This is a genomic window from Streptomyces sp. NPDC127068 (assembly GCF_042724695.1).
GTDB lineage: Bacteria > Actinomycetota > Actinomycetes > Streptomycetales > Streptomycetaceae > Streptomyces.
Map to the genome: position 1 here is coordinate 1 of NZ_JBHXEN010000029.1, position 57,671 is coordinate 57,671.

Annotated in this window: 47 protein-coding genes (1 of these 47 running past the window's edge); 28 read left to right on the forward strand and 19 right to left on the reverse strand. The window is 72.4% G+C overall.

From position 1 onward, the window contains the following. Positions 1-432 precede the first annotated feature (432 nt). Together recA and recX are read left to right on the forward strand one after the other, a co-directional pair. A complete protein-coding gene (recA, locus tag ACFWIA_RS19360; RefSeq protein ID WP_385488630.1) occupies positions 433-1,554 on the forward strand; it encodes a recombinase RecA in 1,122 nt (373 codons plus the stop codon). Positions 1,555-1,557: 3 nt separating this feature from the next. Continuing rightward, positions 1,558-2,298 (forward strand): recombination regulator RecX, encoded by a 741-nt coding sequence (gene recX, locus ACFWIA_RS19365; protein ID WP_387006523.1) that lies wholly within the window; start codon positions 1,558-1,560, stop codon positions 2,296-2,298. Positions 2,299-2,338: 40 nt separating this feature from the next. On the opposite strand, the gene ACFWIA_RS19370 is transcribed toward recX, so the two are convergent. Beyond that, positions 2,339-3,076, reverse strand: a complete 738-nt coding sequence (locus ACFWIA_RS19370; protein ID WP_387006526.1) for a TetR/AcrR family transcriptional regulator — start codon at positions 3,074-3,076, stop codon at positions 2,339-2,341. A 201-nt stretch (positions 3,077-3,277) separates the two neighbouring features. Here ACFWIA_RS19370 and ACFWIA_RS19375 point away from each other — a divergent pair, with 201 nt between their 5' ends. After that, positions 3,278-4,912, forward strand: coding sequence for a CocE/NonD family hydrolase (locus ACFWIA_RS19375; protein WP_387006713.1), 1,635 nt, complete (start codon positions 3,278-3,280; stop codon positions 4,910-4,912). A 75-nt stretch (positions 4,913-4,987) separates the two neighbouring features. On the opposite strand, the gene ACFWIA_RS19380 is transcribed toward ACFWIA_RS19375, so the two are convergent. The 8 genes from ACFWIA_RS19380 to ACFWIA_RS19415 form a co-directional block, all read right to left on the reverse strand. Continuing rightward, complete coding sequence (locus ACFWIA_RS19380) at positions 4,988-5,431, reverse strand: rhodanese-like domain-containing protein (RefSeq protein ID WP_387006529.1); 444 nt, start codon at positions 5,429-5,431, stop codon at positions 4,988-4,990. Beyond that, the gene (locus tag ACFWIA_RS19385; protein WP_387006531.1) at positions 5,428-5,973 is read right to left on the reverse strand and encodes a cysteine dioxygenase; all 546 of its coding nucleotides are present in this window, start codon (positions 5,971-5,973) and stop codon (positions 5,428-5,430) included. Before ACFWIA_RS19385 ends, ACFWIA_RS19380 begins: the two co-directional genes overlap by 4 nt. A gap of 122 nt (positions 5,974-6,095) precedes the next feature. Then, positions 6,096-6,179 (reverse strand): putative leader peptide, encoded by an 84-nt coding sequence (locus ACFWIA_RS19390; RefSeq protein WP_387006716.1) that lies wholly within the window; start codon positions 6,177-6,179, stop codon positions 6,096-6,098. 168 nt (positions 6,180-6,347) lie between these two features. After that, the gene (locus ACFWIA_RS19395; RefSeq protein WP_387006534.1) at positions 6,348-7,940 is read right to left on the reverse strand and encodes an FAD-dependent monooxygenase; all 1,593 of its coding nucleotides are present in this window, start codon (positions 7,938-7,940) and stop codon (positions 6,348-6,350) included. Between the two features lie 286 nt (positions 7,941-8,226). After that, positions 8,227-9,171, reverse strand: a complete 945-nt coding sequence (locus ACFWIA_RS19400) for an amino acid ABC transporter permease (RefSeq protein ID WP_387006537.1) — start codon at positions 9,169-9,171, stop codon at positions 8,227-8,229. After that, positions 9,168-9,815 (reverse strand): amino acid ABC transporter permease, encoded by a 648-nt coding sequence (locus tag ACFWIA_RS19405; RefSeq protein ID WP_385488615.1) that lies wholly within the window; start codon positions 9,813-9,815, stop codon positions 9,168-9,170. The genes ACFWIA_RS19400 and ACFWIA_RS19405 overlap by 4 nt, the downstream gene beginning before the upstream one ends. 154 nt (positions 9,816-9,969) lie before the next feature. Next, positions 9,970-10,887 carry a glutamate ABC transporter substrate-binding protein gene (locus ACFWIA_RS19410; protein ID WP_387006541.1) on the reverse strand — a complete coding sequence of 306 codons (918 nt, stop codon included), beginning with the start codon at positions 10,885-10,887 and terminating at the stop codon, positions 9,970-9,972. Positions 10,888-11,039: 152 nt separating this feature from the next. Continuing rightward, positions 11,040-11,816, reverse strand: coding sequence for an amino acid ABC transporter ATP-binding protein (locus ACFWIA_RS19415; RefSeq protein ID WP_387006544.1), 777 nt, complete (start codon positions 11,814-11,816; stop codon positions 11,040-11,042). Between the two features lie 279 nt (positions 11,817-12,095). Here ACFWIA_RS19415 and ACFWIA_RS19420 point away from each other — a divergent pair, with 279 nt between their 5' ends. Together ACFWIA_RS19420 and ACFWIA_RS19425 are read left to right on the forward strand one after the other, a co-directional pair. Next, entirely contained in the window at positions 12,096-12,791 is a 696-nt protein-coding gene (locus ACFWIA_RS19420; RefSeq protein WP_387006547.1) for a response regulator transcription factor, read from the forward strand. A 9-nt stretch (positions 12,792-12,800) separates the two neighbouring features. Then, positions 12,801-14,204 carry an ATP-binding protein gene (locus ACFWIA_RS19425; protein WP_387006550.1) on the forward strand — a complete coding sequence of 468 codons (1,404 nt, stop codon included), beginning with the start codon at positions 12,801-12,803 and terminating at the stop codon, positions 14,202-14,204. A gap of 66 nt (positions 14,205-14,270) precedes the next feature. On the opposite strand, the gene ACFWIA_RS19430 is transcribed toward ACFWIA_RS19425, so the two are convergent. Continuing rightward, complete coding sequence (locus tag ACFWIA_RS19430; RefSeq protein WP_387006553.1) at positions 14,271-15,266, reverse strand: TAXI family TRAP transporter solute-binding subunit; 996 nt, start codon at positions 15,264-15,266, stop codon at positions 14,271-14,273. Between the two features lie 38 nt (positions 15,267-15,304). Then, positions 15,305-16,372, reverse strand: a complete 1,068-nt coding sequence (locus tag ACFWIA_RS19435) for an SCO7460 family lipoprotein (RefSeq protein WP_387006556.1) — start codon at positions 16,370-16,372, stop codon at positions 15,305-15,307. A 207-nt stretch (positions 16,373-16,579) separates the two neighbouring features. Here ACFWIA_RS19435 and ACFWIA_RS19440 point away from each other — a divergent pair, with 207 nt between their 5' ends. From ACFWIA_RS19440 to ACFWIA_RS19450, 3 genes are all read left to right on the forward strand, one after another. Further along, positions 16,580-17,284: a polysaccharide deacetylase family protein gene (locus ACFWIA_RS19440; RefSeq protein ID WP_387006559.1), complete on the forward strand. Its 705-nt coding sequence runs from the start codon at positions 16,580-16,582 to the stop codon at positions 17,282-17,284. A gap of 241 nt (positions 17,285-17,525) precedes the next feature. Continuing rightward, positions 17,526-18,986: a tRNA (N6-isopentenyl adenosine(37)-C2)-methylthiotransferase MiaB gene (miaB, locus tag ACFWIA_RS19445; RefSeq protein ID WP_387006719.1), complete on the forward strand. Its 1,461-nt coding sequence runs from the start codon at positions 17,526-17,528 to the stop codon at positions 18,984-18,986. Positions 18,987-19,044: 58 nt separating this feature from the next. After that, positions 19,045-19,764: a class III extradiol dioxygenase subunit B-like domain-containing protein gene (locus tag ACFWIA_RS19450; RefSeq protein ID WP_387006562.1), complete on the forward strand. Its 720-nt coding sequence runs from the start codon at positions 19,045-19,047 to the stop codon at positions 19,762-19,764. Positions 19,765-19,846: 82 nt separating this feature from the next. Here the strand turns inward: ACFWIA_RS19450 and ACFWIA_RS19455 are convergent, their stop codons facing one another. After that, positions 19,847-20,104, reverse strand: coding sequence for a hypothetical protein (locus tag ACFWIA_RS19455; RefSeq protein WP_387006564.1), 258 nt, complete (start codon positions 20,102-20,104; stop codon positions 19,847-19,849). A 184-nt stretch (positions 20,105-20,288) separates the two neighbouring features. Here ACFWIA_RS19455 and miaA point away from each other — a divergent pair, with 184 nt between their 5' ends. The 5 genes from miaA (at position 20,289) to hflX (ending at position 27,716) form a co-directional block, all read left to right on the forward strand. Beyond that, a complete protein-coding gene (gene miaA, locus ACFWIA_RS19460; RefSeq protein WP_387006567.1) occupies positions 20,289-21,227 on the forward strand; it encodes a tRNA (adenosine(37)-N6)-dimethylallyltransferase MiaA in 939 nt (312 codons plus the stop codon). Positions 21,228-21,334: 107 nt separating this feature from the next. Then, positions 21,335-21,853, forward strand: a complete 519-nt coding sequence (locus ACFWIA_RS19465; RefSeq protein WP_387006721.1) for a hypothetical protein — start codon at positions 21,335-21,337, stop codon at positions 21,851-21,853. A gap of 336 nt (positions 21,854-22,189) precedes the next feature. Next, positions 22,190-24,334 (forward strand): RelA/SpoT family protein, encoded by a 2,145-nt coding sequence (locus tag ACFWIA_RS19470; protein WP_387006570.1) that lies wholly within the window; start codon positions 22,190-22,192, stop codon positions 24,332-24,334. A 99-nt stretch (positions 24,335-24,433) separates the two neighbouring features. Then, the gene (locus tag ACFWIA_RS19475) at positions 24,434-25,957 is read left to right on the forward strand and encodes a M1 family metallopeptidase (RefSeq protein WP_387006573.1); all 1,524 of its coding nucleotides are present in this window, start codon (positions 24,434-24,436) and stop codon (positions 25,955-25,957) included. Between the two features lie 250 nt (positions 25,958-26,207). Further along, positions 26,208-27,716 carry a GTPase HflX gene (gene hflX, locus ACFWIA_RS19480; protein WP_387006576.1) on the forward strand — a complete coding sequence of 503 codons (1,509 nt, stop codon included), beginning with the start codon at positions 26,208-26,210 and terminating at the stop codon, positions 27,714-27,716. Between the two features lie 81 nt (positions 27,717-27,797). Here the strand turns inward: hflX and ACFWIA_RS19485 are convergent, their stop codons facing one another. Next, positions 27,798-29,015, reverse strand: coding sequence for a trypsin-like serine peptidase (locus ACFWIA_RS19485; RefSeq protein ID WP_387006579.1), 1,218 nt, complete (start codon positions 29,013-29,015; stop codon positions 27,798-27,800). A 326-nt stretch (positions 29,016-29,341) separates the two neighbouring features. Between ACFWIA_RS19485 and ACFWIA_RS19490 the strand changes: the two genes are divergently transcribed. From ACFWIA_RS19490 to ACFWIA_RS19510, 5 genes are all read left to right on the forward strand, one after another. Next, complete coding sequence (locus tag ACFWIA_RS19490) at positions 29,342-30,697, forward strand: diaminobutyrate--2-oxoglutarate transaminase family protein (protein ID WP_387006582.1); 1,356 nt, start codon at positions 29,342-29,344, stop codon at positions 30,695-30,697. 140 nt (positions 30,698-30,837) lie between these two features. Then, positions 30,838-32,760 carry an IucA/IucC family protein gene (locus ACFWIA_RS19495; protein ID WP_387006584.1) on the forward strand — a complete coding sequence of 641 codons (1,923 nt, stop codon included), beginning with the start codon at positions 30,838-30,840 and terminating at the stop codon, positions 32,758-32,760. Further along, complete coding sequence (locus ACFWIA_RS19500) at positions 32,757-33,479, forward strand: GNAT family N-acetyltransferase (protein WP_387006587.1); 723 nt, start codon at positions 32,757-32,759, stop codon at positions 33,477-33,479. The genes ACFWIA_RS19495 and ACFWIA_RS19500 overlap by 4 nt, the downstream gene beginning before the upstream one ends. A 57-nt stretch (positions 33,480-33,536) precedes the next feature. Beyond that, positions 33,537-35,441 carry an IucA/IucC family protein gene (locus tag ACFWIA_RS19505; protein WP_387006590.1) on the forward strand — a complete coding sequence of 635 codons (1,905 nt, stop codon included), beginning with the start codon at positions 33,537-33,539 and terminating at the stop codon, positions 35,439-35,441. Positions 35,442-35,547: 106 nt separating this feature from the next. Then, the gene (locus ACFWIA_RS19510) at positions 35,548-37,524 is read left to right on the forward strand and encodes an ATP-dependent DNA helicase (RefSeq protein WP_387006593.1); all 1,977 of its coding nucleotides are present in this window, start codon (positions 35,548-35,550) and stop codon (positions 37,522-37,524) included. A gap of 95 nt (positions 37,525-37,619) precedes the next feature. On the opposite strand, the gene lexA is transcribed toward ACFWIA_RS19510, so the two are convergent. Next, complete coding sequence (gene lexA / locus ACFWIA_RS19515) at positions 37,620-38,405, reverse strand: transcriptional repressor LexA (protein WP_387006596.1); 786 nt, start codon at positions 38,403-38,405, stop codon at positions 37,620-37,622. Positions 38,406-39,106: 701 nt separating this feature from the next. On the opposite strand from lexA, the gene nrdR reads away from it, so the two are divergent. Then, positions 39,107-39,655 (forward strand): transcriptional regulator NrdR, encoded by a 549-nt coding sequence (gene nrdR, locus ACFWIA_RS19520; protein ID WP_387006724.1) that lies wholly within the window; start codon positions 39,107-39,109, stop codon positions 39,653-39,655. Between the two features lie 164 nt (positions 39,656-39,819). Next, on the forward strand, positions 39,820-42,723 hold the full coding sequence (locus tag ACFWIA_RS19525; RefSeq protein WP_387006599.1) for a vitamin B12-dependent ribonucleotide reductase: 2,904 nt from the start codon (positions 39,820-39,822) through the stop codon (positions 42,721-42,723). A 131-nt stretch (positions 42,724-42,854) separates the two neighbouring features. On the opposite strand, the gene ACFWIA_RS19530 is transcribed toward ACFWIA_RS19525, so the two are convergent. After that, entirely contained in the window at positions 42,855-43,781 is a 927-nt protein-coding gene (locus ACFWIA_RS19530; protein WP_387006601.1) for an oxidoreductase, read from the reverse strand. Between the two features lie 80 nt (positions 43,782-43,861). Here ACFWIA_RS19530 and ACFWIA_RS19535 point away from each other — a divergent pair, with 80 nt between their 5' ends. Further along, the gene (locus ACFWIA_RS19535; RefSeq protein WP_387006603.1) at positions 43,862-44,476 is read left to right on the forward strand and encodes a TetR family transcriptional regulator; all 615 of its coding nucleotides are present in this window, start codon (positions 43,862-43,864) and stop codon (positions 44,474-44,476) included. A gap of 22 nt (positions 44,477-44,498) precedes the next feature. Here ACFWIA_RS19535 and murJ read toward each other — a convergent pair whose 3' ends face one another. Continuing rightward, the gene (gene murJ, locus ACFWIA_RS19540) at positions 44,499-46,187 is read right to left on the reverse strand and encodes a murein biosynthesis integral membrane protein MurJ (protein ID WP_387006606.1); all 1,689 of its coding nucleotides are present in this window, start codon (positions 46,185-46,187) and stop codon (positions 44,499-44,501) included. Between the two features lie 29 nt (positions 46,188-46,216). Continuing rightward, complete coding sequence (locus tag ACFWIA_RS19545; RefSeq protein WP_387006608.1) at positions 46,217-46,756, reverse strand: TerD family protein; 540 nt, start codon at positions 46,754-46,756, stop codon at positions 46,217-46,219. Positions 46,757-47,002: 246 nt separating this feature from the next. Between ACFWIA_RS19545 and ACFWIA_RS19550 the strand changes: the two genes are divergently transcribed. The 6 genes from ACFWIA_RS19550 to ACFWIA_RS19575 all read left to right on the forward strand — a co-directional run bounded on the left by ACFWIA_RS19550 (position 47,003) and on the right by ACFWIA_RS19575 (position 52,718). Further along, positions 47,003-47,608, forward strand: a complete 606-nt coding sequence (locus tag ACFWIA_RS19550; protein WP_387006611.1) for a YdbC family protein — start codon at positions 47,003-47,005, stop codon at positions 47,606-47,608. A 93-nt stretch (positions 47,609-47,701) separates the two neighbouring features. Further along, positions 47,702-48,361 carry a histidine phosphatase family protein gene (locus tag ACFWIA_RS19555; protein WP_387006613.1) on the forward strand — a complete coding sequence of 220 codons (660 nt, stop codon included), beginning with the start codon at positions 47,702-47,704 and terminating at the stop codon, positions 48,359-48,361. Positions 48,362-48,373: 12 nt separating this feature from the next. Next, positions 48,374-49,300, forward strand: a complete 927-nt coding sequence (locus ACFWIA_RS19560; protein ID WP_387006616.1) for an ADP-ribosylglycohydrolase family protein — start codon at positions 48,374-48,376, stop codon at positions 49,298-49,300. A gap of 116 nt (positions 49,301-49,416) precedes the next feature. Next, a complete protein-coding gene (locus ACFWIA_RS19565) occupies positions 49,417-51,189 on the forward strand; it encodes a DUF4153 domain-containing protein (protein ID WP_387006619.1) in 1,773 nt (590 codons plus the stop codon). A gap of 105 nt (positions 51,190-51,294) precedes the next feature. After that, the gene (locus ACFWIA_RS19570) at positions 51,295-51,996 is read left to right on the forward strand and encodes a ribonuclease HII (RefSeq protein WP_387006622.1); all 702 of its coding nucleotides are present in this window, start codon (positions 51,295-51,297) and stop codon (positions 51,994-51,996) included. 68 nt (positions 51,997-52,064) lie between these two features. Beyond that, complete coding sequence (locus tag ACFWIA_RS19575) at positions 52,065-52,718, forward strand: hypothetical protein (RefSeq protein WP_387006625.1); 654 nt, start codon at positions 52,065-52,067, stop codon at positions 52,716-52,718. A gap of 251 nt (positions 52,719-52,969) precedes the next feature. Here the strand turns inward: ACFWIA_RS19575 and ACFWIA_RS19580 are convergent, their stop codons facing one another. Next, complete coding sequence (locus ACFWIA_RS19580) at positions 52,970-53,614, reverse strand: hypothetical protein (RefSeq protein ID WP_387006627.1); 645 nt, start codon at positions 53,612-53,614, stop codon at positions 52,970-52,972. A 316-nt stretch (positions 53,615-53,930) separates the two neighbouring features. After that, entirely contained in the window at positions 53,931-56,114 is a 2,184-nt protein-coding gene (locus tag ACFWIA_RS19585; protein WP_387006630.1) for a DEAD/DEAH box helicase, read from the reverse strand. A gap of 133 nt (positions 56,115-56,247) precedes the next feature. Between ACFWIA_RS19585 and ACFWIA_RS19590 the strand changes: the two genes are divergently transcribed. Beyond that, positions 56,248-57,671, forward strand: the 5' portion of a protein-coding gene (locus ACFWIA_RS19590) for a DUF4192 domain-containing protein (RefSeq protein WP_387006633.1). 238 nt of this gene lie beyond the right edge of the window; 1,424 of the gene's 1,662 nt are visible here — the first part of the coding sequence; the start codon lies at positions 56,248-56,250; its stop codon lies off the right edge, out of view.

The following is a 57,671-nucleotide window of genomic DNA, read 5'->3' on the forward strand; positions in this document are numbered from 1 at the left end:
GTGGTCGGGAGGGCTCCGACCACCGCCCCCGCGCGTGTCGGGGCGCGCCTGGGCTTGTCGGGGCGTGTCCGGGCGCGCCAGGGGTGTTCCGGGGGTGTTCCGGGGGTGTTCCGGGGGTGTTCCGGGGGTGCGACGTAGGCTCGGTGGTGCCGCGTGGTGCGCTTGACACCAAAATCGAACATCCATTCTGATGGGGGTGGTCCGAAGCGCGTGGCCGACCGGCTCCCCGCCCCGATCGCCGGGGTTCCCGGGCGGTTTCGGGGCGGCTGCGGGGCGGTTTCCAGGGCCGCCGGGTGGTCCTCGGCGATGTCCTCGGAGGCCGTGGTCGCCGGAGTTATCCACAGGTCGGACCGGCGTCGGGGCGCGTTGTCAGTGGCAGGCGTTAGCGTCTTTGACGTGAAGCGATCGACTCAAGCAAATCGGGTGGAACCCATGGCAGGAACCGACCGCGAGAAGGCGTTGGACGCCGCGCTCGCACAGATCGAACGACAATTCGGCAAGGGCGCGGTGATGCGCCTGGGCGAGCGGCCGAACGAGCCCATCGAGGTCATCCCCACCGGGTCGACCGCCCTCGACGTCGCCCTTGGGGTCGGCGGACTGCCGCGCGGACGCGTGGTGGAGGTCTACGGTCCGGAGTCCTCCGGCAAGACGACCCTCACCCTCCACGCCGTGGCCAACGCGCAGAAGGCCGGCGGTCAGGTCGCCTTCATCGACGCGGAGCACGCCCTCGACCCCGAGTACGCCAAGAAGCTCGGCGTCGACATCGACAACCTCATCCTGTCCCAGCCGGACAACGGTGAGCAGGCCCTGGAAATCACGGACATGCTCATCCGTTCCGGTGCCCTCGACCTCATCGTCATCGACTCCGTCGCGGCGCTCGTGCCGCGCGCGGAGATCGAGGGCGAGATGGGCGACTCGCACGTGGGCCTCCAGGCCCGACTGATGAGCCAGGCCCTCCGGAAGATCACCAGCGCGCTCAACCAGTCCAAGACCACGGCGATCTTCATCAACCAGCTCCGCGAGAAGATCGGCGTGATGTTCGGCTCCCCGGAGACGACGACCGGTGGCCGCGCCCTGAAGTTCTACGCCTCGGTCCGCATCGACATCCGTCGCATCGAGACCCTCAAGGACGGCACCGACGCGGTGGGCAACCGCACCCGCTGCAAGGTCGTCAAGAACAAGGTCGCGCCGCCGTTCAAGCAGGCCGAGTTCGACATCCTCTACGGCCAGGGCATCAGCCGTGAGGGCGGGCTGATCGACATGGGCGTGGAGCACGGCTTCGTCCGCAAGGCCGGCGCTTGGTACACCTACGAGGGCGACCAGCTCGGCCAGGGCAAGGAGAACGCGCGCAACTTCCTCAAGGACAACCCCGATCTGGCCAATGAGATCGAGCGGAAGATCAAGGAGAAGCTCGGCGTCGGAGTGAAGCTGGAGGTCCCGGCCGGTGAGCCGGGGGCGGACGCGGCCGTCACCGCGCCCGCCGAGGAGACCAAGACGGTCCCCGCGCCGACGGCCAAGACCACCAAGGCCAAGGCCACGGCGGCCAAGAGCTAGCCCGTGACACGGCGAACCGAGTGGCCGGACCCCGAGGACTCCCCCCTCCGCCCCGCGGAGCGGGAAGGCCGGTGGGGCGAGGCCGGCGACGGGAGGTCCGGGGCGGGCCGCCCCGGACGCGCCGCCCCGGGGGACCCGGCCGAGGGGGAACACGGCCGTGCCTCCCGGCGGCGAGGCCGTCGCGGCCACCACGACAGCGGCTCCCCCTCCTCGTCGAGGGCCGAGCAGGGGGAGCCGCCCCGGGACCCGGCCGAGCAGGCGCGCGCGATCTGTCTGCGTCTGCTCACCGGGACCCCCCGCACCCGCAAGCAACTCGCGGACGCCCTGCGCAAGCGGGAGATCCCCGACGAGGTCGCCGAGGAGGTGCTGACCCGCTTCGAAGAAGTGGGCCTGATCAACGACGGTGCCTATGCGGACGCCTGGGTGGAGTCCCGGCACCACGGCCGGGGCCTCGCCCGCCGTGCGCTCGCCCGTGAGCTGCGGACCAAGGGCGTCGACTCCACCGTGATCGACGAGGCCGTGGCACAACTCGATCCCGAGCAGGAGGAAGCCACCGCCCGCGAGCTGGTGGCCCGCAAACTCCGCGCCACCCGCGGGCTGGACCGCGACAAACGGCTGCGCCGCCTCGCGGGCATGCTCGCACGCAAGGGCTACTCCGAGGGCCTGGCGCTACGGGTGGTCCGGGCGGCCCTGGCGGAAGAGGGCGAGGACCCGGAGGAGTGGGACCCGGGTTACGGGGAGTGACCCCGGGCGCGCTCCGGCCGGCGAGCCGCGCGCATCCGGGTCAGGGGGTGCCGGCGTCGTGATCAGGGGCGCCGAGGCCGTCGATCAGCCGGTTGAGGAACCGGTCGAAGGTGGCTTCGGGGGTGACGGGCCGCTGGGGAGCGGCGAGCGCTTCGGCGAGTTCCGGGTGGTGACCGTCCGCGGCGACGACGGCGAGGTAGCGGGCTTCGGCCGCGGTCCGGTCGAGGGACCGCGAGGCCGCGGCCTGCGCGATCTCGTACGTCACGTGCCCGGTCACGAACGCGGTGAGCTGGGCGAAGACCTCCACCCTCGTCGCACCGTCCAGGCCGGACGGCCGCAGGGCGGCGAGTGCGTACTCCAGGAAGGCCAAGGTGTTCGGCCCCGGGGTCCGACGGCTGGACAGGGCGACCGGCAGCCAGGGGTGCCGCAGCATCAGGGCGCGCTGCACGTGCGCGATGGCCTTCGCCTCGGCGCGCCAGTGCCCGGAGGGCGTGCCCCCGGTCGGTAGTTCCCCGCTGACCTGGTCGACCATCAGCTCCAGCAGCGTCTCCTTGTCGGGGGCGTAGCTGTAGAGCGACATCACGCCCGCTCCGACCTCTGCCGCCACCCGTCGCATGGTGACCGCCTCCAGCCCCTCGGCGTCCGCGAGGGCGACGGCGGCGGCGGTGATCGCCGCACGACTGTAGGCGGGAGGGCGACCCTTGCGGGGACGGTCGGATGCGAGCCAGAGGCGCTGGGGGTCGAAGCCCGTGGCGCCGGGCCCTTCCTCACGGGTCACGATCTCGATACCCCTCTTCTCCGCTGTGCGCTCGGTGCCCCGTACGGGCCCGCCCTGTGTGCGCCATCCAAGCATCCTCTATTCTCGTACAACGTACTAAAAGTAGCGAGGGGAACCACGATGGCGTCACGCACGCGCAACCCCCGGTCCGAACCGACCTGGTCACCGCCCTCGGGCAAGCCGCCGCTGTCCGCCCGGGCGATGCGGTCGACCTGGCGCCGACTCCCGGTCAAGCGGTACTCCGTCGGATGGCAGCCCGGCCTCGCGGTGCCGGCCGCCGACGGCAGCCCGTTGCTCACCGACCACTACTTCCCGCGGGCCCCGGGCGACTTCCCCACCCTCCTGGTGCGCTCGCCCTACGGCCGGGGCGTTCCCTGGTCCCCCCAGTACGGCCTGCTCTTCGCCGAACAGGGATTCCACGTGGTCATCCAGAGCTGCCGCGGCACCGGAGGCTCGGGCGGTGAGTTCGACCTGTGGCGCAACGAGGCGGCCGACGCACAGGCCGCGGTGGCCTGGCTACGCGAACAGCCCTGGTTCACCGGCCGGTTGGGCACGGTCGGCCCCAGCTACCTCGGCTACGTCCAATGGGCCCTCGCCCTGGACCCGCCGCCGGAGCTGAAGGCGATGGCGATCCAGGTGGGACTGCACGATCCCCACGCCCTGTTCCACACCCGGGACGGCGCGCTCCGTCTGGAGAACGCCCTCGCCGTCGGGGTCGGGATGACCTACCAGCACCAGGGGGCGGGCGCGCTCCTCAAGGCCACCCTGCGTCTGGCGCGCCGACTGCGCCAGGTCACCGGCACCCGGCCGCTGCGCGGATCGTACGCACCCGCCCTCGGGGGTGAAACGCCCTGGCTGGACGGGGCGTTGACGCATCCGGACGCCGCGGACCCGTACTGGGACGGCGCGTCGCTGGCATCGGCGGCGGAGCGGCAGACCGTGCCGACCAGCCTGATCACCGGATGGCACGACGTACTGGTCGACCAGACCTTCGAGCAGTACGCGCGACTGCGTCGGGCCGGCTGCGAGACGGCCCTGCTCGTCGGCCCCTGGACCCACACCTCCGCCCTGCAACAGGGCTGGTCCGAGGTGTTCACCGAAACCCTGGCCTGGCTGCGCGCCCACCTGTACGCAGACCGCTCCGGTCTGCGTCCCACCGGGGTGCGCGTGCACCTCGGCGGTGCGGACGACTGGCGCGACCTCGACGCATGGCCCGCCGACCCGTCCACCACCGCGTGGTTCCCCACCCGGGACGGGCACCTCACCCGCCAGGCCCCCACCGAACCCCTCCCGCTGACCTCGTTCCGCTACGACCCCGCCGAGCCCACCCCGTCCCTGGGCGGCCCGCTGCTCTCCCGTACCGCGGGCGCCCGGGACAACGGCCGGTTGGAGGACCGCGAGGACGTACTGACCTTCACCGGGCCGCCGCTGACCGAACCCGTGGAGATCTACGGACCGGTCTCCGCCCGGCTGAGCGTCGCCACCGACACCGGCCACGCCGACGTCTTCACGCGCCTGTGCGACGTGGACCCGCAGGGCCGTTCCGTCAACGTCTGCGACGGGCTCGGGCGACTGCGCACGACGGGTGAGGAGCCCGCACGGATCACCGTCCCGATGAGCGCCACGGCTCACCGCTTCGCCGTCGGGCACCGCCTGCGCTGGCAGATCAGCGGGGGTGCCCACCCCCGGTACGCCCGCGGTTCCGGCACCGGGGACCCGCCCTTGGACGCCGCCCACCTCGTCCCGGTGCACCTCACGCTCCACGCGGATGCGGCGCTGCTGCTCCCGCACGGCACGGGACCCGCGCTGCCCCAGGGGCCCGAGGAGAACGACTGACCGGCCGAGGTTCCCGGGCACGCCATCGGCCCGGGGCGGGAGGTCGCCGCCCCGGGCCGATGGCCGTCGGGTGTGTCAGCCGCCGTCCGGTGCGGCCGTCCGCTGCTCCGCCGGGCCGGTGACGGGCAGCCCCGCGGCGCGCCACGCCTGGAAGCCGCCCACCAGGTCGGTCGCCCGCCGCAGCCCGAGCCGGTGCAGCGACTCGGCGGCCAGGCTCGATGCGTACCCCTCGTTGCAGACCACCACCACCCGCAGGTCGTGGCCGGTCGCCTCGGCCGCACGATGGCTGCCGAGCGGATCGAGGCGCCACTCCAACTCGTTGCGTTCCACCACCAGGGCCCCCGGGATCAGACCGTCCCGGTCCCGGAGGGCGGCGTACCGGATGTCGACCAGGAGGGCGTCACCCGCCTCGGCGGCGGTGTGCGCGTCCTCGGGGGCGAGCCGGTCGAGACCGGAGCGGACCCGTTCCAGGTGCACGTCCACCGACACCGCGCCGGTCGTGCTGTTCGCGTCGCTCACTGCCAGTCCTCCGGGAGTTCGACGTGCTCCAGCCGCATCACCCGTCCCGAGCGGCTGTACCGCCTGATCCGGGGCAACGGCGGGTAGTAGGCGTGCACGGAGACGGCGTGTTCGGTCGGTGACTCGTTCAGCACCTCGTGCACGTGGTGCCGTCCGAACGAGCGCCCCTTCCCCGCGGTCAGCCGCCGCGTGCGGTCGAGGCCCTCGCTGAGTTCGAGGGTGAGCCAGCCCTCGGTGGGCAGTCGGGCACTGACGGAGTGTTCCCGCAGTTCACCGCGGGCGGTGAGGAAGGCGCCGACGGATTCGGCGTGGTCGTGCCAGCCGGTGCCGGTGCCGGGCGGCCAGCCGATGAGCCAGGCTTCGCTGCCGCCGGGGCCTTCGAGCCGCACCCAGGTGCGGCCCTCGGGGTCGAGGGGGAGGGAAGCGACGAGGTCCTCGTCCGCGGCGGCGCGGCGGACGAAGTCGAGGAGTTCCGCCTGCATCGGCGTCCGCGGGGACGGGGCGGAGAACGGGGAGGGGGCTACGGGCGCGGAAGGGGACACGGTGCCGTCCTGAAGGTTCGCGGGAACCACCCGCCCGCCGTCGACGGGACGCAGCGCACGAGGACGTGCCTGCGTACGGAACCGGACCGAACGGCGGAGGGGCGGTGAGGAGGGGGCGAAAGTCAGGACCAGCGACACACGCAGCCCGCATAGCGGACCAGGTCCATGTGGACCCTCCGCCACAGGCGCACATCGGTGTCGGTCACGTTCCGGAGTAGACCACGGTGCCGGGAGGTGGTCAACCGAGTGTCACGGGGCGGACGTTCCCCCTGGGAGCAGCCCCCGCGGGCGCCCGGTGGCCGTCCTGAGCACTCCTGCTCCGGCGTGCGCCCCCGCCCCGACGACCGCTGCTCACGCCCCGCGGCGGCCAGTGCTCACGCCGGGTCGGCGGCCTCCGCCGGCTGCTCGGCCCCGCCCAGCACCGCGTCCGCCGCCGCGTACAACTCGACCGGCTGCACCCCGTTGAAGGTGGCCGCCAGATGCCCGTCCGGACGGACGAGGAGCACGGTGTGGGCCGCCGCGTCGAGATAGGACTCCGTGACGAGGAGTTCGGCCCGGCAAGGGAGCGCGGACACGGCGGCCGTGAGCCGGGGCATGAGGCCCGCGCTCGCCCAGTGCCGTCGTTCCCAGACGCCGGTGCCCGGTGCGACCAGCAGCACCACCAGGTGACCGAGCCCCAGCCGGTCCCGGAGCTGCACGAAGGTGCCGTCCTCGGCGGTCACCACCACGTCGGCCACCGGTTCGCCCGCAGCCGTGCCCACCGGGGCCGCCGACGGGGACGGCGCGGGAGTGAGGGGCGAGCCCGCGTACGTGCCGGGCGCACCCAGCGCACCGCGCCCCAGGTGGCCGTCCGTGAGCAGGGCGTCGTGCCCCCGGGCGGCCCCGGGCACGTAGGACCGCAGCCCGCCCCCGCCGCGCAGCAGGGGCAGCGCCTGGTCGGCGGCGCGCAGCCGGGCGGCGACCACGGCGCGGCGTTCGGTCTGGTAGCTGGCGAGCAGGCCGTCGGCGGGTCCGTGGTGCCAGGCGTGGGCGAGCTTCCAGGCGAGGTTGTTCGCGTCCCGCAGGCCCTCGTCCAGTCCCTGGGTGCCGAGGGCACCGAGCAGATGCGCGGCGTCCCCCGCGAGGAACGCCCGGCCGACCCGCCATCTGCGGGCGAGCCGGTGGTGGACGGTGTGGACCCCGGTGTCGACGAGTTCGTAGGCGGGTGCGCTGCCGCCGTTCCAGCCGGTCAGGGTCTCGTGCACCCGGGCGACCAGGGCGTCCGGGGTGACCAGCTCGTTCTTCGGGGGCAACAGCCAGTCCAGGCGCCACGATCCGTCGGGCAGGGGGCGGCCGGTCACTTCGGTGCCCGACAGCCGCCACGGTGGCATTCGGTGCACCAACGCCTCGCCGGGGTGGGGGAGTTCGGTGCGCAGGGTGGCCACCGCATGGCGTTCGACGGCGGTGCGGCCGGGGAAGCGGACGTCGAGGAGCTTGCGGACCGTGGACCGGGGGCCGTCGCAGCCCACCAGATAACTTCCGCGCCACCAGGTGCCCTTGGGGCCACGGGTGTGCACGGTCAGCCCTGATCCGTCCTGTTCGACGCCGTCCACCCGGCTGTCCACGGCGACCTTGACGAGGGGCTGCCCGTCGATCGCCTCGCGCAGCGCACCCGTCAGGGCGTGCTGTGCGAGGTGGAGCGGCGAGGGGGCGGTGTGATCGAAGGCGAGTTGCTGGACGGACTGCTTGCGGCGCAGGGCCCGCCAGCCGGTCCAGCGGGTTCCGGTGCCCGCTTCGGTGAAGGACGCGCCGATCAGTTGCTCGACCCACCGCACCGTGTCGTCGTGCAGCACCGCGGTGCGCGCCGGGCGCGGTTCCTCCTTGCCGGGGCCTTCGTCGAGGAGGACGCTCGGGACGCCGGACCGGGCGAGGGCGAGGGCGAGCGTGAGCCCCACGGGGCCCGCTCCGACAACGATCACCGGGTCCACGGAGTGGCGCCCCCTGCCCGGAGTGGAGTCCGCGACGTCAGGTCAGGTGTACGGGACGTACTGAGGCGGAACGAAGGAACGGGGTGCACGATCACAGAACGTATGCAACCCATTGCCGGTGCTTGCGTCAAGTGACGGAGGCAGTGGCGATGACCCCACTGCCTCCATGGCCCAACGCGCGGGTCGCACGACGTCAGGGGCCCACGGTACGCGACCGACCGGCACGCGCCCAGACCGCCCGGGGACGCACGGTGTCACCGTGGCGGCCGGGGCGCCCGCAGTGCGCTCAGGGCAGATCGACCTTGTTCGCCGCGGCGGTCCCCGTGCCGCTGCCGGTCGTCGGCCCGGGGACGGCCCCGTCGGCCAGCTGTCCGCCGGCGGGCGTGATCTGCGGGCCGGTCTTGGCCCGGCTGCCCCGCTTCTCGATCCAACTCGCCAGCGAGGACAGGGCCAGGCAGAGCGCGACGTAGATGGTGCCCACGACGATCACGATCGGGGTGATCGGGTTCTCGTCGTTCACGATGATGGTGCTGGCCATCTGCCGGGCCTCGTAGAGGAGTTCCGGGAAGAGGATCACGTAACCGAGGGAGGTGTCCTTCAGGGTCACCACCAGCTGGCTGATGATCGACGGCAGCATCGAACGGATCGCCTGCGGCAGTTGGAGCATCACCATCACCTGCGACTTGCGCAGGCCCAGCGCGTACGCGGCCTCCACCTGTCCGCGGGGCACCGCGTTGATGCCCGCGCGCAGCACCTCCGCCTGGACCGAGCCGTTGTAGACGGTGAGCCCGATGACCAGGCCCCAGAAGGCGCTGTTCTCGCCGACGAACCCGAGTTCGCTCCGGTTGGAGAGGAACAGCACCCACAGGGCGTAGATGGTGATCAGCAGCGGGATCGCCCGGAACAGCTCGATGAACCAGGTGGCCGCGGTGGAGACGGCCTTGTGGTCGGAGAGCCGGGCCACCGCGAGGAGCACCCCGAGGAGCAACGACAGCACGCCCGCGAGGGCGAACACCGTCAGGGTGCTCAGCAGGCCGTCGCGGATCCTGGCGCGCACCCCCGCGTTGTTGAAGATGTTCCAGACCTCGGGCTCCAACTGGCCCTTGACGTTCAGTCGGTAGATCGCGAACACGACCAGACCGACCACGGCCGCCGAACCGATCACGGTGAACAGCCGGTTGCGCACCCGGGCCTTCGGGCCCGGTGTGTCGTACAGGACGCTGGAACTCATCGGGCGACCCCCAGGCGTCGCTCCAGCAGCCGGAACAAGCCGCTGATGGTGAAGGTGACGATCAGGTAGCCGAGGGCCACCCACAGGAAGATCCAGGCGATGTCGAAGCCCTTGTCGCTCAGGAGCTTCTGCACGCCGAACAACTCGGTGGCGCTGAACGCACCGGCGATGGCGGAGTTCTTGGTCAACGCGATGAAGATCGAACTGAGCGGCGGCAGCACCGTCCGGGTGGCCTGCGGGAGCACGATCAGCCGCAGGGTCTGGGAGAACGTCATGCCCAGCGAGCGCGCCGCCTCCGCCTGGCCGAGGGGAACCGTGTTGATGCCCGAGCGGACCGCCTCGCAGACGAACGCCGAGGTGTAGCAGCCCAGCGCCAGCAGCGCCTTCGTCCAGGGGTTCAGTCCGGGCATGAAGATGACCGGGACCACGAACCAGACGACGAGGAAGAGCAGGGTCAGGGGGGTGTTGCGGAACAGGGTCACCCAGACCGTGCCGAAGAGTCGCAGCGGCGGGATCGGGGAGACCCGGAATCCGGCGACGATGACCCCCAGCACCAGGGCGAGCAGTCCGCTGGCCAACGTCAGCAGGATGGTGCCGATGAACCCCTCGCGGAACTCCGGGAGATGGTCGAGCAGTACGTTCACGGGGACGTCCTCGTGGGCGGCGGGCGGGCAGGGAGGGCCACCACCGGGCGGTTCCTCGTGGGAGGCCCGGGGCGGCCGGAGTGCTGCCGGTGGACCGGTGCCGTCGGGCGGCGGCGCGGTGGGACGCCGCCGCCCGACGAGTCAGCGAGCGGCGTCAGTAGCGTTCGAGCGCCGGGGGCTCGACGTAGGCGGAGCCGGACAGGCCGAGCGTCGCCTCGTACGCCTTCTTGTAGTCGCCGCTCTTCTGGTGCGCCTCCAGCGCGTTCGTCACGGCGTCCCGCAGGGCCTTGTCGCCCTTGTCCATCCCGATGCCGTACGGCTCCTCGGTGAACGGCTTGCCGATCACCTTGAGCTTGGTGGGCCGCTGGGCGGCGTAGCCCTTGAGGATGGCGTCGTCCGTGGTGACCGCGTCGACCTCGTTGTTGAGGAGCTGCTGCACGCACTCGGAGTACTTGGACAGCTCGATCGTCTTCGCGCCGTACTTGGGCTTCTTGATCTCCTGGAGCGGGGTGGAGCCCTTGATCGAACACACCGTCTTGCCCTTGAGGGCGTCCGGACCGGTGATGGCCGACTCGTCCTTGCGGACCAGCAGGTCGGCGCCCGCGAGGAAGTACGGTCCGGCGAAGCCGACCTGCTTCTTGCGCTCGTCGTTGATCGTGTACGTCCCGACGTACAGGTCGACCTCGCCCTTGGAGATGGCGGTCTCGCGGACGTTGGAGTCCACGGTCTTGAACTCCAGCTTGTCCGGGGCGAAGCCCAGGTCGGCGGCGACCATCTTGGCGATCTCGATGTCGAAGCCGGAGCGCTTGCCGTCGGTGTCCTCGAAGCCGAGGAACGGCTGGTCGCTCTTGGCGCCGAAGACCAGCTTGCCGGCCGACTGGGCCTTCTTGAGGACGGGGGAGTCGAGGGAGACGTCCTTGGCCACCACGTACGTGGGCAGCTTCGGGGCGTCCTTGCCCTCGGCGCCGCCGCCGGGCTTGTCGCCGGCGTTCCCGGATTCACCGCCGCAGGCGGTGGCGGTGAGCGCGAGCACGGCGATCGCCGCCACGGCGGCGGACTGGCGGAGCTTCATGGGAGATCCTTCGGGTCGGCGGGATCGACGGGGTCGGTGGACCCGCGCCGTCGGCGGGGCGGGTCGCCGCGCGGGAGCGCTGCGCCCGGACGGGCGGGTACCGCGGAACGGGCCGTCGCTCCCGAGGAGCCGGCCCGGGTGGCGCCGCGCCCTCAGTGGTGCAGGATCTTCGACAGGAAGTCCTTGGCGCGGTCGCTGCGCGGGTTGTTGAAGAACTGCTCCGGGGTGGCCTGTTCGACGATGCGGCCGTCGGCCATGAAGACGACCCGGTTGGCCGCGGAGCGGGCGAAGCCCATCTCGTGGGTGACGACGACCATGGTCATGCCGTCGCGGGCGAGCTGCTGCATGACCTCCAGCACCTCGTTGATCATCTCCGGGTCGAGGGCCGAGGTGGGCTCGTCGAAGAGCATCACCTTGGGGTCCATCGCCAACGCCCGGGCGATGGCGACGCGTTGCTGCTGACCGCCCGACAGCTGCGCCGGGTACTTGTCCGCCTGGCTGCCGACGCCGACGCGGTCGAGGAGCGTGCGCGCCTTGTCCTCCGCCGTCTTCCGGTCGGTCTTGCGGACCTTCGTCTGGCCCAGTACCACGTTCTCCAACACGGTCTTGTGGGCGAACAGGTTGAACGACTGGAAGACCATGCCGACATCGGCGCGCAGCCGGGCGAGTTCGCGGCCCTCCTGGGGCAACGGGCGTCCGTCGATGGTGATGTCGCCCGAGTCGACGGCCTCCAGCCGGTTGATCGTCCGGCACAGCGTCGACTTGCCCGAGCCGGACGGGCCGATCACCACGACGACCTCACCGCGGGCGATGGTCAGATCGATGTCCTGGAGCACGTGCAGGGCGCCGAAGTGCTTGTTCACGTCCTTCAGTACGACCAGGTCCTCGGCCGCGGGTACGGCGTCCTTGGTCACCGAAACTTCAGTCATCGGCCATCCCTCCGTCCTCCTCGGTTGTGAGGACAGTAGTGATGCGTCAATGCCATCGTCAGTACATCTGAGCGGAACTTGAGCATAACGATCTGATAGCCGATACTCACTCTTCGTGAGGGGGAGTGCGGGGCCGCGTACCGGGTACGTAACGGTCGGAGTGCGGCGTCCCATGCCCCTTGACGTGGTCCTTTCCGATCCGCATGGATGCTGTGGAGCACCTGTGCGCGCCCCGCGCCCACGGAGCGCCACGCATGCCACGAACCGGAGGGAGCCGGCATGAGACTCCTCCTCGTGGAGGACGACGACCACGTCGCCGCCGCGCTGTCCGCGATCCTGGCCCGGCACGGCATCAGCGTCGTGCACGCCCGCAGCGGCGAGGAAGCGCTGCGCGCCCTGCTGCCCGACACGGCGCCCGGCAAGCCGCCGTTCGCGGTGGTCCTGCTCGACCTGGGACTGCCCGACCAGGACGGCTACGAGGTCTGCGGCAAGATCCGCAAGCGCAGCGCCGTCCCGGTCATCATGGTCACCGCCCGGTCCGACGTGCGGTCCCGGATACACGGCCTCAACCTCGGTGCCGACGACTACGTGGTGAAGCCGTACGACACCGGGGAACTCCTCGCCCGCATCCACGCCGTCAGCCGGCGCACCGTCCCCGACGAGGCGGCGCCCGTGACCGACGACCTCGCACTCGGCCCGGTGCGCATCGAGCTGCCCAACCGGCGGGTCACCGTCGACGGGGTCCCGGTGCCGCTCACCCGCAAGGAGTTCGACCTGTTGGCCCTCCTCGCGCAGCGCCCCGGGGTGGTGTTCCGCCGCGAGCAGATCATCAGCGAGGTGTGGCGCACCAGCTGGGAGGGCACGGGGCGCACCCTGGAGGTGCACGTGGCGTCGCTGCGCTCCAAGCTGCGCATGCCCGCCCTGATAGAGACCGTGCGGGGCGTGGGCTACCGGCTCGTCGCCCCGGTGCCGTAGAGGCCGCGGGTGCGCGCACGTCTCCTTCCGCTGCTCATCGTCCTCATGGCCGGGGTGCTGCTCGCCCTCGGCTTCCCGCTGGGGGCGAGCGTGGCGGCACAGCACCAGCAGACGGTCGTCATCGACCGGATCGACGACACCGCCCGGTTCGCCTCGCTGGCCCAGTTCGTGACCGCCCGCAGTTCCGGCTCGCGGGTGTCGACCACCGACGAGCGGCGGGAGACCCTGCAACAGGAACTCTCCCGCTACCACCAGGTGTACGGCATCCGGGCGGGCGTCTTCTACCGCGACGACGGGGCGATGGCCAACGCACCGGCCAGTTGGGAGCTCCCCGACCGGGGGGACGTCCGCGACGCGTTCCAGGAGGCCCTGCTGTCGCGCCCGGGGCACGACCCCGACCAGGTGTGGCCGTGGCAGGACGGCCGGCTCGTGGTGGCCTCGCCGGTCATCCGGGACGGGGACGTCCTCGCGGTCGTGGTCACCGACTCGCCGACCGAGCAGATGCGCGCCAAGACCCTGCGCGGCTGGCTGTTCATCGCCGCGGGGGAGGCCGCCGCGATGCTCGTCGCGGTGGGGGCGGCGCTGCGGCTGACCGGCTGGGTGCTGCGCCCCGTGCGCATCCTCGACGCCACCACCCACGACATCGCCACCGGCCGGCTCACCTCCCGGGTCGCCTCCTCGGGCGGACCGCCGGAACTGCGGCGACTGGCGGGCTCGTTCAACGAGATGGCCGACCACGTGGAGACCGTGCTGGAGCAGCAGCGCGCGTTCGTCGCCGACGCCTCCCACCAGCTGCGCAACCCGCTGGCCGCGCTGTTGCTGCGCATCGAGCTGCTCGCCCTGGAGCTACCGGAGGGCAATGCCGAGGTGGCCTCGGTGCGCACCGAGGGGAAGCGGCTCGCGCAGGTCCTCGACGATCTGCTGGACCTGGCGCTGGCCGAGCACGCCGAGGCGAACCTCAGGCTGGTCGACGTGGGCGCGCTGACCGCCGAGCGGGCCGAGGCGTGGCGGCCCCTCGCCGAGGACAAGGGGGTCCGGCTGCGGCAGCGGACGCCCGCGCTCACCGCGTGGGCGGACCCGATCGCCCTGTCCAGCGTGCTGGACGCGGTCATCGACAACGCGCTGAAGTTCTCGCCCCCGGGCGCCGAGGTCGCGGTCACGGTCGCCGCTGCCGGGGCCCGCTCGCGGATCGAGGTGTGCGACGCCGGGCCCGGACTCACCGACGAGGAACTGGGCCGGGTGGGGGACCGGTTCTGGCGCAGCGCCCAGCACCAGAACGTCAAGGGTTCGGGGCTCGGGCTGTCCATCTCGCGGGCTCTGTTGGCCCCGGGCGGCGGCACGATCGCCTACGCCCGGCGCGAGCCGGCCGGGCTGCGGGTGACGGTCAGCGTGCCCCGGGCCCGGGAGGAGTGACCGTCCGGGGCCGCTGCCCCCGAGGGCGGTCGCGCTCCGTGCGCAAGGACCGAGCACCCGGTGCCGTCACGGCTTCACAGAGCGGTAATAGTTGCGGGCGCCCTCATGCAGCGACAGGGGGTCCGTGTACAAGGCCGTGCGTAGGTCGACCAGTTGCGCGGCGTGGACACGGCTACCTATGTGGTCTCGGCTGTCTATCACGGTACGGGTGAGCAGCTCGGTCAGTTCGTTGCTGCTGCGATCCGTGGTGACGAGCAGGTTCGCCACCGCCAGGGTGGACACCGTCGCCCCCTGCTGGGCCGAGGGGTAGACGTCGGCGGGCATCACGGACGCCCGGTAGTAGCGCGAGGCCCCGCCCTGGTCGTGGAGGGCGTCCACCAGGTCGCCCAGCTCCACGAAGCGGATGTCGAACTCCTCCGAGAGCTCCCGCACCGAGGCGGTGGGCAGACCGCCGGACCAGAAGAAGGCGTCGATGTCGTCGGCCTTCAGCGCGCTGGTCATCGTGTCGATGCCGATGGACACCGGCTCGATGTCGCGCCGGGGGTCGAGCCCCGCGGCCGTCAGCACCCGGTCCGCTATCAGTCGCACCCCCGACCCCACCTGCCCCACGGCCACCCGCTTGCCCCGCAGTTGCTCGGCCGTGAGCACCGACGAGGAGCGCGGGACGACCAGCTGCACGTAGTCGTCGTACAGCCGCGCGCAGCCCTGGAGCCGGTTCGCGCCGGGGCGTCCGGCGAGCCGGTACTCCTCCACGGCGTCGGCGGCGGCCACCGTGAAGTCGGCGGTCCCGGTGGCGAGCCGCTGCACGTTCTGCTGGGAACCCTCACTCGGCTTCAGCTGGACGTCCAGGCCCGGCGCGTCCTCCTTCAGCGCGGCCTTCAGCAGCCGGCCGTAGCGTTCGTAGACGCCGGAGTGCACTCCGGTGCTCACCGTGACCCGGCCGCTCGGCGTCTCCTCGTCCAGCGGGAGCACCCACCACAGCAGCAGACCGAGCACGACGAGCGACACCGCGCCGCCGCGGAGGGCACGGCGACGGTCGATGCGGGGCAGAGCGGGGAGCATGGCGCGATCCTGCCAGGTCACCGCGGTACTGGCCAGGGTCAGGCGGCCGGCGACGAGCCGCCCGGGCCGCCGTCGGCGCTCAGCTTCCTGGTGCCCACCGGTTCCCCGACGAGCCGTCCCGACAGGTCGGTGGTGACGTGCAGCGTGTGGTCGCCGGCGCAGGCCGGCCGCTCGCCGCGGGGCTCGTCGCAGTACTTGACGTAGCCCTCCAACCGGTCCGCGCGCCCCTCGACCAGACGCCAGACGCCGCCGTAGTCGGAGACCACGGCGTCCGGCTCGTAGGGCCTGAGCCAGCCGGTGACGTGGGTGTGCACCGTCGCCAGGAACTCCTGCTTCTCCTCGAACGGCATGACCAGGCGGGCGTACTCGGGCCGTGGTTCGATGCCGCTGTCGGCCCACCGGTAGGCCGCGGCGTGGTACGTGCGCCGGGACAGGGCCGCGTACAGCTCGGTCGAGGTCTTGCCGACCAGGGTGGGCCGGTCCTTCCTGCCCTGCGGGAGGTCCCCGACCACCGAGGGGTCGACGATGTTGACCGTGATCGTCGCCGGGGGCACCGCGGCCCGCGGGGCCCCCGGCGACGCGCCGGGGGAGGGGGTGGCGGCCGGCTGGGGGACCAGCTGCCCGTACTGCTCCAGACAGGTGCCGATCTTGAGGAGCAGCACGTCGACGTTCCCGTCGTTCACCTCGGTCGCGATCCACGGCTCGGTGAGGGTGCCGCCGTGGGGCTTGACGCCGAGCACGTCGAAGTCGCAGCGCGCGAACTCCTGTCGGAGGGCCCGCCACGATCCCGCTTCGGCCTCCGCCTTCTCCCGGGCCGCCCGCAGCGCGGGCTCGCACGCCGAGCGGCGGTCGCAGGTGCCCTTCTCGTCGTCGATGCGCAGCCGCACCACCGCGTCCGGGTCGTCCTTGACGGCGAAGGTGACCTCGGAGCCGTCGTCGGCGGGGAAGAGGGAACGCGAGCCGATCACGGTCAGCTCCCCCGGGTACACCTCCTCGGCCAACTCCTGGGCCCGCCCGCGGTCCTCACGGGTGGACGTCACGCAGCCGCTCACCAGTACCGCCAGGGCCACCGCGACCGGTGCCCCGCATGCCCGCCGCCACTTCATGTCGCCTCCCGCGCCGTCCGTTCCACCGGGCCGAGGTTATGCGCGCCGGTCGGGGTGGCGGATGAGTACGCCTACTCAAAGTCGGGGTGGTCCCCCGGGACCCGCCGGCCGGGCGGCCGTCCCGGGCGTTCCCGGGCGCGCCCCGGCAACTCCCGCCGGGATACGGACCATTGACACCACCGTTGGACTGGACCAATGATGCGGGCCATGCCGAGACCCCGAGCAGCACTCGCCGTCCTCGCCCCGCTCCTCGCCGCCCTGGCCCTGGCGGGCCCCACCGCGCCGACCCAGGCCGTCGCCGCGCCCGCCGCCGGGGCGACCGCCGCGGCCTGGCCCCCGCCCGCGCCGGTCATCAACCGGGTCGACACCCGGGACCCCGTCGTCTTCCTCACCATCGACGACGGCTGGTACCACGACCCGGAGGCCGCCAAGATCCTCCTGGACCGCCAGGTGCCCGCGTCCCTGTTCGTGCTGCCGGACGCGTACTCGTGGGACGCCGCCTACTACCGCAAGCTGCTCGACCACGGGCCGTCCCGCCTGGAGAACCACAGCGTCACCCACCCCGACCTGACCACCCTCGACGCGGCGGGCCAGCGCGCCGAGCTCTGCGGGGCCCGCAACCGTCACCTGGCCGCTTTCGGAGCCGAGCCCCGGCTGACCCGCCCGCCCTTCGGGGCGCTGAACGGGGACACCCGGGTCGCCGCCCGTGCCTGCGGTTCCAAGGCGGTGGTCACCTGGACGCACGACCAGACCGACTGGGGTACGGCACCCGCCACGCCCGATCTGCGCCGCGGTGACATCGTCCTGCTGCACTTCACGCCGAACCTCGCGAAGGATCTGACTCGGGTGCTTGCCGCGGCTGATGCGGCGGGGCTGAAGCCGGCGGCGTTGCGCGACTACGTTCGCGATTGATCGCGGTCGGTCCGCGGGGGGCCTCCCGGGGGTTCGTTGTCCCCTGCGGGTGGGTGGGGGTTGCTCGCGCAGTTCCCCGCGCCCCTATCGGGGCGCCCTGACGGTCGGGGTGGCCTGGTGGTCGGGGCGGCCAGGGGCGTGGGGGCGGAGCGCTTACCCTGGACGGGTGAGCGGTAACGACGTGGCTGGCGGAACAGTGGACGGATTGAAAACGTACGAAGTGCGCACCTACGGGTGCCAGATGAACGTCCACGACTCCGAACGGCTGTCGGGGCTGCTGGAGGGCGCCGGCTACGTCCGGGCCCCCGAGGGCTCCGACGGCGACGCCGACGTCGTCGTCTTCAACACCTGCGCGGTCCGGGAGAACGCCGACAACCGCCTCTACGGCAACCTCGGCCGACTCGCCCCGATGAAGACGAAGCGCCCGGGCATGCAGATCGCGGTGGGCGGCTGTCTGGCCCAGAAGGACCGCGACACCATCGTCCGGCGCGCCCCCTGGGTGGACGTCGTCTTCGGCACCCACAACATCGGCAAGCTGCCGGTGCTGCTGGAACGGGCCCGCATCCAGGAAGAGGCCCAGGTCGAGATCGCCGAGTCGCTGGAGGCGTTCCCGTCCACGCTGCCGACGCGCCGCGAGAGCGCCTACGCGGCCTGGGTCTCGATCTCCGTCGGCTGCAACAACACCTGCACCTTCTGCATCGTCCCCGCCCTGCGCGGCAAGGAGAAGGACCGCCGCACCGGCGACATCCTCGCCGAGATCGAGGCCCTGGTCGGCGAGGGCGTCTCGGAGATCACGCTGCTCGGCCAGAACGTCAACGCCTACGGCTCGGACATCGGCGACCGCGAGGCGTTCAGCAAGCTGCTGCGCGCGTGCGGGGCGATCGAGGGACTGGAACGCGTCCGGTTCACCTCGCCGCACCCCCGGGACTTCACCGACGACGTGATCGCCGCCATGGCCGAGACCCCCAACGTCATGCCCCAGCTGCACATGCCGCTGCAGTCCGGTTCGGACACCGTGCTGAAGGCCATGCGCCGCTCCTACCGCCAGGAGCGCTACCTGGGCATCATCGAGAAGGTCCGCGCGGCCATCCCGCACGCCTCGATCACCACGGACATCATCGTGGGCTTCCCCGGCGAGACCGAGGAGGACTTCGAGCAGACCCTCCACACGGTCCGCGAGGCCCGCTTCTCGCAGGCGTACACCTTCCAGTACTCCAAGCGCCCCGGCACCCCCGCGGCGGACATGCCCGACCAGATCCCCAAGGAGGTCGTGCAGGCCCGCTACGAGCGCCTGGTCGCCCTCCAGGAGGAGATCTCCTGGGACGAGAACAAGACGCAGGTCGGCCGCACCCTCGACCTGATGGTGGCCGAGGGCGAGGGCCGCAAGGACGGCGCCACCCACCGGCTGTCCGGCCGCGCCCCCGACAACCGCCTGGTCCACTTCACCAAGCCCGCCGAGGAGGTCCGCCCCGGTGACGTGGTCACCGTGGAGATCACCTACGCCGCCCCCCACCACCTGCTCGCCGAGGGGGAGACCCTGAAGGTGCGCCGCACCCGCGCGGGCGACGCCTGGGAGAAGCGGAACGCGCAGGAGACCGCGAAGCCGGCCGGGGTCCTGCTCGGCCTGCCCGGCATCGGCGTCCCCCAGCCCCTGCCCGCCGCACCGGGCGGTGCCTGCGGCAGCGCCTGCGACGCCGGCTGAGCCGCCCGGCCCCGGGCGGACTGGGAGTCACCCCCGTGCCGGGGCTACGCTGCCGATCATGCTTGTCGCCGCAGCCGTCTGCCCCTGTCCGCCCCTGCTCGTGCCCGAGGTCGCCTCGGGAGCCGCGCCGGAACTCGACGGTCTGCGCGCGGCGTGCGACGAAGCGCTGCGGGACGTCCTGGCGGCCCGCCCCGATCTGGTCGTGGCCGTCGGCCCCGCCGAGGGTCACGACCAGATCGGGTACCCGCAGGGCGCGCGCGGCACCTTCCGCAGCTTCGGCGTTCCGCTGGACGTGAGCCTGGGGCGGGCGGAGCCCGACGCCGCCGTCCCGGGGCCCTCCCTGCCGGTGTCGCTGGCGGTCGGCGCCTGGCTGCTCGACCGGGTGGGCTGGACGGGACCGGTGCGGGGCCTGGCTGCGGGGTCCGACCGCGACCGCCGGGCCAACCACGGGGACGGCGCCCGTACGGCGGGGGCGGCCGACCGCGTCGCCCTGCTGGTACTGGGGGACGGCAGCGCCCGCCGGAGCCTCAAGGCACCCGGCTACCTGGACGAGCGTGCCGAACGGGTCGACGCGGACCTCGCCCGTGCCCTCGGCCGGACGGACGACGGGACGTTCCTGCCGTCACTGGACGCCGATCTCGCGCGTGACCTCATGATCTCCGGGCGCTCCCCCTGGCAGGTGCTCGACGGCGCCGCGGACGGCGCCCGGCTGAGCGGGCGGCTCCTGTACGAAGCGGCGCCCTACGGAGTGGGCTACTTCGTGGCCTCCTGGAGCTGACGGCCTCCCCGCCCGGGACCGACCGGACCCGGGAGCCTCGTGCCGCCGCCGCCCGGGAACGCTCCCGGGCGGTCACGCGTGCCTACTTGCGGGCGCCCTCGCCCGCCTCGTTGTCGGCGGCCCGCTCCGCGGACTGCTGCTTGGGGATCTCCACCGTCTCGGTCGGGGCGCCGCGCTCGGTCACCGCCGCCGCGGGAGCCGCCTCGGCCCGCTCGGACTCCGCGGCGGCGGGAGCGTCCCCGGCGACCTCCGTGGCGGCGGTCCCGGTGTCCGCCGCGTCGGAGGCCGCCGGATCGGCCGTCTTCTTCGGCTTACGGAGGAAACGTGTGAAAACGCTCATGAAGTGCTCCATAACCTGCTCGTTCTGGTGAAATCCCTCGCCGCTCCCGTGCGGCCCATTGCGCCGCCAGAGTTCCCCGTTCCTCGCTCACCGGCGCCAGGACCTCGCAACAGGCAACGACGTCGTACGCGCCCCGTCACGTAACTCGTTCGGGAAGCGTCGTGAGGTTTGCGAGACTGGTGGGGTGAGTACCGCACCCCCCGCGCCGCGGGTCATCGCCGTCGTCGGGCCGACCGCAGCAGGAAAGTCCGATCTGGGCGTCTTCCTCGCCCAGCGACTCGGCGGCGAGGTCGTCAACGCCGACTCGATGCAGCTCTACCGCGGGATGGACATCGGTACCGCCAAACTGACGCCCGAGGAACGCGGGGGCGTCCCGCACCGGCTGTTGGACATCTGGGACGTCACGGTGACCGCGAGCGTCGCCGAGTACCAGCGACTGGCCCGTGCCGAGATCGACCGGCTGCTCGCCGCCGGCCGCTGGCCGGTCCTCGTCGGCGGCTCCGGGCTGTACGTCCGCGGCGCCATCGACCACCTGGAGTTCCCCGGCACCGACCCGGACGTCCGGGCCCGCCTGGAGGAGGAACTCGCCCTGCGCGGCTCCGGCGCCCTGCACGCCCGGCTGGCCGCGGCCGACCCGCCGGCGGGTCGCGCGATCCTCCCGAGCAACGGGCGCCGGATCGTCCGGGCCCTCGAAGTGATCGAGATCACGGGCAAGCCCTTCACCGCCAACCTCCCCGGTCACGACTCGGTCTACGACACCGTGCAGATCGGGGTCGACGTCCCCCGCGCCGAGCTCGACGGGCGCATCTCCGCACGCGTGGACCGGATGTGGGACGCCGGCCTCGTGGACGAGGTGCGCGCCCTGGCGGAACACGGTCTGCGCGACGGCCGCACCGCCTCGCGTGCGCTGGGCTACCAGCAGGTCCTCGCGGCGCTCGCCGGGGAGTGCAGCGATCAGGAAGCACGCGACGAGACCGTACGCGCCACCAAACGCTTCGCGCGCCGTCAGGACTCGTGGTTCCGCCGCGACCCCCGGGTGCATTGGCTCAGTGGCGCCGCGTCGGACCACGGGGAACTCCCGCAACGGGCGCTGGCGTTGCTCGAACGAGCGGTCACAGCCTGATCACGTGATGGCATCGGGACGCCCCGCCCGTCATCGTGGCCCCCGGTGCCGTGCCATCATCGAGCGACGATCGACCAGTGGAGTCCGGAGTGGGAGGGCGCGTGGCGATGGAGGCCGGCCCTCGACGAAACACCGCGCCAGAAGAACAGCGGGACGGACCTGACGACGCGGCCCGGCTGCCGCACGTGCCCGCGCCCGCCGTCGACGGGCTCACCTCCGACGGCCCCGACGCGACGGCCGAGCCCGGCACCGTGGACGGACTGGCCCCCCAGGACCTCGACTCCGGCGTCGAGGTGGAGGTGGAGCTGCGTCCCCAGCGCAAGCTGCGGCTGTGGCAGCTCGCCCCCATCGTCGGCCTCGGCACGCTCGGCTCGCTGATGTTCGCCTTCCCCCTCGCCTTCGAGTTCGGGGACGGCGGCGCGGTCGTCGCCATGCTGGGGCTGCTGATCTGCTCCTGCGCCGCCGGGTGGGGCATGATGGCCGCCCGTCGCGCCGGCGCCACCTGGCCCGGGCTCCCGCAGCGCGGCTCGGGCCGACGGGTCGACTGGCGGATCATCGCCCTGTACGTCGTCGTGGTCAGCGTGGTGGTCGTGCTCGCGGTGTGGCGCGTGGCGCGTCTGCGCTGAGGCGTTCCCGGGGCCGCGCTTCCCGGACACGGCCCCTTCGGATCGACCTTCCCCGTAGAGAAGTCCCGTACCGAGCAGATCCGTCCGGCTGCTCCGAACGGCTGATTCCCCGCACGGTGGCCGAAACGGGCTGCCGCGGTTCCGCAACCGCCAACCCGTGATCCCTCCCTCGAATGGGTGATCCGTTTCACGCTCGACGGGAGCGGGTCCTGGGGGCGTGGTGGGCTCGGTAGCATCAAGCACCGGCCCGGACGGGAGAACACCCGCACACCTCCAGCAGTTGAACGTCTGGAGGCGACCGTTCCGCACCGCCGGTCGATGCAGCCGGAGGTGCCCATGAGCGCGGAGGCCACAAACCCTGCGACCCCCCTGTCCTTCACGCCCGGAGCACACCGCAAGCGCGGTCGCCCCCGCATCGACCTGCGCCGACTGGGACGTGCCGCCCTGCTGGGGCCGGCCACCCGGGACCGACTGCCGGACGCCATCAGCCATGTGGTCGAGGCCCACCGCGCCCACCACCCGGAAGCCGACAGCGAACCGTTGCACCGCGCCTACCTGCTCGCCGAGTCCTCGCACCGGGGGCAGATGCGCAAGAGCGGCGAGCCGTACATCACCCACCCGCTCGCGGTCACCCTGATCCTCGCCGAACTCGGCGCCGAGGCCACCACCTTGACGGCGTCCCTGCTCCACGACACCGTCGAGGACACCGAGGTGACCCTGGACCAGGTGCGCCGGGAGTTCGGCGACGAGGTGTGCTTCCTGGTCGACGGCGTCACCAAACTGGAGAAGGTCGACTACGGCGCCGCCGCCGAACCCGAGACCTTCCGCAAGATGCTCGTCGCCACGGGCAACGACGTCCGGGTGATGTCGATCAAACTCGCCGACCGGCTCCACAACATGCGCACCCTGAGCGTGATGCGTCGCGAGAAGCAGGAACGCATCGCCAAGGTCACCCGGGACGTCCTCATCCCGCTCGCCGAACGCCTCGGCGTCCAGGCCCTCAAGACCGAGCTGGAGGACCTCGTCTTCGCGATCCTCCACCCCGAGGAGTGCGCGCAGACCAGACACCTCGTCAGCGAGAACGCGGCACGGGCCGACGACCCCCTCGCCGACACCGCCGAAGCGGTGCGCGCCGTCCTGCGGGACGCCGGCATCCCGGCCGAGGTGCAGATCAGGCCGCGCCACCTGCTCTCCGTCAACCGGGTGCGCCACAAGCGCGGCGAACTGCGCGGCGCCGACTTCGGTCGGCTGCTGGTCCTCGTCGCCGAAGACGCCGACTGTTACGCCGTCCTCGGCGAACTGCACACCTGTTTCACCCCGGTCGTCTCGGAGTTCAAGGACTTCATCGCCGTACCGAAGTTCAACCTCTACCAGTCCCTGCACACCGCGGTGGCCCGCCGGGACGGCGAGGTCGTCGAGGTCCTGGTCCGCACCCAGCAGATGCACCGGACGGCGCAGGCCGGCGTCGTCGCCCTCGGCAGCCCCTACCCGACCGGCGCCGACGAGGGCACGGTCCCGCCGGGGGGCCCGGCCGGCACGGACCCCGCGGCCCCCGACGGCGAGCGGGCCGACCCCACCCGACCGGGCTGGCTCTCCCGCCTCCTGGAGTGGCAGCGGTCCGCCCCCGACCCCGACACCTTCTGGTCCGCCCTGCGCGAGGACCTCGCCCAGGACCGCGAGATCACCGTGTTCCGCACCGACGGCCGCACCCTCGGCCTCCCGGTGGGGGCCAGTTGCGTGGACGCCGCCTACGCGCAGTACGGCGAGGACGCCCACGCCTGCATCGGAGCCCGGGTCAACGGCCGCCTGGCGGCCCTCGGCACCGTGCTGCGCGACGGCGACACGGTGCAACTGCTGATGAGCCAGGACACGGCGTCCGGCCCTTCCCGGGAGTGGTTGGACCACGCCGTGGCCCCGGGTGCACGGATCGCCATCCAACGCTGGCTCACCGATCACCCCGAGGTCGCCGAAGCCCCCGAGGCCACCCCCAGGGCGCCCCAGCCGGCCCCCTCCTCCCGCCCGGTGGGCGCCGGCGCCCTCGTCGACATCCCCGGCGCCTCCGTACGCCTGGCGGGCTGTTGCACCCCCGTACCACCGGACGAGATCACCGCCTTCGCCGTGCGCGGGGGAGTCGTCACCGTCCACCGGGTCGCCTGCTCCTCCGTCACCCGGATGAAGGAGGTCGCCCGCCCCGAGGTCGGGGTGCGCTGGGGCGACACCGCCGAGTACCGCGTCACCCTGGTCGCCGAGTCCTTCGGACGCCCGCACCTGCTCGCCGACCTCACGGAGGCCATCGCCCAGGAAGGCGTCGCCGTCGTCTCGGCCACGGTCGAACCCCCCTCCCGCCAACAGGTCCGCCACACGTACACCCTCCAACTCCCCGATGCGGCACGGCTGCCCGCCCTGATCAAGGCCATGCGCAACGTCGCCGGGGTCTACGACGTCAGCCGCGCCCAACACCCGGCGGTCGCCCCCTCGTAGCGCACTGCCCCGCGACCCGCGCCGGCGCCCACCGCCCGTTCGGGTGGGCGCGGCGCGAGTCGCCGGCGCGCACGGGCCGCCCGCTGGTAGCGGTGGCCCATGCAGCTCACCGCCCGCACCAGGGCCCCCCGACCGTCCCGCCCCCCGGGCCCCAAGGCGCCCCGCACCCGGGGCGCGCTGCTCGCCGTCGCCGCCTCCGTCTGTCTGATCGCCGCCAGCGCCCCCGCGCCGCTGGCCCCGGCGGGCGTCGGCGACCGCCTCTTCCCCTACCTCGGCAACCCCGGGTACGACGTGCACGCCTACGACGTGTCCCTCACCTACACCGGCGCGCCCGAGGACCCCGTGCGGGGCGTGACCCGGATCGACGCCCGGGCCACCGCCCGGCTGGAGTGGTTCCACCTGGACCACACGGCCGGCGAGGTCGACGCGGTCGAGGTCGACGGGGCGCCCGCCCGCTTCGCCAAGGCCGGCGAGGACCTCGTCGTCACCCCCGACCGCCCCGTCCTCCCCGGGACCCGACTGGGCGTCACCGTGCGCCACACCAGTGACCCGTCACCCGGCGAGGACGGCGAGGGCGGCTGGATCCGCACCGCCGACGGCCTGGTGACGGCAGGTCAGCCCGACGCCGCCCACCGCGTCTTCCCCTGCAACGACCACCCCTCGGACAAGGCCCACTTCACCTTCCGCGTCACCGCACCCCGGGCGCTCACCACGGTCGCGAACGGACTGCCCGCGGGCGTCGAGGAACACGGCGACACCACCACCCGCACCTTCCGCACCGTGCACCCCATGGCCGCCGAACTGGCCCAGGTCTCCATCGGGACGTCCACCGTCCGGCACCGCCCCGGCCCGCACGGGCTGCCCCTGCGGGACGTCGTGCCCCGCAAGGACCGGGCCGCGCTGGAACCCTGGCTGCGCCGCACGCCCGACCAGATCAGCTGGCTGGAACGGAAGCTCGGCGGCTACCCCTTCGAGACGTACGGGGTGCTGGTCGCCGAGGCGGACACCGGGTTCGCGCTGGAGACGCAGACGCTCAGCCTGTTCGAACGGGACTTCTTCCTGGGCGGCCGGTTCCCGGACTGGTACATCGAGTCGATCATGGTGCACGAGCTCGCCCACCAATGGTTCGGCAACAGCGTCAGCCCCCGCGTCTGGTCCGACGTGTGGCTCAACGAGGGCCACGCCACCTGGTACGAGGCCCTCCACGCCGACGAGCACGGCCACAAGGCGCTGGACGTGCGGATGCGCGCCGCCTACCGCGCGTCCGACGCGTGGCGGGCCGCCGGCGGCCCGCCCGCGAAGCCGAAGGTGCCCGCCCCCGGTCACGGCGGCAGCATCTTCCGCCCGGTCGTCTACGACGGGGCCGCCCTCGTCCTCTACGCCCTGCGCCAGGAGATCGGCCACCGCGCCTTCGAACGGCTGGAGCGCACCTGGGTGACCACCCACCGTGACTCCACGGCCACCACGCAGGACTTCGTCGACCTCGCGTCGGCGGTCGCCGCCCGGGACCTGCGGGGCTTCCTCGGCGACTGGCTGTACGGAACCACCACCCCGCCGATGCCCGGCCACCCCGAGTGGAGCACCCCCGCGCCCACGAAGAAGTCGGGGGCCGCCCGGTCGTGACACCGCGGACCGGGGCTCCGTTCGACCGAACGGAAAACCCCCGTGACGAGACGACCCGTTCCGTGCGACCATCGTCAGGTCGGCGGCGCTGCGCCGGCCCGGTGGGAAGCCACCCGGGCCGGGAGGGTTCCGGGAATCTCCGGAGGCTCCCGCACGTTCACCGATTGACGGGGTATCCCTCCGTCAGCGCTTTCACGGGGTGGGGCCCGAGGCCCGTCCCCGCACTGCTCCCCATCGACGTAAGGATCAAATGACCTCCTCTTCTTCCCCTTCCCAGGACGCGCAGACACTCCCGCTGAACAGCACCGAAGGTCTTCGGGCCGATGCCCTGATGGAAGAGGACGTCGCCTGGAGCCACGAGATCGACGGCGCACGGGACGGCGAGCAGCTCGACCGCTCCGAGCGTGCGGCCCTGCGGCGCGTCGCGGGCCTGTCGACCGAGCTGGAGGACGTCACCGAGGTCGAGTACCGGCAGCTCCGGCTGGAGCGGGTCGTCCTCGTCGGTGTCTGGACCTCGGGCAGTGCTCAGGACGCGGAGAACTCCCTCGCGGAACTGGCCGCCCTCGCCGAGACGGCCGGCGCCCAGGTGCTCGACGGCGTGATCCAGCGCCGCGACAAGCCCGACGCCGCCACGTACATCGGCTCCGGCAAGGCCCGCGAGCTGCTGGACCTGGTCGTCGAGACCGGTGCCGACACCGTCATCTGCGACGGTGAGCTCTCTCCCGGCCAGCTCATCCACCTCGAAGACGTCGTCAAGGTCAAGGTCATCGACCGGACGGCGCTGATCCTCGACATCTTCGCCCAGCACGCCAAGTCCCGTGAGGGCAAGGCGCAGGTGGCGCTGGCGCAGATGCAGTACATGCTGCCCAGGCTCCGCGGTTGGGGCCAGTCCCTGTCCCGTCAGATGGGCGGCGGCAAGGGCGGCGGGCTCGCCACCCGCGGTCCCGGTGAGACCAAGATCGAGACGGACCGGCGGCGCATCCGCGAGAAGATGGCCAAGATGCGCCGCGAGATCGCGGAGATGAAGACCGGCCGCGACATCAAGCGCCAGGAACGGCGCCGCAACAAGGTCCCCTCGGTCGCCATCGCGGGCTACACCAACGCCGGGAAGTCCTCGCTGCTCAACCGGCTGACCGGGGCGGGCGTCCTGGTCGAGAACTCCCTGTTCGCCACCCTCGACCCGACCGTGCGCCGGGCCGAGACCCCCGGCGGCCGGGTCTACACCCTCGCCGACACCGTCGGATTCGTCCGGCACCTGCCGCACCACCTCGTCGAGGCGTTCCGCTCCACGATGGAGGAGGTCGGCGACTCCGACCTCATCCTGCACGTCGTGGACGGCTCGCACCCGGCGCCGGAGGAGCAGCTCGCCGCGGTCCGGGAGGTCATCCGTGACGTGGGCGCCACCCATGTGCCCGAGATCGTGGTGATCAACAAGGCCGACGCGGCGGACCCGCTCGTCCTCCAGCGGCTGATGCGGATCGAGAAGCACTCCCTCGCGGTGTCCGCCCGTACCGGCGAAGGCATCCCCGAGCTGCTGGCGCTGATCGACTCCGAACTGCCCCGGCCCAAGATCGCGGTCGAGGCGCTGGTGCCGTACACGCACGGCAAGCTCGTCGCCCGGGCCCACTCCGAGGGCGAGGTGACCTCGGAGGAGCACACCGCCGAGGGCACCCTGCTCAAGGTCCTGGTCCACGAGGAGCTCGCCGCCGAACTGGCGCCGTACGTGCCCGCGGCCACCGCACAGCAGGTCACCGCCTGAGCGCGACCCGCACCGGCTGACCACAACACCGTGCCCCGCCCGCCTCCACCGGAGGTCGGACGGGGCACGGTGTCGTTGCCGCTACTGTCCCGCGAACTTCTTGCTCACCGAGTCGTACACGCCCTTGGCCTCGGCGCCCAGGTGGGGCCCCGCCAGCCAGCCGGCCGTGACCGGGCCGATCGAGGTGTTGGAGATCAGCACCGACTCGCCGTCCGAGCCCTGGCCGATCCAGCCGCCGCCCGAGGAACCGGCGGTCATGGTGCAGCCGATGCGGTACATCGTCGGGGCGTCCGCCGTGAGCGACAGCCGGCCCGGCTTGTCCTGGCACTGGCGCATCTGCTGCCCGTCGAACGGAGCCGCGGCCGGGTAGCCCTTGGCCGTCAGGCTCTCGATCTGCGCCACGGCCGGGGCGTCGAAGTCGACCTCCAGCGCCGTCCCCACCGTCTCCTCCAGCGACTTGCCGCTGCCCTTCTCGGGCGTCACGTGCAGCACCGCGAAGTCGTACGGAGCGCCCGCGCCACCGGTCGGGCCGCCCTGCTCGATCCACTGCGTCGAGGTCTGCGCCCAGTCGGACCACCACACCCCGAGCGGGGCGACGTCCTCACGCGACGCGGTCTCCAACTGCGCCGCCGACTTGCCCTCGCCGTTGTACGAGGGCACGAAGGCGATGTTGCGGTACCAACCGCCGCTCTTGCCCGCGTGCACGCAGTGCCCGGCCGTCCACACCAGGTTGGACTTGCCGGGGTTCGCCGGGTCCTTCACGACCGTCGCCGAGCAGACCATCGAGCCGTCGGGGCCGTCGAAGAAGACCTTGCCCGCCTCCGGCGCGTCCTTCTGGTACGGAGCGCTCACCGGCTGCGCGTCCACCGGCTTCGGCGTCGGGTCGGTCACCCCCTGGTCGTCGGAGATGTCCCCCTCCTCGACGCCCTTGTCGGGCTGTTCGGCGTCCCGCATCCGGTCCGGGTCCCAGAGACCGTCGATGATCGGGTTGACGAAGTCCTGCGCCTCGCGCAGCCAGGTGTCCTTGTCCCAGTCCTTCCAAGCGCCGTCCCGCCACTTGTCCAGGTCGATCCCGTGGTCCTTGAGCCGGTTCTTGATGTCGTCCGGGATCTTGATCTTGCCGTCGTCCGCCGGGGTCTCCTGCGCCGTCGACTGACCACCCGCGGTGTCGTCCTCGGAGCCGCAGGCCGTCGCGGTGAGCGCGAGCGCCGCGCCGAGTGCGACCACGACCGTCACCGGCCTCCTGCGGTGCGCGCTCCCTCCACGGCGCGCGGTGAAGAGCGGGCGTATGGATCGCATGGTGTGACTCCCCCTGGTTCGGGACGGTGGGTACTGCCGGGGCCGGTGGAATCGGCGGAACCGTTCGAGCGGGGCGCCGTGTTCGCGGGCGCCACCGGTTCCGTTCCGGCCGAACGGCTCCCCCACACTATGTCGGTGCCGTGCAGGACGACCGACGGAACGGCAACGGTTCCGTCACGGGAAGGATCTTCGGATTGGCCCGTGATCCACGGCAACTCCCGTCGTTGGTAGGTACGGGGGGCGCGCCACCGGCGTTCGGCCCCCGTGCCGATCCGCCCCTCGACGGGGCGGGCACCGGCCCCTACGCAGCGGGAGGAACGACAGGCGTGGCCGTGACCGAGCCCTCGGCGGTGACCACCGCACACGAGGGGATCCTCCACCGGCAGTCGACCAGGGAGTCCGCGGCGCGCACGTACGCCCGCGCCCTGCCGATCGTCCCGGTGCGTGCCCGTGGACTGACCATCGAGGGAGCCGACGGCCGTCGGTACCTCGACTGTCTCTCCGGCGCCGGTTCCCTCGCCCTCGGCCACAACCACCCCGTCGTGCTGGCCGCGATCCGCAAGGTCCTCGACTCCGGCGCCCCGCTGCACGTCCTCGACCTCGCGACCCCCGTCAAGGACGCCTTCATCACGGAACTCTTCCGCACCCTGCCCGCAGGGCTCGCCGGGCGGGCCCGCATCCAGTTCTGCGGGCCCGCCGGCACCGACGCCGTCGAGGCCGCCCTCAAGCTCGCCCGCACCGCCACCCGCCGCGAGGGCGTCCTCGCGTTCACCGGTGCTTACCACGGCATGACGGCCGGAGCGCTCGCCGCATCCGGGGGAGCGCCGGAGGTACGCGTCACCCGGCTCCCGTACCCGCAGGACTACCGCTGCCCGTTCGGCACCGGAGGCCCCCGGGGCGCCGAACTCTCCGCGCGCTGGACCGAATCCCTCCTCGACGACCGCAAGTCCGGGGTCCCCCACCCCGCCGCGATGATCCTGGAGCCCGTGCAGGGCGAGGGCGGCGTCATCCCCGCCCCCGACGACTGGCTGCGTCGGATGCGGGCCCTCACCGCGGCCCGGGACATCCCCCTGATCGTGGACGAGGTGCAGACCGGCGTCGGCCGCACCGGTGCCTTCTGGGCGGTCGAGCACAGCGGAGTGACCCCCGACGTCATGGTGCTCTCCAAGGCGATCGGCGGCAGCCTCCCGCTCGCCGTCATCGTCTACCACGAGGACCTCGACGTCTGGCAACCCGGGGCGCACGCCGGCACCTTCCGCGGCAACCAACTGGCGATGGCCGCCGGGACCGCGACCCTCGCGTACGTCCGCGAACACGGCCTCGCCGACCGCGCCGCCGTCCTCGGCGCCCGCATGGTCGGACAACTCCAGGCACTGGCCGCCGAACACCCCTGCGTCGGCGACGTACGGGGCCGCGGCCTGATGATCGGCATCGAACTGGTCGACCCCGCCGCCGAGGTGCTGACCGCGCCCGGGCCGCCGCCCGCCGCCCCCGAGTTGGCCGCCGCCGTCCAACGGGCCTGCCTCCACCGCGGACTCATCGTGGAACTCGGCGGCCGGGACGCCAGCGTCGTGCGCATCCTGCCGCCGCTCACCCTCACCGACGAACAGGCCGCCGCCGTCCTCGACCGCCTGGCCGACGCCATCGCCGCAGCGTCCCGCGCCTTCCGCCCCCACCCGTGACCGGGCGGCGGCTCCGCCGCCCGCAGCTCCCGGGAACCCCCGTCCCCGGGACACCCTTCCCGGGCCCCGTAGGAAGAACGACAACACCGAGTAGCGGGCCCGTCACCGCACGGGCCGGACAACCCCCCAAGGAAGCCCTGTTGAACGCCACCCCCGCACCCGACCGCCGTCCCCCTCACCACGCGGGAGGGCTGTGTGCCGCACCGTCCCCGTCGGAGACGGAGCCCGGTACGGTTCCCCGGCAGAAGGGAGGGAGCCGCGACGCGGAGCGGCTGCGCGGCGCCACCGCCGACCTGCTGGACCACCCCGACCCGCACACCGCCGCCCAGGCCGCGGCCGTCGAGAACCTCCTGCGCTGCTGGGTCCGGGAGAAGGACCTGCCCGCCCCCGCACAGGGCACCCTGCGCCTGACCCTGCACTCCAGCGCCACCACCCTGCTCGTCCCGGTGCAGTACTGGTCCGTCACCGGCTGGCACCGCTTCGGCCCGCCCTACGTCGAAGGCGCCCCCGAGTCCGCGCCGCCCGTCGACGCGGTCACCCTCGCCGCCCTGCTGAGCCGCGAGGCCACCGCCCAGGACGACGGCGGAGACCTCGTCGGACGGGTAGCCGACTCGGTCCGCCGCACCGTCACCTTCGTCACCGACCGGCGGCGCCGACCCGAGGACGGCCCCGACCTCTTCCTCTCCGGCGAACAGTCCCTGCTGCTCGGCCACCCGCTGCACCCCACCCCCAAGAGCCGCGAAGGGCTCTCGGACGCCGAAACCACCCGCTACTCACCGGAGTTGCGCGGCTCCTTCGCCCTGCACTGGCTCGCCGTCGCCCCCTCCGTGCTGGCCGCCGACTCGGCCTGGACGGAGCACGGCAGGACCGTCCCCGCGGACCGCCTCACCGCCCGCCTCGCCGGCACCGAACTGCCCCTGCCCGACGGACACGCGGCGCTCCCCGTGCACCCCTGGCAGATCCGCGACCTCGCCCTGCGGCCCGACACCCGCGAACTCCTCGACCGGGGACTCCTGCGCGACCTCGGAACCCACGGCCCCGCCTGGTGCCCGACCTCGTCCGTCCGCACCCTCTACCGCCCCGGTGCCGACGCCATGCTGAAGCTGTCGCTGGGCCTGCGGATCACCAACTCCCGCCGGGAGAACCTCCGCAAGGAACTCCACCGCGGAGTGGAGGTCCACCGCCTGCTGCAAGCCGGACTCGCCGACCAGTGGCAGGCCGCGCACCCCACCTTCGACATCGTCCGCGACCCGGCCTGGCTCGCCGTCACGGGAACCGACGGCCAGCCGGTGCCCGGACTCGACGTGATGATCCGTCACAACCCCTTCACCGACGGCAGCGACGCCCAGTGCGTGGCCGGACTGCTCACGCCCAGGCCCGCCGCGGGCCGTCGCACCGGCACCGAAGGCCCGGCCGCCCCGCCGAACGCCGCCGTGCGCTCCCGACTCTGCGAGATCGTGACCCGCCTCGCCGGCCGCACCGGATGCCCGCGCGGAGCGGTCGCCGCCGAGTGGTTCCTGCGCTACCTCCAGCAGGTGGTCCGCCCGGTGCTCTGGCTCGACAGCGAGGCCGGCATCGCCCTGGAGGCCCACCAGCAGAACACCGTGCTGCTCCTCGACCCCGAGGGATGGCCGACCGGCGGACGCTACCGCGACAACCAGGGCTACTACTTCCGCGAGTCCCACCGCGCCGCACTCGACCGCCGACTGCCCGGCATCGGCGAGCAGAGCGACACCTTCGTCTCCGACGAGGTCACCAACGAGCGCTTCGCCTACTACCTCGCCATCAACAACGTCTTCGGACTGATCGGCGCCCTCGGCTCCCAGCGCCTCGCCGACGAGCGCCTGCTCCTCGCCGCCTTCCGCCGCTTCCTCGCCGAGGCCGCGACCGGACCCGACCGCCTGAACTCCCCGCTGCCCGCCCTGCTGCTCGACACCCCCGCACTGCGGTGCAAGGCCAATCTGCTCACCCGGCTGCACGGCCTCGACGAACTGGTCGGCCCCGTCGACACCCAGTCCGTGTACGTCACCATCGCCAACCCCCTGCACTCCTGCGGGACATGACCCGTCCCGTGGACCGAGAACACCCCGCGGTGCCCGCCGCCCCCGCTGCCGTCGGTCGGCACGGCGGGGGCGGTGCGCAGCCGGCGGTCCCCGGGCCCGGACGGCACGCCCCGGACGGGCCCGGCCCCGGACGACCGCCGGCCGGGCCCGACCTCCTGGACGGTCTCGCCGACTGGCGGCCCGCCCCCACCCGGGCCGGGGTCCTGCGCCTGCTCCCGGTGGTGCTCGAACGGCACCTCGCCCTGCTCAGCCACTGGATGAACGACCCCGCGGTGGCGGCCTTCTGGGAACTGTCCGGGCCCCCGTCCGTCACCGAACGGCACCTCGGCCCGCAACTCGCCGGCGACGGCCGCAGCATCCCCTGCCTGGGTCTCCTCGACGGCACCCCGATGAGCTACTGGGAGGTCTACCGGGCGGACCTCGACCCGCTGGCCCGGCACTACCCGGCCCGCCCCCACGACACGGGCGTCCACCTCCTCGTCGCCGGCGCCTCCCGCCGCGGACGCGGCCTCGGCTCCCTGCTGCTGGGGGCCGTCAGCGAGCAGATCCTGCGCCACCGCCCCGCCTGCACCCGGATCGTCGCCGAGCCGGACCGGCGCAACGCCGCCTCGGTCGCCGCTTTCCGCCGGGCGGGGTTCCGGCTCGCCGCCGAGGTGGCCCTCCCCGACAAGACGGCCGCGCTGATGATCCGGGACCGCTCCCCGTGCGCTCCACCGTGATCCCGTCGCCCCGCGCACCCCGCCCGACCCGATCCGGTTCCCTCCCGAGGAGTACCCGTGCCGAGTCCTTCCGCCGAGACCCCCGGCGCCCCCTGGACACCGTCCGTTCCCACCGAGCTGACCCGTGAGAACTGGGCCCGGGTCGGCCAGCGCCTGCTCGCCAAGATGCTCGGCGAGTTCGCCTACGAAGAGATCATCCGGCCGCTGCCCGAACCCGGGCGTGCCACGGACCCGCACCCGGGACCGGGCGACGGCCCACCGGACGGGGCGGAGGTCGGCCTCCCGGACCGGGCCGTCGACCTCGCCGCCTACACCCTCGTCCTCGACGCCCCCTCCACCCACCTCACCTTCCACGCCCGCCGCCATGCCTACGGCGGCTGGCACGTCGACCCCGACACCATCACCCTCACCGAGGTGGGGGCCTGGCCCCGGTCGTTCGGCGATCCCCTGGAGTTCCTGGCCCGCGCCCGCAAGACCCTCGGGATCGACGGCGCCACCCTCGGCCACGTGATCCGGGAACTCACCGCGACCCTCGCCGCCGACGCCCGGCTCGACCACTTCGCCGTCCCCGCCGCCACCCTCGCCGACCTGTCCTACGCCGACCTCGAAGGGCACCAGGCGGGCCACCCGTGGCTGGTGCTCAACAAGGGCCGGCTCGGCTTCTCCGCCTCCGACACGGCACGCTGGGCCCCGGAGGCGCGCACCGCGGTCGCCCTGCCCTGGATCGCGGTCCACACCGACCTCGCGACCTACCGCGGCGTGCGCGGCCTCGACCGGGCGGACGACCTCTACGCCGGCGAACTGGCCCCACCGACCAGGGAGGCGTTCGCGGCGGTCCTACGGGAACGCGGCGTCGACCCGTCCGCGTACCTGTACCTGCCGGTGCACCCCTGGCAGTGGGACGACGTGGTGCTCCCGCTCTTCGCCCCGTCCGTGGCCTGCGACGCGATCATCCCGCTGCCCACCGACGGCGACGACCGGCTGCCCCAACAGTCGATCCGCACCTTCCTGAACGTCTCCCGCCCCGAGCGGCACACCGTGAAACTGCCGCTGTCGGTGCTCAACACCCTCGTGTGGCGCGGACTGCCCACCGAGCGCACCCTCGCCGCCCCCGCCGTCACCGGGTGGATGCTGGACCTGCGGGACGCGGACCCCTTCCTCAGCGAGGAGTGCCGGGTCATCCTTCTGGGTGAGGTCGCCTCCGTGACCGTCGAGCACCCCGTCTACGACACGCTCCGCGAGGTGCCGTACCAGTACAAGGAACTCCTGGGCGCGATCTGGCGGGAACCGGTGGGACGCCACCTGCGGCCGGGAGAGCGGGCCCGCACCCTCGCCGCCCTGCTGCACGTCGACCCCGCCGGGCGGTCCTTCACCGCGGAACTCGTCTCCCGGTCCGGCCTGGAACCCCGGACCTGGCTGCGCCGCCTCTTCGCCGCCCTGCTCCCGCCCCTGCTGCGCTTCCTCTACAAGTACGGAACCGTTTTCTCACCCCACGGCGAGAACACCATCGTCGTCTTCGACGAGGACGACGTACCGGTCAGGCTCGCGGTGAAGGACTTCGTGGACGACGTGAACGTCAGCTCCGAACGCCTGCCCGAACACGCCGCCATGCCCGACGAGGTGCGCGAGATCCTGCTCACCGAGCCGCCCGGCTTCCTGACCCAGTTCATCCACTCCGGCCTGTTCGTCGGGGTCTTCCGGTACCTCGCGCCCCTGTACCAACAGCAGCTCGGCGTGCCGGAGCGGGACTTCTGGGCGCTGGCCCGGGCCGAGATCCTGCGCCACCACGGCCGCTTCCCGGAGCTCAAGGAACGGTACGAGACCTTCGACCTGCTGACCCCGGAGATCGCCCGACTCTGTTTGAACCGCAACCGGCTCCACCTCGACGGGTACCGGGACCGGGCCGAACGGCCGCACGCAGCGGTGCACGGCACGGTTCCCAACCCCCTGCACGCCTCCTGACGCCGCCCGTCCGCCCGGCGTCCGCCCGGAACCGACCCGTGCGGTTCCGGGCGGGACCGGCGTACGGACGGCCACTGTCAGACCCACGGACTAGGCTGGTCGACCTATGACCAAGTCCTCTCTCCCCGAGCTCCTGCACGCCGCCGTCACCGCCGTCGGCGGCACGGAACGCCCCGGCCAGGTGACCATGGCCGAAGCGGTCGCCGAGGTCATCGACGACGGCTCCCACCTGCTGGTCCAGGCCGGAACCGGCACGGGAAAGTCCCTCGGCTACCTGGTCCCGGCGCTGGCCCACGGGGAGCGCGTCGTGGTGGCCACCGCGACCCTCGCCCTCCAGCGCCAGCTGGTGGAACGGGACCTGCCCCGCACGGTCGACGCGCTGCATCCGCTGCTGCGCCGCCGCCCCCAGTTCGCGATGCTCAAGGGCCGCTCGAACTACCTGTGCCTGCACCGGCTGCACGAGGGCGTGCCCCAGGACGAGGACGAGGGGCTCTTCGACCAGTTCGAGGCCGCCGCCCCGTCCAGCAAGCTGGGCCAGGACCTGCTGCGGCTGCGGGACTGGTCCGGCGACACCGAGAGCGGTGATCGCGACGACCTCAGCCCCGGGGTCTCCGACCGCGCCTGGTCGCAGGTCTCGGTGTCCTCGCGGGAGTGCCTGGGCGCCACGCGCTGCGCGTACGGCGCGGAGTGCTTCGCGGAGCTGGCCAGGGAGCAGGCGAAGCTCGCCGACGTCGTCGTCACCAACCACGCGCTGCTCGCCATCGACGCCATCGAGGGCGCCCCGGTGCTGCCGCCGCACGAGGTGCTGATCGTGGACGAGGCCCATGAGCTCGTCTCGCGGGTCACCGGGGCGGCCACCGGCGAGCTGACCCCCGGACAGGTCAACCGGGCCGTGCGCCGGGCGGCCAAGCTGGTCAACGAGAAGGTCGCCGACCAGCTCCAGACCGCGGCCGAGGGCTTCGAGCGGGTCATGGAGCTGGCCCTGCCGGGCCGGTTGGAGGAGGTGCCCGAGGACCTCGGGTACGCCTTGCTGGCGTTGCGGGACGCCACCCGGAACGTGATCGTGGCGCTCGGTTCGACCCGTGACAAGTCGGTGCAGGACGAGGACGCGGTGCGCAAACAGGCCCTGGCCTCCGTCGAGGGGGTGCACGCGGTCGCGGAGCGCGTCACCCTGGGCTCCGAGTACGACGTCGTCTGGTACGAGCGGCACGACCGCTTCGGCGCCTCGCTGCGGGTCGCGCCGCTGTCCGTGTCGGGGCTGCTGCGCGAGAAGCTGTTCACCGAACGTTCGGTGGTCCTCACCTCTGCCACCCTGAAGCTCGGCGGCGACTTCAACGGTGTGGGGGCCTCCCTGGGGCTCGCACCGGAGGGCACGGCCGTGCCCGGGGACGAGGAGCAACCGGTCTGGAAGGGCCTGGACGTCGGCTCGCCCTTCGACTACCCGAAGCAGGGCATCCTCTACGTCGCCAAGCACCTGAACCGCCCCGCCCGGGACGGTGACCGGTCCGACATGCTGGACGAGCTGACGGAGCTGATCCAGGCCGCCGGGGGACGCACCCTGGGGTTGTTCTCCTCCATGCGGGCCGCCCAGAACGCGGCCGAGGAGCTGCGCTCGCGGATTCCCGAGTACCCGATCCTGCTCCAGGGCGAGGAGACGCTCGGCGAGCTGATCAAGAACTTCGCGGCCGATCCCAGGACCTGCCTGTTCGGCACGCTGTCGCTGTGGCAGGGCGTCGACGTGCCGGGCCCGAGCTGTCAGCTCGTGGTCATGGACAAGATCCCGTTCCCGCGGCCGGACGACCCGCTGATGAGCGCCCGGCAGAAGGCGGTCGAGGAGGCGGGGGGCAACGGCTTCATGGCGGTGGCCGCGACGCACGCGGCGCTGTTGATGGCCCAGGGCGCCGGGCGTCTGGTCCGCGCCTCGGGCGACCGCGGGGTGGTCGCCGTTCTCGATCCCCGATTGGCCACGGCCCGCTACGGGAGCTATCTCAAGTCCTCGCTCCCCGACTTCTGGTCCACCACCGACCGCAACCAGGTCCGCCGCTCCCTCACGGCGATCGACGCGGCGGCCCCGGCGGACTGACCGGGACCTCGGGGCAAGAACAGACCCCGGAACCAGGCGCAGGAGGTTCCGGGGTCGGCCAGGGGGAGTGGTCGTACTGCTCGCGGCGGAGGGGCTCAGATGCGCCGTAGCACCGCGACGACCTTGCCGAGGATCGTCGCCTCGTCGCCGGGGATCGGCTGGTACGCGGAGTTGTGCGGGAGCAGCCACACATGGCCGTCCTCCCGCTTGAAGCGCTTGACCGTGGCCTCGCCGTCCAGCATGGCGGCCACGATGTCGCCGTTCTCGGCGACGGGCTGACGGCGGACGGTCACCCAGTCGCCGTCGCAGATCGCCGCCTCGATCATGGAGTCGCCGACGACCTTGAGCACGAACAGTTCGCCGTCGCCCACGAGCTGCCGGGGCAGCGGGAACACGTCCTCGACGGACTCCTCGGCGAGGATCGGGCCACCGGCCGCGATGCGGCCCACGAGCGGGACGTACGAGGCGGCGGGCTTGCCTGCGGTGTCCGTCGGCTGTGCGGTGGGCTGGTCGGAGCCGCGCACCTCGTAGGCGCGGGGGCGGTGCGGGTCGCGGCGGAGGAAGCCCTTGCGCTCCAGGGCCATCAACTGGTGGGCCACGGAGGAGGTGCTGGACAGTCCGACGGCCTGCCCGATCTCCCTCATGGACGGCGGGTAGCCCCGTCGCTGGACGGAATCCCTGATGACCTCGATGACCCGTCGTTGACGGTCGGTGAGCCCTGAACTGTCCGCCCGGATGCCGGGAGGTCGGCCGGGTAGGGACCGTGTGGGCTTGGGCCCCTCCGGGTTCGTGGCTGCATCTGTCATGGCGTGCACCGCCTCCAGTCGGCCCTGGGCACGGTCGTGGGCGGTGATGGTGACACTGTCTGCGGTGGTGGTCATGATCGGCAGCCCCTCTCGGATGTTCTCCCTAGCTAGCCAACGGTAGTTGCTTTCGAAAGGTTGCGCCAAACACACGTTCGAGTGAAAAAACGGGGAGGTCCTGACGGGATCAGGCGTCCGGGTGTATGGCCTACGTCCGCATGTGCGGAGGGGGCCCGCGCCCGCACGTGCGGGCGTAGGCATCGGCCCTCCGGGGTGCGCCACCGCGGGCCAGTGTGCCACCAGGGGGTCGCGGGGCGAGGTGGCGCCCCGGTCGGCGGCGCTCGCCCCCGGGCGGCTACCGTGGTCCCCGGACCGGCCCGTTCCGTGGGTCCACCGACCCTGCCGAGCCGTGACGGAGCGCAGTGGCCCGGCCCGGTGAGGTCCGTGGAGCGCGTCCCCTTCCCGGGGTGCGTCGGCCGCCGCCGGCCCGAGTGCCCGCCTCGCGATCCGTCGGCGCCCCCACTGCCGTCGGCGGGCGGCCCGTTGTGGGCCGGGGCGGGGCCCGTGTTACTCGCCGGTTTATGGGTCGGATCACGACACGCGCAGCCTGTGAATTGCAGCCAAACCCCAGATGTAGTGGTTGGATTGCGGTGACAGCCCAGAAGTTGTGGTCCCGGGGTCTTCGGCCCTCCGGTCATCGCCTATGCTGGGGGCTGCTTCGACCGGGCTGATGCCCCTGAGAAGCCCCAAGGACGTGCCCTGAAGGAGGCTTGAACGCGATGCACTGCCCCTTCTGTAGGCACCCCGACAGCCGTGTCGTCGACAGTCGTACGACCGATGACGGCACGTCGATCCGCAGGCGCCGTCAGTGCCCCGATTGCTCCCGTCGATTCACGACCGTGGAGACCTGCTCACTGATGGTGGTCAAGCGCAGCGGAGTGACGGAGCCCTTCAGTCGCACGAAGGTCATCAACGGCGTGCGCAAGGCCTGCCAGGGCCGGCCCGTCACGGAGGACGCCCTCGCCCAGCTCGGCCAGCGGGTCGAGGAGGCGGTGCGGGCCACCGGCAGTGCCGAGCTGACCACGCACGACGTGGGTCTGGCCATACTCGGCCCGCTGCAAGAACTCGACCTCGTCGCCTACCTGCGGTTCGCGTCCGTCTACCGGGCGTTCGACTCGTTGGAGGACTTCGAGACCGCCATCGTGGAACTGCGGGCGCACCCCGAGCGGGCGCCCACCGCTGGCGCCACGGGCGAGGGGTCCGCGACCGCCGAGCGCGGGCCGGGACGGAACCCGACGGTTCCCGCCCCCGCCGCGGCCGGCGGCTGATCACACTCCGGACCGGGTGGGGCCACCCGGGACCGTGCGGTCGGCAACGACCACTCAATTTTGCTGAGGGCGCCCACAAGGACGTCCGCAGCGCGCAACAGCACACCGTGCCGAGGGAAGAACGCGGCACTTCAGGGCGTTATCGCCCGATACAGGGAGGCGGCATGACAGAGACGGCGAGCGGTCCGGCACGGGGTTCCCGCGCCAAGGGGGCCAAGGCCACCAAGGGGCTGCGCATGGAACGTGTCCACACCACCCCGGGCGTGCACCCGTACGACGAGGTGGCTTGGGAACGCCGTGATGTCGTGATGACCAACTGGCGCGACGGCTCGATCAACTTCGAGCAGCGCGGCGTCGAGTTCCCCGACTTCTGGTCGGTGAACGCGGTCAACATCGTCACCAGCAAGTACTTCCGCGGCGCGGTGGGCACACCGCAGCGCGAGACCGGGCTCAAGCAGCTCATCGACCGGATCGTCAAGACGTACCGGAAGGCCGGCGAGGACTACAAGTACTTCGCCTCGCCCGCCGACGCCGAGATCTTCGAGCACGAGCTGGCGTACGCCCTGCTGCACCAGATCTTCAGCTTCAACTCCCCGGTGTGGTTCAACGTCGGCACGCCCCAGCCGCAGCAGGTGTCCGCCTGCTTCATCCTGGCCGTCGACGACTCCATGGAGTCGATCCTCGACTGGTACAAGGAAGAGGGCATGATCTTCAAGGGCGGCTCCGGGGCCGGCCTGAACCTCTCCCGCATCCGCTCCTCCAAGGAGCTGCTGTCCTCCGGCGGCAACGCCTCCGGTCCGGTCTCCTTCATGCGCGGGGCCGACGCCTCCGCCGGAACGATCAAGTCGGGCGGCGCCACCCGTCGCGCCGCCAAGATGGTCATCCTCGACGTCGACCACCCCGACATCGAGGACTTCATCCAGACCAAGGTCAAGGAGGAGGAGAAGATCCGCGCCCTGCGCGACGCGGGCTTCGACATGGACCTGGGCGGCGACGACATCACGTCCGTCCAGTACCAGAACGCCAACAACTCGGTCCGGGTGAACGACGCCTTCATGCAGGCCGTCGAGAACGGCGAGAAGTTCGGCCTGCGCGCCCGGATGACCGGCGAGGTCATCGAAGAGGTCGACGCCAAGTCCCTGTTCCGCAAGATGGCGGAGGCGGCCTGGGCCTGCGCAGACCCGGGCATCCAGTACGACGACACCATCAACCAGTGGCACACCTGTCCCGAGTCCGGCCGCATCAACGGCTCGAACCCGTGCAGCGAGTACATGCACCTGGACAACACCTCGTGCAACCTCGCCTCGCTGAACCTGATGAAGTTCCTCAAGGACGACGGCAAGGGCAACCAGTCCTTCGAGGCGGAGCGCTTCGCCAAGGTCGTCGAGCTGGTCATCACCGCGATGGACATCTCCATCTCGTTCGCCGACTTCCCGACCCAGAAGATCGGTGAGAACACCCGCGCCTTCCGCCAGCTCGGCATCGGGTACGCCAACCTGGGCGCCCTGCTGATGGCGACCGGCCACGCGTACGACTCCGACGGCGGTCGGGCCCTCGCCGGTGCGATCACCTCGCTGATGACCGGCACCTCGTACCGCCGCTCCGCGGAGCTGGCCGCGGTCGTGGGTCCGTACGACGGGTACGCCCGCAACGCCCAGCCGCACCTGCGCGTCATGAAGCAGCACGCCGACGCCAACGGCCTGGCCGTGCGCGCCGACGACCTGGACACGTCGGTGTGGGCCGCCGCCACCGAGGCGTGGCAGGACGTGCTCCGCCTCGGTGAGAAGAACGGGTTCCGCAACGCGCAGGCGTCCGTGATCGCGCCCACCGGCACCATCGGCCTGGCCATGTCCTGCGACACCACGGGTCTGGAGCCCGACCTCGCGCTGGTCAAGTTCAAGAAGCTGGTCGGCGGCGGCTCCATGCAGATCGTCAACGGGACCGTGCCGCAGGCACTGCGTCGCCTGGGCTACCAGGAGGAGCAGATCGAGGCGGTCGTCGCCCACATCGCCGAGAACGGCAACGTGGTGGACGCCCCCGGCCTGAAGACCGAGCACTACGAGGTCTTCGACTGCGCCATGGGCGAGCGCTCGATCTCCGCGATGGGCCACGTCCGGATGATGGCCGCGATCCAGCCCTGGATCTCGGGCGCGCTCTCCAAGACCGTCAACATGCCGGAGTCCGCCACCGTCGAAGAGGTCGAGGAGATCTACTTCGAGGCGTGGAAGATGGGCGTCAAGGCCCTCGCGATCTACCGCGACAACTGCAAGGTCGGCCAGCCCCTCTCCGCGAAGAAGAAGGACGAGCCGGCGAAGGCGGAGATCACCGAGAAGGCCGAGGAGACCATCAGGTCCGCGGTCGAGAAGGTCGTCGAGTACCGTCCCGTGCGCAAGCGTCTCCCCAAGGGGCGCCCCGGGATCACCACGTCCTTCACGGTCGGTGGCGCCGAGGGGTACATGACGGCCAACTCCTACCCGGACGACGGTCTCGGCGAGGTCTTCCTGAAGATGTCGAAGCAGGGCTCGACCCTCGCCGGCATGATGGACGCCTTCTCGATCGCCGTTTCGGTGGGCCTCCAGTACGGGGTGCCCCTGGAGACCTACGTCTCGAAGTTCACCAACATGCGCTTCGAGCCGGCCGGCATGACGGACGACCCGGACGTGCGGATGGCGCAGTCGATCGTCGACTACATCTTCCGTCGTCTGGCGCTGGACTTCCTGCCCTTCGAGACCCGTTCCGCGCTCGGCATCCACTCCGCCGACGAGCGTCAGCGGCACCTGGAGACCGGCTCCTACGAGCCCACCGACGACGAGCTGGACGTCGAGGGACTCGCCCAGTCGGCACCCCGCCAGACGGAGACGCTGAAGGCCGTGGCCGTGCCGAAGGCCGAGGTCCCGGTGGCCGAGCCCGCCGCCCCGCGGCAGGTGCACACCAGTGCCGAACTGGTGGAGATGCAGTTGGGCATCCAGGCGGACGCGCCGCTGTGCTTCTCCTGCGGGACGAAGATGCAGCGCGCCGGCTCCTGCTACATCTGCGAGGGCTGCGGCTCCACCAGCGGGTGCAGCTGAGCCTGAGCGGCAGCGCGTCGCCCGCGAGGCGCGACGCGTGCGCTGAGCAGTGAGGACGCAGGGGTGTCAGCCGTCGGCTGGCACCCCTCTCGTCGTCCCGCCCCGCCGCCGTCCCGCTCCCGTCGTCCCGTTCAGCGGGGCGGGAACCGTACGTCGGTCAGCCGTTCCGACACCTCCCACAGGCGGCGGCCGGTGTCGGCGTCGTCGGCGGCGGGGGAGACCCGTACCCGGGTCGGCGTGCCCCGCAGCTCGGCCATCCCGTCCGGCCCGAAGAACTGTCCGCCCGCCACGTCCGGGGCGGTCGCCGCGTACAGCTGGGGCAGCGCGCCCCGGTCCGGGGACTGGGCCAGCGGGGCGAGGACGTGGCCGAACAGCAACTTCACCAGGCCGACCGGCGCACTCGTCTGGAGGTTGGTGGCGGTGTACCCGGGATGGGCGAGCAGGCTGCGCACCGGGCTGCCGGCCGCGGTCAGCCGTCGGTGCAGTTCGCGTCCGAAGACGGCGTTGGCGAACTTCGACTGGTTGTAGAAGAGCATCGGCGCGTACGTGCGCTCGCCGGCGAGGTCGTCGAAGAGGAGCGTGCCCTGTCGGTGGTTGGTCGAACTCACCGTGACCACCCGGGGGTCGGGCCCGGGCTCCAGCAGGTCGAGCAGGAGCCCGGTGAGCGCGAAGTGGCCGAGGTGGTTGCAGGCGAACTGCAGTTCGTGGCCCTGGGGGCTCAGGGTTCGTGGCGGTGCCATCACTCCGGCGTTGTTGACGAGCACGTCGATCCGCTGGTGGTCGGCGTGCAGCCGACGGGCGAAGGACCGGACCGAATCCAGATCGGCCAGGTCGAGCCGGCGCACCTCAAGCCCGGCGTCCGGCTGCTCGGCCGCGATCTCGGCGACCGCCCGCCGGCCCCTGTCCTCGTCGCGCACCGCGAGGATCACGTGCCCGCCGCGGCGGGCGAGCGCCCGGGTCGTCGCCAGCCCGAGGCCGCTGTTGGCTCCGGTGACGACGAACACCCGGTCGGTCTGGTCCGGTATCCGCTCCTCGGTCCAGCGCTGCTGCTCTGTCATGCGGCACACGTTGCCGCTTGTGGCACTAGGTGTCAAGATGACGCCGAGTGTCATGGGTGGCGTGCGGTTACCATGGGCGGGTGAGTCCTCGCCCCGAAGCCAGCCTGGCCCAACGCAAACGTCAGCTCGTCTCCGACGAACTGACCGAAGCCGCGCTCCAGTCGATGGCGCTGAAGGGGTTCGACGTGGTCACCGTCGACGAGATCGTGGCCACCGCGGGCGTCTCCAAGCGCACGTTCTTCCGGTACTTCGCGTCCAAGGAGGACGTGGTCGTGCGGTTCCTGAGCGACATGGGCGACGGAATCAGCGCGGAGTTGGCCGCCCGTCCCGGTACGGAACCGCCCTCCGCGGCGTTGAAGCACGCCGTCTCGGTCCCCCTCGCCGACTGTGCCGCCCACTCGGACCGGGCGCTGCGCGTGGTGCAGCTGATCCTGCGCACCCCCGCGCTGCACGCCCGCTTCCTGGAGCGCCAGGGGCAGTGGCACGAGGACCTGACCACGGAGCTGGCGCGCCGCCGGCCGTCGGCCGCCGCCCCGGACCTCTACCCGCAGTTGGCCGCAGGGATGGCGTTGACCGCGTTCAACGCCGTACTCCAACGCTGGAGCGACAGCGACAGCGCCGAGGACCCCGCCGAGCTGATCGACCGGGCCTTCGCCGTCCTGGCCCCGGCCCTGGACGCCGACGCCGCGCGCTGAGGGGGCGCCCCGGCGCGTGCCGTCAGCGCATCCCGGGCAGCCGCCGCAGTTCGCTGACCTTCAGCAGCCGGGCGAGCAGCAGGTACACCAGGGCCAGCGTCAGCGTCCCGGCGACCAGGGCGACGGCGGTGGGCCACGTCCCCGTTCCGAGCACCGCACAGGCCCGCGCCGCGGCCCAGCCCGCCCCGGCCGCGGGGACCGCGGCGCAGAACGGTTTCCGATAGGTGCGGAGCAGCCCGCCCTCGTCGAGGCGACCGCCGAGCCGTGTCCGCAGCAGGCGCGCGGTGAGGGCGAGGCCCGCCAGGTAGGAGAGGGAGTAGGCACCGGCCATGCCGACCACGGCCCAGCGCACGGGCAGCAGCAGATGACAGGCCGTGGCCAAGGCGATGTTCACCGCCGCGATCCACGCCGCCATGAAGAACGGGGTACGAGTGTCCTCGAACGCGTAGAAGCCGCGGAGCAGCAGGTACTGGGCGGAGAACGGGACGAGGCCGAGACCCAGGGCCTGGAGCATGTACCCCAGCGGCCGGGCCGAGTCGGCATCGGCCGCCCCGTGGGCGAACAGCAACGACGAGATCTGCGGCCCCAGGGCCAGGAAGAGGAAGGCGGTGGGCACGATGACCACCGCACTGAACCGCAGCGCCCGGGACAGGTCCGTGCGCAGGTCCGGGACGCGGCCCTCCGCGGCGGCCCGGCTCATGCGCGGCAACAGGGCCGTCACCAGGGACACCGTCACGATCGACTGCGGCAGCAGCCAGATGGTCTGCGCGTAGGTGTAGGCCGAGTAGCCCGCGCCGGCGTGGGGCAGCTCCTGGTCGGCGGCGTTGGCGTAGTTCGTGACCACGGTCAGGGCCACCTGGTTGGCCAGGACGAACAGGAGCGTCCACTTCGCCGCGTGCACGCTCTTGCCCAGGCCGGTGCCCCGCCAGTCGAACCGCGGCCTGAACCGGAAGCCCGCCGCCCGCGCGAACGGGACCAGGGCCAGCGCCTGGAGGGCGATGCCCGCAGTCGTGGCGAGCCCCAGTAGCCGCACCTGGGCGGCGGTGATGTCCTCCACCCGGTCGGGGACCGTCATCAGCCCGAGGTACGCGGCGAACATCCCGACCAGGACGACGTTGTTCAGAACCGGCGTCCACATCATCGCGCCGAACTTCTCGCGGGCGTTCAGCACCTGTCCGTAGATGCTGAACAGGCCGTAGAAGAAGATCTGCGGCAGCAGGAACCGGGCGAACGTCACCGTCAGTTCGAACGCCTCGTGGCTCTCCGGGGTGTCCCGCATGTAGAGGCCCACGATCTGCGGCGCCGCCCACACCGCCAGCGCCGTGCCCACGCCCAGTACGCACACCACGAGCGTGACCAGACGCTGCTCGTGGGCCCGTCCGCCGTCGGGGTGCGTGGCGCGGGCCCGTACCAGTTGCGGCACGAGCACGGCGTTGAGGGCGCCGCCGATCAGCAGCGTGTACAGGCTGGTCGGCACCGTGTTCGCGGTGTTGTACGTACTCGCCAGCAGGCCCGTTCCCAGTGCTGCCGCTTGCAGTACCTGGCGGATCAGTCCGGTCGCCCGTGACACCACCGTACCGAGGGCCATCAGCAAGGACGAGCGGACTAAGCCGTCCTTGCTGCGCCCCCGCCGGGCGGCGTGCCGTCCCCTCGTCCTCGTCCGTTGCTTCGGCGGCCGTTTCCGCGCCGCGGAGTTCGTTCCCTGCACCATGGCGCCGAACCCTAGGGCGTCCCGGCTGCTCAGGAGGACGGCATCGCGCGCCCCATCTGTTCGGCGAAGGACGCCGGATCCGCGTCGAAGCCCTGGATGACCTGGCGGTACTGCCAGGCGCCCGCCCCGTCGCGGGTGAACTCCGCGATCGTCGTGGCGTTGTTCCCCAGCACCGCGCCGAAGTCGTGCTGTGCGATGTCGAGCGCACCGGTGCGGATGCGGACCGCGGCGTTCACGATGTCGCCGAAGGTCAGCTCCTGGCCGGGCTGCTGGATGGCCACACCGACGATCACGCGTTCGTACCGCGGGGCGAGCCGGTCCAACTCCAGCACCATGACCTCGTCGTAGCCGAAGCCCTGGCCGGTGCGGCTATCGCGGTTCAGCGTGATTGTGCCGTCCGGGGACCTGCTGCCGAAGTGCACGAGGTACTCGGGGGCGCCGTAGGGCGCGTTCTCGGTGTAGGTCGCCGCGATGACGTCCAGGTCGTGCGCCGCCGTGCCCGAGGGACTCGGGTCCCACCGGACGCCCACTTCGACCTTCGCGAGCCCCTTGTTGAGACCACCACTCACCAGTTCCCCCTCTGGACGGGACCAACTTCTCCACGACGCGTACGCGTTGCTCCCCATGGTGCCACGGACCACGCACCGTGCCCGGTCGGATACCGGAGGCGGGGACGTGCGCCCGGCGGACGTGCGGAGCCCCACCCGGGCGCACGGCGGGGCGAGGGACGCGCACCCCGATCACCGGGGGCTTGCAGGGGGCGCACTCCGCCGGAGCATGGCCCCGGCCACGCTCCGTGGCCTTACGATGGCGCGGTGCTGGTCAAGTGGATTCGCTGCACCGTCGTCGACCGCCGAGGTTTCGAACGAGGGCAGCGGAAGTGGGCGGGGCTCCTCGGCGAGCCGGGGTTCCGGGCACAGGGCGGCGGCTGGAGCCGTACCCGGCCCGGTGTCGCCCATGTGTTCGCGTTCTGGGAGAGCCGGGCGTTCTACGACTCGTTCATGGCGCGTTCCCACGACCGGTTGGCGGCCACCCAGTCCGGGACGTTCACCCACGCCCAGGTGAAGTTGTTCGACTACCGCTTCGACGTGAAGACCGGTTTCGAGCCCCGCTTCACCGACAGCGACCTGCTGCGGGTCGCCCACTGCCGGGTGCACGAAGAGCGCGCGGAACACTTCGCCCTGATGCAGGAGAAGGTGTGGAACCCCGCGATGGCCGGCTCGCCCGGCATGGTGCGCGGACTGTTCGGCGAGGGGCCGGGCAGCGAGTTCCTGATCCTTTCCATGTGGCAGTCGGACGCCGAGCACGGCAAGTACCGGGCGGAGCGCGTGGAACGCCTCTCCCTGCGCGCCCAGACCGAGGCCGACATCGCCTCGCTGTCGGGTGACATCGTCGACATGGAGAAGGCGTGGACCGTCTGACCGGTGCGACTACCGGCGCCGCGGCCGGGCGGCGACCCGCCGTAGGGTGACCGGACCACCGCTCGAACACCGATCTCGACCTAGGGTTTCCGTATGGTACGACCACGCCGCATCGTCCTGGTCCGGCACGGGGAGTCGAAGGGCAACGCCGATGACACCGTGTACGAGCGGGAGCCCGACCACGCACTCCCGCTGACCGAGAACGGCTGGCGGCAGGCCGAGGAGACGGGCAAGCACCTGCGCGAACTGTTCGGTCAGGAACGCGTCAGCGTCTACGTGTCCCCGTACCGACGCACGCACCAGACGCTGCGGGCCTTCACGCTGGACCCGCAACTCGTCCGGATCCGGGAGGAACCCCGGCTGCGCGAACAGGACTGGGGCAACTGGCAGGAGCGCGAGGACGTACGTCTCCAGAAGGCGTACCGCGACGCCTACGGGCACTTCTTCTACCGTTTCGCCCAGGGCGAGTCCGGGGCCGACGTGTACGACCGGGTGGGGGCGTTCCTGGAGAGCCTGTTCCGCAGCTTCGAGGAGTCCGACCACCCGGCGAACGTCCTCCTGGTCACCCACGGGCTGACGATGCGCCTGTTCTGCATGCGCTGGTTCCACTGGAGCGTGGCCGAGTTCGAGTCGTTGTCCAACCCGGGCAACGGCGAGGTGCGGGTCCTGGAACTCGGCGCCGACGGCAAGTACCACCTGGACCGTCCCTTTGACAGCTGGTGCGAACCGGAACCGTACGGGACCACCGGATAGGGTGACGACGACATGACCGTTCCCACCTCATCCGACCCCCGTCTGGGGCGGGCCCTCGCGAGCCTGCGCGGCCTGTCCGTGGGGGACGCCCTCGGCTCCCAGTTCTTCGTCCCCGCCCACTACCCCCTCCTCGGCCGCGGTGAGCTGCCCGCAGGCGAGTGGCAGTGGACCGACGACACCGAAATGGCCTGTTCCGTCGTCGCCGTGCTGGCCGAGCACGGACGGATCGACCAGGACGCGCTGGCCGCCTCCTTCGCCGCGCACCACGACTTCGACCGGGGCTACGGCCCCGCCGTGAACCGGCTGCTCCGACTGGTCCGCGAGGGCGAGGACTGGCGTGAACTCGCCGCCGCCCTCTTCAACGGCCAGGGCTCCTGGGGCAACGGGGCCGCGATGCGCATCGCGCCCCTCGGCGCCTGGTACGCCGACGACCCCGAGCAGGCCACCCACCAGGCAGAGATCTCCGCCTACCCCACCCACCAGCACCGCGAAGCGGTGGTCGGCGCGATGGCCGTGGCCGCGGCGGCGGCCTTCGCGGCGGCTCCGTCCGGACCGCCGAGCGCCGCTGCCCTGCTCGACGGGGTCATCTCCCTGGTGCCGCGCAGCGCCGTGGAAGCGGGGCTGCGGCGGGCGCGGGACATGCTGGACTACTCGGACGCGGGCACGGTCGCCGCGGTCCTGGGCTGCGGGCGGCGGACCAGCGCCCACGACACCGTCCCCTTCGCGCTCTGGGCGGCGGCCCGCGGGCTGGGGGACTTCCCCCGCGCCTTCTGGGAGACCGCGCAGGTCGGCGGGGACGTCGACACCACCTGTGCGATCGTCGGCGGCATCGTGGCGGCCTCCGCGACCGGCGCGCCGCCCGAAGCCTGGCTGGAGCGGACCGAGCGGCTCCCCGACTGGCTCGCCGCAACCAGCACGCACCCCCACCCCACCGACTAGGCGCCCGGGTAACCGCGCGAATCCCCAGCGCACCCGAGCCGAACACCGCACCCGAGCCGAGCAGCGCACCGCCAGGTGAACGCACGGACCGGCGAGCGCAGCGAACTGTCACGGTCATGCCACAGGAGCCGCCCGCACCCCCACCCGCCAGGCGCGCAGCCCTACGCTTACCGCCACGCCGCCACCCGACCACGAAGGCGCGCGTTCCGTACGAGCCACCGCCGCCCGTGCGCCGCGGCGCCCCGCTCGCGTGCCGGGCCCGGTCTGGGGGGACCATGTCCGAGAAGCCGACCGCGCAGCCCGAGCCGTCGACACCCCCGGGCGCCCCGCCCGCCCGCGCACTGGCCCGGTCCACCGCTCCGCCGGCCGGCCCCGGGAGCCCGTCCCCACGACCGGGCGCCGCGCCCCCCGCCGACCCGTGGAGCGCCCTGCGCAGCCGCGCCCCCCGGCCGATCCGGTCGGCGACCCTCTGGTCCGTGCTCGCCACCGGAGTCCTCAGCATGGTGCTGCTGGGCGACGGCATCGGACTCAACCTCTTCCTGGTGGCGCTGCCGGCGAGCCTCGCCGCGATCCACGCGGCGGTCGGCGCCGGCCGACGGACGCGCCCCTGGACCCTGCTCTGGGGCGCGGGCGGCCTCGCGCTGCTCGCGGTACCGGCACTGCGCGACGCCTCCTGGCCCTCCTTCCTCGCCGTCGCCACGGCGTTCTGGCTCGGCGCCCTCGCCCTCCACGGCTCCCGCACCTGGGCGGGGATCGCGTTCAGCCCGTTCGGCCTGATCGAGGCCGTGCCCCGCGGGCTGAGCTGGGGTTGGCGCGGGCTGCGGGAGCGCTCCAAGGCCCCGTCCAGTCGGGTGGGGCCCGTACTGCGCGCCCTCGGGGTGACGGCGGCCCTGCTCCTGGTGTTCGGGGCGCTGTTCGCCGCGGCCGACGCCGCCTTCGCCGACCTGCTGGACGACCTGGTTCCGGAGGTGTCCGGCGCTGACGGCCCGCTGCGCCTGCTGTTGTTGGCCCTGGGCCTCCTGGGCGCCCTGGGCGTCGCGTACGCCGGCGGTTCCCCCGTGCGCTGGGACAGGCTCTCCTTCGCGCCGGGGCGCGCCCGGGGGCGCGTCGAGTGGGCACTGCCGCTGCTGGTGCTCAACGGACTGTTCGCCCTGTTCATCGCCGTGCAGCTGACGGTCCTCTTCGGCGGCTACGACACGGTCCTGGAGAAGACGGACCTCAGCTACGCCGAGTACGCCCGACAGGGGTTCTGGCAGTTGCTGCTCGCGACGTTCCTGGTGCTCGTGGTGATCGTCGCCGCGGTGCGCTGGGCCCCGCGCGACGGGCCGAAGGACGGGGTGCTGGTACGCGCGGTGCTCGGCACGCTCGGTGTCCTCACCCTGGTCGTCGTCGCCTCGGCCGTGCGGCGCATGGACATGTACGTCGACGCGTACGGGTGGACGCGCCTGAGGATCTCGGTCGTCGCGGTGGAAGCGTGGCTGGGCCTCGTCATCGTGCTGATCATGGCTGCCGGGGTGTGGGGCACGCGCTGGCTACCGCGGGCCGTGGCCGCAAGCGCCGCTCTGGGTGTGCTGCTGTTCGGTGCGGTGTCCCCCGACGCGTTGATCGCCGAGCGGAGCGTGCAGCGTCACGAGCAGACCGGGCAGCTCGACCTCGACTACGTACGGGACCTCTCCGCCGACGCGGTGCCCGCCCTGGACGCCCTCCCCGAGCCGCTGCGGTCCTGTGCGCTCCGGTCGATCGACGGGGAACTGCGCCGCCACGCGGACGAGCCCTGGTACGCCACCAGCCTCGGCGAGGCGAGGGCCCGCGCGATCCTCAACGACCGTCCGGTGCGGGCGACATGGACGCAGTGCCAGCAGGCCGGGCGGGAGGCCGGCTACCCCTGACCGGGGCGTACGGGGGTGTCCGTCCGGGAATGGCGCGAAGAACCGTGCCGTTGACCGGGACCGGGTGTCGGTCGGCGAACCGGTCGGCGTAGGCTTGCAGGTGCCATGCCATACGAAGCACCTACCCACACCGTTGAGCGCTCGTTGCGCGCCACCACCGGTGCGAAGATCATCGCGGGCGTCGACGAAGTGGGACGTGGTGCCTGGGCGGGCCCGGTCACCGTGTGCGCCGCGGTCACCGGACTGCGACGGCCCCCGGAGGGGCTCACGGACTCCAAGCTCCTCACGCCCAAGCGACGTACCGCTCTGGCCGCGGAGTTGGAGGGTTGGGTGACGGCCCACGCACTGGGGCACGCCTCGCACGAGGAGATCGACGCCCTGGGCATGACGGCCGCACTCCGGCTGGCCGCGGTGCGTGCGCTGGAGGCCCTTCCGGTGCGTCCCGACGCGGTCATCCTCGACGGGAAGCACGACTACCTCGGCACCCCGTGGCGGGTGCGCACCGTGATCAAGGGGGACCGGTCCTGTGTCGTGGTGGCCGCCGCATCCGTGATCGCGAAGGTCCGCCGCGACAAAATGATGGCCGAACTGGGGTCCGAACATGCAGACTTCGACTTCGCGGCCAATGCCGGCTATCCCTCGCCGGTGCACCGGGCCGCACTGGCGGAACGGGGCCCCACCCCGTACCACCGGCTGACGTGGGCGTATCTTGATGCGCTGCCCCAGTGGCGACATCTCAAGAAGGCCCGCAGTTGGGCGGACGAAAGCGTTCCGGAGGTCGAGGGCCAGCTGGGTTTCGACTTCTGACGTTCTCATTCGCACTGATGTGCCACCCGTCGGGCCCGTTCGCGCCGGCGTTTGATAGATACCAGCTCATGCCTCTCAGTCCCGAGGAGCCTCAGATTCACGAGAGTGCCCAGGGTCCGCGCGTCACCCCGGCCAGTGGCCACCCCGCGCCGACCCCTCGCCCCGTACCCGGTCCGCGTCCCGCGGCGCCACCGCGCCCCGGCGGACCGGGCCCGCTGCGGCCCACCCCACCCGCGCAGCGCACGCCGCGCGAGTCGTCGGCCGCCAAGCCGGAGCCGTCCGCTCCGGCCGCGACTGCCGCCACCGCGGTGCAGTCGACCCCCGTGTCCCCGGCTGCCGCCTCACCGCAGCTCCAGCTGATCCCGGCCTCGGCCGAGGGGGCGCTGGACGCGGCGGAAGAAGCGGTCGACCTCCTGCTCGACTCCGGCCGGCCCCCCGGGGAGATCCTCGTGGTCACCACGGGGGAGCAGCACCCCTGGGCCACCCACGAACTGTCGTTCGGCGAGGCCGCCTACTGGGCGCAGCACGATGCCGTGGACGACGTCTTCTACGCCGACGCCGCCGCCCTGGAGCGGGCGACCGTTCGTCCGGTCGTGGTCGCCGCCGTCAACGGTGGGGACGTCTCCACAGGACTACCGCTCGCCCTGACCAGGGCGGGCACGCTCCTGATCGTGTGCGGTGATCCGCAGACCATCAACGCGGCCCTGGGTGCCGGAGTCTGACGACTCCGGACGGTGTCGGTGGCGGTGGCTCGGACTCGGTCCGGGACACCGCCACCACTGCGTCGTCAGGCCCTCGCGCGCCGCGGCCCGCCGCCCGGACGTGACGGCGCGGGCGGGTCCGGCCGTGTCCGGCGGTGTTCTCGCGCTGGTGGGAGCGGCCGTGCGGACCCGGTGGTGCCCGGCCTCCGGGAGCGGACGCCCGTGCGGGCGTGCCTCGGGAGGCCGGCGGGCCGGGCCCGGTGCCGTGCCGCTCAGCGTGCTGCTGCGCGGCGCAGCAGTTCCGATGCGGCTCCCCCGGCCCGGGGCTGTAGGGGAGTGAGGTCCGCCGCGAAGTCCTGGGAGGACGAGAGGGAGCTGGGACGACGACCGCCCCGTCCCTCGCCGAGTACCTGCCAGCCGTCGCGTGTCAAGGTGATGTAGGCCCCGCAGCGCAGCCCGTGCAGGGTGCACGCGTCGCGGAGCCCCCACATCCAGGCCCCGTCCTCCTGGGTCCAGCGTGCGTCCCCGTCCCGGCAGTAGAGCAGCACCGCGGTGCGCACCGGGGTGCGTCTGCGGAGGTCGTGCGGAATCACCCGGCGGAGCTGGGCGAGCAGGGCGTTGCGGAACACCCATCCGTCGGCCGAAGCGGCGCGGCGGGTGAACGAGGCACTGGCTCTGAGGCGTTCGTCGGAGTCGAGGACGGCGACGACCGCGGTGGCCGGTGTCGGCCGGTGGCGGGCGTGCAGTCCGCTGACCACCTCACGTGGGTTGCGCAGCAGCGGAATCCCGGCCGCTGCCCATTCAGCGGGTTCCAGCATCCGGGCCAGTTGGTTGGCGGCATCGGTCGGCAGGTTCTCACGCGTCGGGGACGCAGACATCATCGATGCCGCCTTGGACGGAGCGAATCCGAAGGTCACGGCCCTCCCTTCGGCTACGCGCCCACATACGGGGCGGAAACGGACGTGGGGGAGCGCACCACGGCACAGCCCTCTCGGGAGACGGGCGAGCCGCAGGGGAGCAATGCCAATTCTTCCCGTCGTATTGGCTTGCGGCAACGAGCAATTGGGACCGTCGACCCATTCCTTGGCATTCGTCTCTTATATCCCTCGCCCGAAGATCTCGGAACGCCCTGTCTGCCCGCCGTTTTCCGCGATCCGGCCGTGCGGCCACCCGGTGGTCACCCACAGGTCGGGTGAACCCGTCCGGCGCGCCCGCACGCGCCGGACGTACGACTCATCCGGGCAGGGCGAGCACCAACGGCAGCACCTCGGTGGCTCCCGCCCGCCGCAGCAGCCGCGCGGCGACCGCGAGGGTCCACCCGGTGTCGGTCTGGTCGTCCACCAACAGGACGGGGCCGTCGGCGGCCTTGAGCGCCAGCGACAGGTCCGTGGGGAGGTGCAGCGCGCCGTCGAGGACCTTCAGCCGCTGGGCACTGTTGCTCCGGGGGGTGCGTGCCGGCTCGTGTCCCGGCGCGTACGCGATGCTGCCCAGGAGGGGAAGCCGGCCCACCTCCGAGATCCGGGCGCCCAGGGACTGGATCAACCGGGGTCTGTTCAGCGAGGCCATCGTCACCACGCCGACCGGTCGGGTCATCGCGTCGGGGGCGCCGGACGCCCAGCCGCCCGGTCCCCTGGCCCAGTCGGCGAGCACTTCCACCACGGCCCGTGCCACATCGTCCGGGACCGGTCCGTCGGGGGCCTGGGGGGCCAGCATCGGCCGGAGGCGGTTGCCCCATCCGATGTCCGACAACCGCCCCAGGGCGCGCCCCGTGGCCGCCTGTTCGCCGGCGGGGATGCGGCCCTTGAGCGAGATGCCCACGGCCGTCAAGCCGGTCGGCCACATGCGGCGGGGTTCCACCTCCACGCCCGGGCGTTCCAACTCGCCCCGAGCCCGGTCCAGCGCGGCGCCGGAGACCTCGGTGTCGAACCGCGCCCCCGCGCAGTTGTCGCACCGGCCGCAGGGGGCGGCCTCCTCGTCGTCGAGCTGGCGGCGCAGGAACTCCATGCGGCAACCGGTGGTCCGCACGTACTCCCGCATGGCCTCCTGCTCGGCCGACCGCTGCCGGTTCACCCAGGCGTAGCGCTCGGTGTCGTACGCCCAGGGCTCGCCCGTGGACACCCAGCCGCCCTTGACCCGCTTCACGGCCCCGTCGACGTCCAGCACCTTCAGCATGGTCTCCAGCCGGTTGCGCCGCAGCTCCACCAGGGGCTCCAGGGCGGGCAGCGACAGGGGCCGGTCCGCCCCGGCGAGCACCTCCAGGGTCCTGCGCACGTGCTCCTCCGGCGGGAACGCCAACGAGGCGAAGTACTGCCAGATCGCCTCGTCCTCCCTGCCCGGCAACAGCAGCACCTCCGCGTGCTCCACCCCGCGGCCGGCGCGGCCCACCTGCTGGTAGTAGGCGATGGGCGAGGCGGGAGAGCCGAGGTGGACGACGAAGCCCAGATCGGGCTTGTCGAACCCCATGCCGAGCGCCGAGGTGGCGATCAGTGCCTTGACCCGGTTCGCCAGCAGGTCCTCCTCCGCCTGCTGCCGCTCGGCGTTCTCCGTCTTGCCGGTGTACGAGGCCACGGTGTGCCCCCGTTGGCGCAGATAGGCGGTGACCTCCTCCGCTGCGGCCACCGTCAGGGTGTAGACGATGCCCGAGCCCGGCAGTGCGTCCAGGTGTTCGGCCAGCCATGCGAGGCGGTGCGCGGCGTCGGGAAGGGCGAGGACGCCCAGGCTGAGGCTGGACCGGTCCAGGGGGCCGCGGAGGACCAGGGCGCTCCCCGTGTCGTCCGCGCCGTCCGCCGCCGCCGCGGCTCCGGTGCCGAGCTGCTCCGCGACGTCCGCCGTCACGCGTGCGTTCGCCGTCGCGGTCGTGGCCAGCACCGGGACACCGGGCGGGAGGTCCGCCAGCATGGTGCGCAGCCGTCGGTAGTCGGGTCGGAAGTCGTGCCCCCAGTCCGAGATGCAGTGCGCCTCGTCGACCACCAACAGTCCCGTGGCGGCGGCCAGCTCGGGCAGCACGTTGTCCCGGAAGTCGGGGTTGTTGAGGCGCTCCGGGCTGACCAGGAGGACGTCCACGGTACCGGCGCCGATCTCCTGTTGGACGGTCGCCCACTCCTCGGGGTTGGCCGAGTTGATCGTGCGCGCGCGGATGCCGGCACGGGCGGCCGCGTCCACCTGGTTGCGCATGAGGGCGAGGAGGGGCGAGACGATCACGGTGGGACCGCCGCCGTTCTCCCGCAGCAGCGCGGTCGCGACGAAGTACACCGCGGACTTGCCCCAGCCGGTGCGCTGCACCACCAGGGCCCGGCGCCGTTGTGCGACCAGTGCTCTGATCGCCCGCCACTGGTCCTCCCTGAGGCGTGCGGCCGGGTCACCGACCAGCCGGGCGAGGACGGCGTCGGCGGCCGTGCGGAGTTCGTCGTTGCTCATGCCCCCATGCAACCCGATGGGTCCGACATCGCGCGACCGACCCCGCTGACCTGTGGACAACTCCTGTCGTGTCCCTGATCCGGGTTATCCACAGGAACAACCGGAAGATTGCATTCCGGGGGATGGTCACTCCATGACGAATCACCACGACGCCATGGACCCCGCCGACCACGGCCCGGACGACCACGGCCCGGACAGCCAGGGTCCGAACGACCACGGCTCGGACGGCCACGGCTCGAACGACCAGGGGTCGAACGGCCAGAAGCCGGACGACCACAGTGCGGGCGACCGCGTACCGGACGGACGCGCACCGGACGGGCGTCCGGCGGCAGCGGACAGTCACCCGGCGCACGGTTCCGCCCGCCCGGGCGCGACCCCCGCCCCCGACCGGCCGGCCCGGCTGATCGACTGCCCGGACTTCGACGCGCCCGTCAAGCTGCGCTCCGCCGCGGAGATGGCGGACGCGCTCCCGTACATCCTCGGCTACCGTCCCGAGGACTGCGTCGTCCTGCTGGCCCTGCACCGGCAGGAGGGCTACAGCAGGTTCGCCGGCCGGGTGCGCCTCGGCATCCCGAAACGCACCGCGGACTGGCGGGCGGTGGCGGACGAACTGGCCCGGTGCCTGGTGATCGGGTCGGCACGACGCGGCTCCCTGCCCGATGCGGTGGTCGTCTTCGTCTGCCGCGAGCCCCGGGGCGACGGGACGGGCTCCGCCGTCATGGAAGGGCTCCGCCCCCTGGCGCAGCACCTGCGCCGCGCCTGCGGCGGCTTCGGGGTGCCCGTGGTCGAGGCGCTGTGCCTGTCCGCCGGGCGCTACTGGTCCTACATCTGCCCCGACGAGCGCTGCTGCCCCGCGGAGGGCACCGCCATGGGCTTGCCGGGTTCGTCGGTGCTCGCCGCGGCGGCCGCCTACGCGGGAATCCGGGTGCGCGGCCCGCTGCGGGAGCTGCGTGCCCGACTCACCCCCTGGGAGGGCCCCGCGGCACGCGAGCAGGAATCCGCCCTCGACGCGGCCCGCGCACGGCTGCTGCCCGACGGGGGCGACCGGACGGGGCAGGACACGTCCGCCGCGACGCTCGCCCTCGCCCGCACCGCGCTGTCCAGGCTCGGAGCAGCGCCGCGCGAGCCCGATCCGACGGCGGGGGACGGCGCGGACGACGCCCTGTTCTCCCACGACGAGGCGGCGGCCCTCCTCATCGGCCTCCAGGACCGGGACACCCGCGACGGCGCCGCGGAGTGGATGGAGGGGCCGGACGGGGAAGCGGCGCTCAGGCTCTGGCGCACACTGGCCCGCCGTTGTGTCGGCCCGTACGCGGACCACGCGGCGGCGCCCCTCTCCCTCGCCGGCTGGGTCGCCTGGTCCACCGGGGACGGCCTGGAGGCGCGCGAGGCCCTGGCGATGGCCCTGGCCGCCGACCCCGACTACCTGTTCGCCAGGCTGCTGCACCAGGCGTGCAACGACGGTCTGAGCATCGAGACCATGCGTGAGTGCATTCGGCAGGGCGGACAGGAGCGGGAGGCCGCCCGGGCCCGGGCGGCGGACGCGCGCCGCGGCCC

Bases quoted from the DNA above. Each gene is read 5' to 3' on its own strand.
- recA (WP_385488630.1), top strand. From the start codon at position 433: ATGGCAGGAACCGACCGCGAGAAGGCGTTGGACGCCGCGCTCGCACAG.
- ACFWIA_RS19375 (WP_387006713.1), top strand. From the start codon at position 3,278: ATGCGGTCGACCTGGCGCCGACTCCCGGTCAAGCGGTACTCCGTCGGA.
- ACFWIA_RS19400 (WP_387006537.1), bottom strand. From the start codon at position 9,171: ATGAGTTCCAGCGTCCTGTACGACACACCGGGCCCGAAGGCCCGGGTG.
- ACFWIA_RS19410 (WP_387006541.1), bottom strand. From the start codon at position 10,887: ATGAAGCTCCGCCAGTCCGCCGCCGTGGCGGCGATCGCCGTGCTCGCG.
- ACFWIA_RS19415 (WP_387006544.1), bottom strand. From the start codon at position 11,816: ATGACTGAAGTTTCGGTGACCAAGGACGCCGTACCCGCGGCCGAGGAC.
- ACFWIA_RS19420 (WP_387006547.1), top strand. From the start codon at position 12,096: ATGAGACTCCTCCTCGTGGAGGACGACGACCACGTCGCCGCCGCGCTG.
- ACFWIA_RS19430 (WP_387006553.1), bottom strand. From the start codon at position 15,266: ATGCTCCCCGCTCTGCCCCGCATCGACCGTCGCCGTGCCCTCCGCGGC.
- ACFWIA_RS19435 (WP_387006556.1), bottom strand. From the start codon at position 16,372: ATGAAGTGGCGGCGGGCATGCGGGGCACCGGTCGCGGTGGCCCTGGCG.
- ACFWIA_RS19440 (WP_387006559.1), top strand. From the start codon at position 16,580: ATGCCGAGACCCCGAGCAGCACTCGCCGTCCTCGCCCCGCTCCTCGCC.
- miaB (WP_387006719.1), top strand. From the start codon at position 17,526: ATGAACGTCCACGACTCCGAACGGCTGTCGGGGCTGCTGGAGGGCGCC.
- ACFWIA_RS19450 (WP_387006562.1), top strand. From the start codon at position 19,045: ATGCTTGTCGCCGCAGCCGTCTGCCCCTGTCCGCCCCTGCTCGTGCCC.
- ACFWIA_RS19455 (WP_387006564.1), bottom strand. From the start codon at position 20,104: ATGAGCGTTTTCACACGTTTCCTCCGTAAGCCGAAGAAGACGGCCGAT.
- ACFWIA_RS19465 (WP_387006721.1), top strand. From the start codon at position 21,335: ATGGAGGCCGGCCCTCGACGAAACACCGCGCCAGAAGAACAGCGGGAC.
- ACFWIA_RS19470 (WP_387006570.1), top strand. From the start codon at position 22,190: ATGAGCGCGGAGGCCACAAACCCTGCGACCCCCCTGTCCTTCACGCCC.
- ACFWIA_RS19475 (WP_387006573.1), top strand. From the start codon at position 24,434: ATGCAGCTCACCGCCCGCACCAGGGCCCCCCGACCGTCCCGCCCCCCG.
- hflX (WP_387006576.1), top strand. From the start codon at position 26,208: ATGACCTCCTCTTCTTCCCCTTCCCAGGACGCGCAGACACTCCCGCTG.
- ACFWIA_RS19485 (WP_387006579.1), bottom strand. From the start codon at position 29,015: ATGCGATCCATACGCCCGCTCTTCACCGCGCGCCGTGGAGGGAGCGCG.
- ACFWIA_RS19500 (WP_387006587.1), top strand. From the start codon at position 32,757: ATGACCCGTCCCGTGGACCGAGAACACCCCGCGGTGCCCGCCGCCCCC.
- ACFWIA_RS19510 (WP_387006593.1), top strand. From the start codon at position 35,548: ATGACCAAGTCCTCTCTCCCCGAGCTCCTGCACGCCGCCGTCACCGCC.
- lexA (WP_387006596.1), bottom strand. From the start codon at position 38,405: ATGACCACCACCGCAGACAGTGTCACCATCACCGCCCACGACCGTGCC.
- nrdR (WP_387006724.1), top strand. From the start codon at position 39,107: ATGCACTGCCCCTTCTGTAGGCACCCCGACAGCCGTGTCGTCGACAGT.
- ACFWIA_RS19525 (WP_387006599.1), top strand. From the start codon at position 39,820: ATGACAGAGACGGCGAGCGGTCCGGCACGGGGTTCCCGCGCCAAGGGG.
- ACFWIA_RS19530 (WP_387006601.1), bottom strand. From the start codon at position 43,781: ATGACAGAGCAGCAGCGCTGGACCGAGGAGCGGATACCGGACCAGACC.
- murJ (WP_387006606.1), bottom strand. From the start codon at position 46,187: ATGGTGCAGGGAACGAACTCCGCGGCGCGGAAACGGCCGCCGAAGCAA.
- ACFWIA_RS19555 (WP_387006613.1), top strand. From the start codon at position 47,702: ATGGTACGACCACGCCGCATCGTCCTGGTCCGGCACGGGGAGTCGAAG.
- ACFWIA_RS19560 (WP_387006616.1), top strand. From the start codon at position 48,374: ATGACCGTTCCCACCTCATCCGACCCCCGTCTGGGGCGGGCCCTCGCG.
- ACFWIA_RS19565 (WP_387006619.1), top strand. From the start codon at position 49,417: ATGCCACAGGAGCCGCCCGCACCCCCACCCGCCAGGCGCGCAGCCCTA.
- ACFWIA_RS19570 (WP_387006622.1), top strand. From the start codon at position 51,295: ATGCCATACGAAGCACCTACCCACACCGTTGAGCGCTCGTTGCGCGCC.
- ACFWIA_RS19575 (WP_387006625.1), top strand. From the start codon at position 52,065: ATGCCTCTCAGTCCCGAGGAGCCTCAGATTCACGAGAGTGCCCAGGGT.
- ACFWIA_RS19585 (WP_387006630.1), bottom strand. From the start codon at position 56,114: ATGAGCAACGACGAACTCCGCACGGCCGCCGACGCCGTCCTCGCCCGG.